Annotated in this window: 47 protein-coding genes (2 of these 47 cut by a window edge); 16 read left to right on the forward strand and 31 right to left on the reverse strand. The window is 48.5% G+C overall.

Annotation, left to right across the window (positions count from 1 at the left end; translation table 11 throughout):
- On the reverse strand, positions 1 to 794 hold the 5' portion of the coding sequence (locus GGU45_RS17885; protein ID WP_435227045.1) for a sulfatase family protein. The gene continues 577 nt to the left of window position 1, outside the view; the window shows 794 of its 1,371 coding nt (coding positions 1-794); its start codon is at positions 792 to 794; the stop codon falls past the left edge of the window.
- Between the two features lie 13 nt (positions 795 to 807).
- Complete coding sequence (locus GGU45_RS17890; protein WP_435227046.1) at positions 808 to 2,883, reverse strand: arylsulfatase; 2,076 nt, start codon at positions 2,881 to 2,883, stop codon at positions 808 to 810.
- Positions 2,884 to 3,173: 290 nt separating this feature from the next.
- Between GGU45_RS17890 and GGU45_RS17895 the strand changes: the two genes are divergently transcribed.
- Positions 3,174 to 4,259, forward strand: coding sequence for a glycoside hydrolase family 43 protein (locus GGU45_RS17895; protein WP_435227048.1), 1,086 nt, complete (start codon positions 3,174 to 3,176; stop codon positions 4,257 to 4,259).
- Positions 4,260 to 4,419: 160 nt separating this feature from the next.
- Here GGU45_RS17895 and GGU45_RS17900 read toward each other — a convergent pair whose 3' ends face one another.
- From GGU45_RS17900 to GGU45_RS17910, 3 genes are all read right to left on the reverse strand, one after another.
- A complete protein-coding gene (locus GGU45_RS17900) occupies positions 4,420 to 6,450 on the reverse strand; it encodes a sulfatase-like hydrolase/transferase (protein WP_435227049.1) in 2,031 nt (676 codons plus the stop codon).
- A gap of 114 nt (positions 6,451 to 6,564) precedes the next feature.
- Entirely contained in the window at positions 6,565 to 7,377 is an 813-nt protein-coding gene (locus GGU45_RS17905; RefSeq protein WP_435227051.1) for an endonuclease/exonuclease/phosphatase family protein, read from the reverse strand.
- A 9-nt stretch (positions 7,378 to 7,386) separates the two neighbouring features.
- Positions 7,387 to 8,298 carry a helix-turn-helix domain-containing protein gene (locus GGU45_RS17910; protein WP_435227053.1) on the reverse strand — a complete coding sequence of 304 codons (912 nt, stop codon included), beginning with the start codon at positions 8,296 to 8,298 and terminating at the stop codon, positions 7,387 to 7,389.
- A gap of 206 nt (positions 8,299 to 8,504) precedes the next feature.
- Between GGU45_RS17910 and GGU45_RS17915 the strand changes: the two genes are divergently transcribed.
- The gene (locus GGU45_RS17915; protein ID WP_435227055.1) at positions 8,505 to 10,814 is read left to right on the forward strand and encodes a DUF5703 domain-containing protein; all 2,310 of its coding nucleotides are present in this window, start codon (positions 8,505 to 8,507) and stop codon (positions 10,812 to 10,814) included.
- A gap of 4 nt (positions 10,815 to 10,818) precedes the next feature.
- Here GGU45_RS17915 and GGU45_RS17920 read toward each other — a convergent pair whose 3' ends face one another.
- The 10 genes from GGU45_RS17920 to GGU45_RS17965 form a co-directional block, all read right to left on the reverse strand.
- Positions 10,819 to 13,641 carry a glycoside hydrolase family 95 protein gene (locus GGU45_RS17920; RefSeq protein WP_435227057.1) on the reverse strand — a complete coding sequence of 941 codons (2,823 nt, stop codon included), beginning with the start codon at positions 13,639 to 13,641 and terminating at the stop codon, positions 10,819 to 10,821.
- Between the two features lie 158 nt (positions 13,642 to 13,799).
- Positions 13,800 to 15,350 carry a glycoside hydrolase family 28 protein gene (locus tag GGU45_RS17925; protein WP_435227059.1) on the reverse strand — a complete coding sequence of 517 codons (1,551 nt, stop codon included), beginning with the start codon at positions 15,348 to 15,350 and terminating at the stop codon, positions 13,800 to 13,802.
- 216 nt (positions 15,351 to 15,566) lie between these two features.
- Positions 15,567 to 18,275, reverse strand: a complete 2,709-nt coding sequence (locus GGU45_RS17930; protein ID WP_435227061.1) for an alpha-d-galacturonidase — start codon at positions 18,273 to 18,275, stop codon at positions 15,567 to 15,569.
- Positions 18,276 to 18,365: 90 nt separating this feature from the next.
- Positions 18,366 to 19,415 carry a Gfo/Idh/MocA family protein gene (locus tag GGU45_RS17935; RefSeq protein WP_435227063.1) on the reverse strand — a complete coding sequence of 350 codons (1,050 nt, stop codon included), beginning with the start codon at positions 19,413 to 19,415 and terminating at the stop codon, positions 18,366 to 18,368.
- A gap of 1 nt (position 19,416) precedes the next feature.
- Positions 19,417 to 20,445, reverse strand: a complete 1,029-nt coding sequence (locus GGU45_RS17940; RefSeq protein WP_435227065.1) for an L-rhamnose/proton symporter RhaT — start codon at positions 20,443 to 20,445, stop codon at positions 19,417 to 19,419.
- Between the two features lie 7 nt (positions 20,446 to 20,452).
- On the reverse strand, positions 20,453 to 21,304 hold the full coding sequence (locus tag GGU45_RS17945) for an amidohydrolase family protein (protein WP_435227067.1): 852 nt from the start codon (positions 21,302 to 21,304) through the stop codon (positions 20,453 to 20,455).
- Positions 21,305 to 21,326: 22 nt separating this feature from the next.
- Positions 21,327 to 22,502, reverse strand: a complete 1,176-nt coding sequence (locus GGU45_RS17950; protein ID WP_435227069.1) for a CaiB/BaiF CoA transferase family protein — start codon at positions 22,500 to 22,502, stop codon at positions 21,327 to 21,329.
- Positions 22,503 to 23,645 carry a CaiB/BaiF CoA transferase family protein gene (locus GGU45_RS17955; protein WP_435227070.1) on the reverse strand — a complete coding sequence of 381 codons (1,143 nt, stop codon included), beginning with the start codon at positions 23,643 to 23,645 and terminating at the stop codon, positions 22,503 to 22,505.
- A complete protein-coding gene (locus GGU45_RS17960; protein ID WP_435227072.1) occupies positions 23,642 to 24,796 on the reverse strand; it encodes an extracellular solute-binding protein in 1,155 nt (384 codons plus the stop codon). The genes GGU45_RS17955 and GGU45_RS17960 overlap by 4 nt, the downstream gene beginning before the upstream one ends.
- On the reverse strand, positions 24,789 to 25,238 hold the full coding sequence (locus GGU45_RS17965; RefSeq protein WP_435227074.1) for a MaoC family dehydratase: 450 nt from the start codon (positions 25,236 to 25,238) through the stop codon (positions 24,789 to 24,791). The genes GGU45_RS17960 and GGU45_RS17965 overlap by 8 nt, the downstream gene beginning before the upstream one ends.
- Before the next feature lie 317 nt (positions 25,239 to 25,555).
- Between GGU45_RS17965 and GGU45_RS17970 the strand changes: the two genes are divergently transcribed.
- The gene (locus tag GGU45_RS17970; RefSeq protein ID WP_435227075.1) at positions 25,556 to 26,101 is read left to right on the forward strand and encodes an ORF6N domain-containing protein; all 546 of its coding nucleotides are present in this window, start codon (positions 25,556 to 25,558) and stop codon (positions 26,099 to 26,101) included.
- Positions 26,102 to 26,433: 332 nt separating this feature from the next.
- Here GGU45_RS17970 and GGU45_RS17975 read toward each other — a convergent pair whose 3' ends face one another.
- Positions 26,434 to 28,719, reverse strand: coding sequence for a GH92 family glycosyl hydrolase (locus GGU45_RS17975; protein ID WP_435227076.1), 2,286 nt, complete (start codon positions 28,717 to 28,719; stop codon positions 26,434 to 26,436).
- Between the two features lie 339 nt (positions 28,720 to 29,058).
- Between GGU45_RS17975 and GGU45_RS17980 the strand changes: the two genes are divergently transcribed.
- From GGU45_RS17980 to GGU45_RS18030, 11 genes are all read left to right on the forward strand, one after another.
- Positions 29,059 to 30,666: a carboxyl transferase domain-containing protein gene (locus GGU45_RS17980; protein WP_435227078.1), complete on the forward strand. Its 1,608-nt coding sequence runs from the start codon at positions 29,059 to 29,061 to the stop codon at positions 30,664 to 30,666.
- Positions 30,667 to 30,785: 119 nt separating this feature from the next.
- Complete coding sequence (locus GGU45_RS17985) at positions 30,786 to 31,565, forward strand: enoyl-CoA hydratase-related protein (protein ID WP_435227080.1); 780 nt, start codon at positions 30,786 to 30,788, stop codon at positions 31,563 to 31,565.
- A gap of 101 nt (positions 31,566 to 31,666) precedes the next feature.
- Positions 31,667 to 33,670, forward strand: a complete 2,004-nt coding sequence (locus GGU45_RS17990) for an acetyl/propionyl/methylcrotonyl-CoA carboxylase subunit alpha (RefSeq protein ID WP_435227082.1) — start codon at positions 31,667 to 31,669, stop codon at positions 33,668 to 33,670.
- Positions 33,671 to 33,711: 41 nt separating this feature from the next.
- Entirely contained in the window at positions 33,712 to 34,857 is a 1,146-nt protein-coding gene (locus GGU45_RS17995; RefSeq protein WP_435227084.1) for an acyl-CoA dehydrogenase family protein, read from the forward strand.
- 58 nt (positions 34,858 to 34,915) lie between these two features.
- A complete protein-coding gene (locus GGU45_RS18000) occupies positions 34,916 to 35,305 on the forward strand; it encodes a four helix bundle protein (RefSeq protein ID WP_435227085.1) in 390 nt (129 codons plus the stop codon).
- A 38-nt stretch (positions 35,306 to 35,343) separates the two neighbouring features.
- Positions 35,344 to 36,210: a hydroxymethylglutaryl-CoA lyase-like TIM-barrel protein gene (locus GGU45_RS18005; protein WP_435227087.1), complete on the forward strand. Its 867-nt coding sequence runs from the start codon at positions 35,344 to 35,346 to the stop codon at positions 36,208 to 36,210.
- 34 nt (positions 36,211 to 36,244) lie between these two features.
- Positions 36,245 to 36,841: a DUF6992 family protein gene (locus GGU45_RS18010; protein ID WP_435227089.1), complete on the forward strand. Its 597-nt coding sequence runs from the start codon at positions 36,245 to 36,247 to the stop codon at positions 36,839 to 36,841.
- 221 nt (positions 36,842 to 37,062) lie between these two features.
- Positions 37,063 to 37,752, forward strand: a complete 690-nt coding sequence (locus tag GGU45_RS18015) for a CoA transferase subunit A (RefSeq protein ID WP_435227091.1) — start codon at positions 37,063 to 37,065, stop codon at positions 37,750 to 37,752.
- A 60-nt stretch (positions 37,753 to 37,812) separates the two neighbouring features.
- Positions 37,813 to 38,178 (forward strand): four helix bundle protein, encoded by a 366-nt coding sequence (locus GGU45_RS18020; protein WP_435227093.1) that lies wholly within the window; start codon positions 37,813 to 37,815, stop codon positions 38,176 to 38,178.
- 57 nt (positions 38,179 to 38,235) lie between these two features.
- The gene (locus GGU45_RS18025) at positions 38,236 to 38,895 is read left to right on the forward strand and encodes a CoA transferase subunit B (protein WP_435227095.1); all 660 of its coding nucleotides are present in this window, start codon (positions 38,236 to 38,238) and stop codon (positions 38,893 to 38,895) included.
- A gap of 13 nt (positions 38,896 to 38,908) precedes the next feature.
- Positions 38,909 to 39,184, forward strand: coding sequence for a hypothetical protein (locus GGU45_RS18030; RefSeq protein ID WP_435227096.1), 276 nt, complete (start codon positions 38,909 to 38,911; stop codon positions 39,182 to 39,184).
- A gap of 228 nt (positions 39,185 to 39,412) precedes the next feature.
- On the opposite strand, the gene GGU45_RS18035 is transcribed toward GGU45_RS18030, so the two are convergent.
- The 6 genes from GGU45_RS18035 to GGU45_RS18060 form a co-directional block, all read right to left on the reverse strand.
- Complete coding sequence (locus tag GGU45_RS18035) at positions 39,413 to 39,637, reverse strand: hypothetical protein (protein WP_435227098.1); 225 nt, start codon at positions 39,635 to 39,637, stop codon at positions 39,413 to 39,415.
- Positions 39,638 to 39,773: 136 nt separating this feature from the next.
- A complete protein-coding gene (locus GGU45_RS18040) occupies positions 39,774 to 40,805 on the reverse strand; it encodes a penicillin-binding transpeptidase domain-containing protein (RefSeq protein ID WP_435227100.1) in 1,032 nt (343 codons plus the stop codon).
- The gene (locus GGU45_RS18045) at positions 40,802 to 41,926 is read right to left on the reverse strand and encodes a penicillin-binding transpeptidase domain-containing protein (RefSeq protein WP_435227102.1); all 1,125 of its coding nucleotides are present in this window, start codon (positions 41,924 to 41,926) and stop codon (positions 40,802 to 40,804) included. The genes GGU45_RS18040 and GGU45_RS18045 overlap by 4 nt, the downstream gene beginning before the upstream one ends.
- A 27-nt stretch (positions 41,927 to 41,953) precedes the next feature.
- Positions 41,954 to 43,456, reverse strand: a complete 1,503-nt coding sequence (scpC, locus tag GGU45_RS18050) for a succinyl-CoA:acetate CoA-transferase ScpC (protein ID WP_435227104.1) — start codon at positions 43,454 to 43,456, stop codon at positions 41,954 to 41,956.
- Positions 43,457 to 43,714: 258 nt separating this feature from the next.
- Entirely contained in the window at positions 43,715 to 47,245 is a 3,531-nt protein-coding gene (smc, locus tag GGU45_RS18055) for a chromosome segregation protein SMC (RefSeq protein WP_435227106.1), read from the reverse strand.
- Between the two features lie 224 nt (positions 47,246 to 47,469).
- Positions 47,470 to 48,519, reverse strand: a complete 1,050-nt coding sequence (locus tag GGU45_RS18060; RefSeq protein ID WP_435227107.1) for an MBL fold metallo-hydrolase — start codon at positions 48,517 to 48,519, stop codon at positions 47,470 to 47,472.
- 163 nt (positions 48,520 to 48,682) lie between these two features.
- On the opposite strand from GGU45_RS18060, the gene GGU45_RS18065 reads away from it, so the two are divergent.
- Positions 48,683 to 49,969 (forward strand): HAD-IB family phosphatase, encoded by a 1,287-nt coding sequence (locus GGU45_RS18065; RefSeq protein ID WP_435227108.1) that lies wholly within the window; start codon positions 48,683 to 48,685, stop codon positions 49,967 to 49,969.
- 3 nt (positions 49,970 to 49,972) lie between these two features.
- On the opposite strand, the gene GGU45_RS18070 is transcribed toward GGU45_RS18065, so the two are convergent.
- From GGU45_RS18070 to GGU45_RS18090, 5 genes are all read right to left on the reverse strand, one after another.
- The gene (locus GGU45_RS18070; protein ID WP_435227110.1) at positions 49,973 to 50,401 is read right to left on the reverse strand and encodes an SRPBCC family protein; all 429 of its coding nucleotides are present in this window, start codon (positions 50,399 to 50,401) and stop codon (positions 49,973 to 49,975) included.
- A gap of 240 nt (positions 50,402 to 50,641) precedes the next feature.
- Positions 50,642 to 51,304 carry a GTP cyclohydrolase I FolE gene (folE, locus tag GGU45_RS18075; protein WP_435227111.1) on the reverse strand — a complete coding sequence of 221 codons (663 nt, stop codon included), beginning with the start codon at positions 51,302 to 51,304 and terminating at the stop codon, positions 50,642 to 50,644.
- Positions 51,304 to 51,954, reverse strand: a complete 651-nt coding sequence (locus tag GGU45_RS18080; RefSeq protein WP_435227112.1) for a sigma-70 family RNA polymerase sigma factor — start codon at positions 51,952 to 51,954, stop codon at positions 51,304 to 51,306. Before GGU45_RS18080 ends, folE begins: the two co-directional genes overlap by 1 nt.
- Before the next feature lies 1 nt (position 51,955).
- On the reverse strand, positions 51,956 to 52,339 hold the full coding sequence (locus tag GGU45_RS18085; protein ID WP_435227113.1) for a hypothetical protein: 384 nt from the start codon (positions 52,337 to 52,339) through the stop codon (positions 51,956 to 51,958).
- 74 nt (positions 52,340 to 52,413) lie between these two features.
- Entirely contained in the window at positions 52,414 to 52,770 is a 357-nt protein-coding gene (locus tag GGU45_RS18090) for a bleomycin resistance protein (RefSeq protein WP_435227115.1), read from the reverse strand.
- A gap of 72 nt (positions 52,771 to 52,842) precedes the next feature.
- Between GGU45_RS18090 and GGU45_RS18095 the strand changes: the two genes are divergently transcribed.
- Positions 52,843 to 53,514, forward strand: coding sequence for a YceH family protein (locus tag GGU45_RS18095; protein ID WP_435227116.1), 672 nt, complete (start codon positions 52,843 to 52,845; stop codon positions 53,512 to 53,514).
- 29 nt (positions 53,515 to 53,543) lie between these two features.
- Here GGU45_RS18095 and GGU45_RS18100 read toward each other — a convergent pair whose 3' ends face one another.
- From GGU45_RS18100 to GGU45_RS18115, 4 genes are all read right to left on the reverse strand, one after another.
- On the reverse strand, positions 53,544 to 54,449 hold the full coding sequence (locus GGU45_RS18100) for a hypothetical protein (RefSeq protein ID WP_435227117.1): 906 nt from the start codon (positions 54,447 to 54,449) through the stop codon (positions 53,544 to 53,546).
- 80 nt (positions 54,450 to 54,529) lie between these two features.
- The gene (locus tag GGU45_RS18105) at positions 54,530 to 56,572 is read right to left on the reverse strand and encodes a hypothetical protein (RefSeq protein WP_435227119.1); all 2,043 of its coding nucleotides are present in this window, start codon (positions 56,570 to 56,572) and stop codon (positions 54,530 to 54,532) included.
- Between the two features lie 11 nt (positions 56,573 to 56,583).
- The gene (locus GGU45_RS18110) at positions 56,584 to 56,967 is read right to left on the reverse strand and encodes a PAAR-like protein (protein WP_435227121.1); all 384 of its coding nucleotides are present in this window, start codon (positions 56,965 to 56,967) and stop codon (positions 56,584 to 56,586) included.
- 29 nt (positions 56,968 to 56,996) lie between these two features.
- Positions 56,997 to 57,671, reverse strand: the 3' portion of a protein-coding gene (locus GGU45_RS18115; RefSeq protein ID WP_435227122.1) for a hypothetical protein. It continues 162 nt past the right edge of the window; only the last 675 of its 837 coding nucleotides appear in the window; its start codon lies off the right edge, out of view; its stop codon occupies positions 56,997 to 56,999.

A 57,671-nucleotide genomic window follows, 5' to 3' on the forward strand; every position in this document is an offset into this window, starting at 1 on the left:
CCCGCATCCCAAAGGTTCCATTTGGCGCCGGGAAATTGGGCGCCCTGTTCCCCAAGAAAAACAAACACCGTATTATTTTCTTTTCCGGTTTCTTTTACGGCCTGCATCAATTCGCCTACCTGGTTATCTAACCGGCGCACTTCCGCCAGGTATTTCTGAAACTGGGTTCTTGTTTGCCGGGTATCTACCCAGTGCGGGGGCAGCACCAGTTTTGCCGGGTCAAACTCGGCAGTATCGCCCATCGTCCAGGGTGCATGGGGGTTAATGCTCATTACAAAAAGACAAAAGGGCTTTTGCTGCCCACGCATGAAGCTTTTTACATCTGCAAGGGAGTAATCATCCGTGGGCGAAACACAGTTGGGCTCAAATCCTTTGATGATCTCAAAAGGAAAAACCGTGCGCGGCTTTGTGCTATGATCCTTGCCGGTTAATGCCACGGTATAGCCCAATGCCGCAAGATAATGCCCGATGCTTTTTAAGGTATCATAAACGGGTTTATGGTTTTGGTAAGAGCCGTGCCGCACGGGATACAGGCCCGTAAACAGGGATGCCCGGGTGGGCACACACATTGCCTCCGAGGCAATGGCCTGGTTAAATTTCAGGCCTTCCGTTGCCAGCCGATCGATATTGACTGTTTCCAGGTTCCGGCCGCCATAGCAGCTAAGCTGCCGCGAGTCCAGGTCATCGGCCATAATGACTACGATATTGGGCTGCTTTTCGGCTTGCGCATAACTTTTTGCAACAAAGCCATTGAAAAGTAATACCCAAAATAATAGTGGTACTTTATGATTCATAATCATCCCTATTTTATTGGCTTGAAAATACATGGTTATTTTTTATCGCCGCCAACTCCACATCATCGATCCATATTCCCGATCCGGGCGCCGCCGTTCCAAAATAAAGACCCACGCGGTACATCCCGTTTTGGGGAATGGCTGCCGATGCAAATTCGAAACTTTCTGTACCGCGTTTCAATTCCACCTCTTTATCAATAACCTTTGCGGCGCCGGGCGCGGTGCTTTCCAGGCGAACGAAGAAACGGGCGTTTTTACTGGTCCTTGCTTTCATTTTCAATAAAAAATGTTCGCCCTGCTGTGCTTTAAAAGGCCAGAGCATGGAAAGCGCCGCAGGTTTTGCTGCCGGCTGCTGTACCTGTACGTAGGCCGATTTTCTTCCGGAGATGCGGCTGTTTGCATCGATTACTACGGTTCCTTTCATCTCATCTGCCTGGTGAATATTCCAGCCTCCAAGGTTATCTTCAAAATTACCGTTGATATTTCTGCGATAGGCCTGCATCCGTACGCCGTATTCTCTTGTGTCCAGCGGAAACGCTCCTATCCGGCGGGCCCAGCGTTCCCAATCGGCATACATTTCTTTTACGCGTTCCGGGTTGCTATGGCTGAGGTTGTTTATCTCCGTTGGGTCCGCATCCATATCATATAGCTGCAGGGATTCCATTGCAAATACGGAATCCTCGGGGGTTTTGGCCACCAGCTTCCATTTCCCATCCCGCAGGGCGATATTGGCCTCATGTTCCCAGTAGATCCTGCCGCGGTTATTGGTCCGGCCCGAAAAATGCGGCAACAGGCTTTTCCCTTCCATGGGATGAATGCGATGTCCCTGCACTTCGGAGGGATACTGTGCCCCGGATACCGCCACACAGGTAGCCATAATATCGGTAATATGCCCATAATCCGGAATAAACCGGTTATTGAGCTTCGCTGCAATGCCCGCGGGCCAGTGCACAATCAGCGGGGTTGCGATACCTCCTTCATGTGTAAAGTGTTTGTATTGCTGAAAAGGAGTGCTGCTTACATTGGCCCAGGGCAGTCGGTAACTTTCAAATGTATCCTCCGTTCCGTCAACCGCCTTGCTTTTTCCGCTGCTGATAAATTCGGCGCAGGCCCCGTTATCACTAAGAAAGAAGATCAAAGTATTGTCGAGCGCATCGTTGTCCTTTAGCGCCTGCACAATCCTGCCGATCCCTTCATCCATAATATCGATCTGCGCAGCATAGATAGCCATGCGCATGCTCATTTCTTCTTTTTCCTTTCCTGTCAGTTGCTCCCAGCCAGGCACGGCAGCATCCCTTGGTGTGCAGGCCGTTCCGGCGGCAAACAGGCCGATCATCTTTTGTCGTTTAAAGCGCGCGGCCCGCACCGCGTCCCAACCTTTTTTATAGGCCTCTTTGTATTGTTCGATTTTTTCTTTTAAGGCGTGCAAGGGCCAATGGGGTGCTGTATAGGCCACATACATAAAGAAGGGATCCTGTTTGGCATGGTTAAAATGTTCGTTAAGAAAACGCACGCTGGTATCGGAGATGGCATTGGTCAGGTAAAAATTACCCGGAGCCTTGTAACGCTGGTTATCGCTGTAGATAACCGGGGCAAAATAATTGGCCCCTCCGGGGATGATGCCAAAGTACCGGTCGAACCCTCGCTGCCGGGGCCAGTTATCCGTTACTGCTCCATCTATTTTCCGCTCATTGGTTACATGCCATTTTCCCGTCATGTAAGTATGGTAGCCTGCCGTCTTTAGCACTTCGGCAATGGTTACACAATCCTGGTTCAGGTTATCCTTGTATGCGGGGCCCGTTCCCAGGTCGGCCGCGGCCATCCATCCCATGCCAGCCTGGTGCGGGTACAGCCCGGTTAACAGGGAGGCTCGCGTAGGGCAGCACCGGGCGGCATTGTAAAACTGCCGGTAGCGGATGCCCTCTTTTGCCAGCTGATCAAGATGAGGCGTTTTAATTTCTCCACCATAGGCGCCGATATCGGAATAGCCCATATCATCGGCCATGATGAGCAGGATATTGGGTTTCTTTTGAGCTCCTGCTAAATAAGACAGACTCCACAAAAACAAAAAAAGCGAAAAGCGCAACATCCGTTATTAAAATTTAAAGTTAGACTTGCTTTTAACTGAGGGGTTTAAATGGCCAGCTACGGTCCTGATGGCACATTATCATTCCTGCTTTATGTGCATCAAACCGTCATGAAATTTTTCATACCAAAATTACACAACGGGGCACGAAAAACATCATAGGCTACTCTTAACCAAAAAAAGGAATAAATATACAAGCAAAATTGATACAGCTTCCTGCAACAATTGATGCAGCCACTCATTGTTTTTAGCAGTAACCGCTGTATCTTACCGCCTCGCAAATTTATCTGAATATGAAACAAACGATCCCGGTTCTCTTTTTCTTATTGATTTTCCAGGTTGCCCTGGCGCAAAAAAAACCGGTTGTTTCCAACAACCCGCTGCCGGTACAATTTGGAGATCCTTATGTGCTGCATGTAAAAGGCGATCAATATTATATGTACGGCACCGGCGGGGGTGCCAAAAAAGGGTTTAGCGCCTATTCCTCAACCGACCTGGTTAACTGGAAGCCGGAGGGGCAGGTATATTCCGGCAACAACAAAAACGGGTGGGGCATTCATTCCTTCTGGGCGCCGGAGGTGTATGAGCGCAATGGCAAATTTTACCTGTTTTACAGCGCCCAGTGGAAGGAAAACCCGGGCAACGAACTGGAGAACTTTAAAATTGGCGTAGCCGTTGCCGACCGGCCTACAGGGCCCTTTACAGATCTGTTGCCACACCCGGTATTTGACCCCGGCTATCCCATTATTGACGCCAACGTATTGTTTGAGCCCGATGGAAAAATATACCTCTACTATTCCCGCTGCTGCTATAAACACCCGGTTAAAAGCGAAATAGCAGATTGGGCCCGCAAACAAGGCTGGTTTAACGAAATTGAGGAAAGCTGGGTGTATGGGGTAGAATTAAAACCGGATTTCAGCGGTGTTATAGGCACCCCGGTTCTGTTATTACGACCGCCAGTAAAAAGAAACGACCGCCAGTCTGAATGGGAAAGCCGCTCTGTTACCTCAAAGGAGGTAAACCGCCGCTGGACCGAGGGATCATTTATCTTTAAACACGGTAGCCTTTATTATATGATGTATTCTGCCAATTATTTTGGCGGTAAAAATTATGCGGTGGGCTATGCCACTGCTAAAAGCCCGCTGGGGCCGTTTAAGAAAGCAGCCAACAATCCCGTATTGCAGAAGAACGCCGAAAAAGGCGGTATCGTAACCGGAACGGGGCATAACAGCGTTACCTTTTCACCGGATGGCCAACAAATGTTTTGTGTATACCACGCCCGCACCAATAAAACCGGCGATGAGCGGGTGGTATTCATCGACCCCATGACCATTGATAAAAACGGGGTATTAAAAGTGGAAGGACCTACAACAAGGTAAACTTCCGGTTATTGAATGCAACATTATAACTTATATTAAGCCGGGGGCTGGTGATGAACCGGGGTTTCATGAGACCAACTAAAAAGTATACCTGGAGCCAGTAAGGCGGGATACATAAATTTTACCGGACTGGCAAAAAATGTATTTCCATCTACCCCCGTCAATAAAAATCACCTTGTTTTATCAGTCGCTTCTCAAGCCCTGGTCCACTCCAGTACAGTTCCAGCTCCGGTTGCTGCTGTTCTTTCTTAAATAACAGGCGGATGGGGTGCAGGCCCGCTTTTAATAAAAGCGTCTGTTGAACTTCCGTACCCGCTGTATACCCGTAATCTGCATCCATCAGGGCAATATCGTGCAAACGCAGAAAAGCCTTTCCATTTGTTTTCAAATAAAATGTATACTTACCATCGGCCGGCACCCTGATGTAACCGCTAAGCGCACCGGCGTCTGCATCAGACAAAGCGTTTACTGCGGTACTTACATCGCCTGCACCTGTTTTTTCGGCCTTTAATGCATACGTATGTGGCACCCATAAAAAAGCACCTTTATACAATTGATACGTTATCCCCTTGGTTACCCCGGTTTCTGAAACGGATGGAACGGGCACGCTGTCATAGGGGCGCGGGGCCTCGTGCGACCGGATCCGCATTTGCAATACGCTTTCCTTAAACTGCTTTTGCAGCCCGGTAAGCCCCGATGCCTTGTTTCGCTTTTCCTTCGGGTCATTTACTACATCATAGATCTCAAAATCATCCTCACTATTTTTAATATCATAGCGCACACCTACGTAATTGCCTTTGCGTATGAACTGCATCTGGTTGCGCATCCGGTTACGATGGCTCTGTTCAAAACCAGGATAGCCGGGTGTTTTGCCCTCAACAAAATACTCTGAATACAATGTCTTTTCCTGTTGCACGCCTCTGCCCGTAAGTGCCGGCAGCATTGATACCCCATCGGTTCTTGCCGGCGCCGCCACGCCTGCAGCATTTAGAAACGTAGGCATCCAGTCCGACAGGAAAGAGGGCAGCGCTACCTTCTTACCAGGATTTATCCTTCCCTTCCATTGCACGATGGTGGGTGTACGCATGCCTCCTTCCCATTGATCGCGCTTGATACCGTCAAAAGGACCATAGCCCCCAAAAAACTCCGGGGTATAATCCTCTTTCAGATACGATTCCTGCGAGGGACCGTTATCGGAGGTAAAGACAACGATCGTATTTTCATCGAGCTTCAGATCCTTTAGCAATTGCAGCAGGTCGCCCACCTGGGCATCGAGCCGATGCACTACCGTAGCATAGCGTTTATAGACATCCTTCCAGGGAGTCATCTCGCCCGTGGCTTTATCAAGGTATTGCGCATTTTTAAACTCCGGAGCCATCCAGGAATCGATTGTTCCTGAAGCGGTGTTAATCATGTGCCCGGGCTTGCCGGTCCATTGCAACCCACCGGACAGTCCGCCTCCAGCGGGGTAAGCTTGTGTTGGCAACTCTATCACCGCGTGCGGCGTATCATAAGCCAGGTACATAAAGAAGGGAGCTCCATTCTTCGATCGTTTGTAATCGATGATCCACTGTTTGGCGCGTGCTGTCCACAAATCGCCGGTATAGCATTTATCCAGCCCCTCCGTAACATTTGCTGTATTATCATATACTTCTTTGGCTTTCCGGTATAAGCCTTCCTTTGGATAATGCTCATGACCATCACTGTGCCGGATATAGCCATAATAATAATCAAAGCCTCTTTTGAGCGGATGGGCGGGCCATTCTTTCTTATCGGCGCCCTGCAAACCCCATTTCCCAATGGCCACCGTGTTGTATCCTGCTGCTTTCAGGGTAGAAGCGATGGTATAATTATCCTCCAGGGCCCTGTCAAACTGGTTATTGCGCACTACTGCATGGCCCTGGGTAACGCCGGTGAGCAGGGACGATCTTGACGAAACGCATACAGGGGCATTGGCATATTGTTGGGTAAAAACAGCGCCGCCCGAGGCCATGCGGTCGAGGGAGGGCGTTACCATAAAAGGAACAGCCGGGTCCTTCAGGGCCTTTCGTGCATTTTGATAAAATACGCCCACATCGCCATAACCCAGGTCATCTACCAGGATAAAAATAATATTGGGGCGCTGGCCGGCGCGTTGCGCCCAGGCGCCGGATGCCAGCAACAAACAGGAAAAAAGAAAAATCTTACGCATAACAACAAGATTCTTTTACGTGAAAGATCAGAAGGAACTGCTTTTTATTTCGACTCCGTATTGATGGATTCGTTTAAAGCAGGAACATTGAGTACCGTAATAAAGCGGTTGCTATTAAAAACGGATCTTCAGTACCGCCTGCACCGGACGGTGATCAGATGCATAGTCTTCCTCAATAACGCGGTGTGAAAGCACCGAAAAAGCATTGCCAGGTTTGTATGCAATAAAATCAATGGCCTGTTTTTCTTTGCCTTCCTCAATAGTAAATGCACAGTTTTGACAGGTGCGGGTAAATGCTTTATCCAGTACCTGTATGGTTTCGCTCTTTTCGGTGGCATTAAAGTCGCCTCCGATGATCACCGGCAGCTTTTCATCTGCAAGAATCCTGTTTACTTCGGTCATCTGTAACCGGCCGTTCGTTTTCCCATGAAAATCCAGATGCGTGGAAGCTACCCTTATTTTTTTGCCTCGTGGCAATGTAACGGTGGCCAGCGACAACACACGGGGCTCACCGCCGGTTGCGGGATCTGTGGGCAGCTTATGTGTTTCCACATCGGACAATGGGTATTTTGAAAGAATCATAATTCCGTAATCGCCGCCATCATGATCGATCGACTTTGAAAAATGAAAAAAATGATACCCCGTTTTTTGCGAAAGCAACGCGGCCTGGTTGATGCTACCGGAACGGCGGATATTGACATCGATCTCCTGTAACGCCACCACATCCGGATCTTCCCTTTTGATTACCTTTACTACGGCATCTACATCAATTACACCAGCTTTGGAAGGCGGGTTGCAGTGATGCACATTGTACGACATAAAAGTAAGGGCATCCATGCCGCTACTGCTCTTTGCGGGCGTGCTTTTGCGGGCACATGAAATCATTGCTACTACAACCAGGAGTCCAATAAAGCTGAATTTTCTCATAACTGTTTTTTAGTCTTTTTTTATTGCCCGGTATTTTAATGGGGGCATTCCTATTACCTGTTTAAATCGTTTGGAAAAATAATACGGATCGTCAAAACCCATCGTGATGGCAACATCTTTAATGGCCTTATCGGTAAAATCGAGCAGCTGACAGGCCTGCTGAATCTTCATTTGCATAAAGTAATCCATCGGGGCATACCCGGTTTTTTGTTTAAACAAATTGGAAAAACGCGACACCGAATAATTAGAGTGACGGCTCAGGTCCTTCAACGTTATGCTTTCCTGTAAATGCTCCTGCATATATAGGATGGCGCTATCTACCGCATCCAACTCCTTCTTTTCCACAAGGGGATAGTGCCTGCCGTTGTAAATAAAATATGAAAAAAACTGGCGCAGTCCCAAATTGGCAAAATACAGATTGTCCGCACTATAGCCCAGCTCCAGCGCTTCATACATTTTGTTAAACAGCGCCGGTATCTCCCCGTTGTCTTTTACGCGCCGGGGCCGGAAGCTGTCTTTGACCGCATTCATCTCGTTAAAATACGGAAGGTTCATCCCCCCAAAATGGATCCAGTAAATACTCCAGGGATCCCGCTCAGCAGAACCATAAGCATGGGCTTCATTACAAGGGAGTATAAAAAACTCATGGGGACCTACATCAAAATGCTCGCCTCCATATTCAAAAAAGCCATGCCCGTCTACGCAATAAAACAACATATTGCCGGCAAGGCCTTTTTTCCGCTTGGAAAAATGTGCCTTTGCATTGGGATAAAACCCAAGGCTGGAGATATACAAACTGTTGAGCAACGGGTCCTTCAGTATCTTGTCGCGAAGTACAGGAAAGGGAATCTCAATCCGCTTACGTCCGATGCCGTACCAGATATTTTTAAAGGATCCCTGCTTCTTTTCCCCTTGTTCCATATTTGTAAGGCAAAAAATCAGGTCAATAATAATAAACTTTTAGCTTACCGTCAAGTTTAAGGCGGTATTTGTGATAACCGGCATCCACTTATACTTCTACAGGGATAATTTTGAGCGCGTTAACAGCAGAAAAAAATGTTATGGACCCATGAATTTCCCCGCAGTTTTTTTTAATTTTATAATTGTAGAATAAACAATTATATAGTATGCGGCGCTTCCTGTTGGGTATGGTTTTTATTTTTTTGTTCCTGCACGGGGCTCCGGCTCAGCCTGTCATAAAAGACTATGCGGTTCAATGGAATACGCAAAGTAAAAACGCATCGGAATCCATGCCCGTAGGCGGCGGTTCCATTGGTGCCAACCTTTGGGTGGAAAACAACGAGGTACTGCTCTATTTTTCGAAATCCGGGGCCTTTGATGAAAACAATACCTTTTTAAAAGGAGGCCGCCTGCGGATTCGCCTTTATCCCGATCTTTTTGAGAACGGATCCTTCCGGCAGGAGCTGGATCTGCAAACAGGGGCGGCCACCATCCATACAAAAAATAAAAAAGGTACGGCGGATCTGCGGATCTGGGTTTCTGTTTTTCAGCCCGTAATTCATATCGAAATCAACGGCTCCGTTCCTGTTTCCGCAGAAGCGGTTTACGAGAGCTGGCGGTTTGCCGACCGGCTGCAGCAAGGGAAAGCCAATAATGCCAACTCCTGGAAATGGGCCGGTCACGTAAACGTGATTGCCAAAAAGGATGCTGTTCGCTTTGAGCAGAACCGTATCCTCTTTTTTCATCGCAATACGGATTCCACGGTATTTGATGCAGCCGTAACGCAGCAACAACTGGCCGCCGTTAAACAACAACTGCGCAACCCACTCCGGCGCCTCACCTCCGGCGGCATTGTGGAAGGGCGGAATTTTGTTGCCGGCACAAATGGTGATGGTCTATACACGAATACCCCGTTTAAAAGCTGGAGCCTGAAAAGTCGCAGTGCTCAAAAGCACCAGGAGCTGCGGATCATCCTGCACAACAATCAAACCAACAGCCCAGGCACCTGGCTAAGCGAACTGAATGAATGCGTTCAAAAAAGCCGCTCCGCAAAAGCAGACCATGCCGCTACAAGGCAGTGGTGGCGGCAGTTCTGGAACCGGAGTTATATCTGCATCAATCCCGGCAAAAAAAACATGGCCGATACGGCCTGGCAAACGGGGCGCAACTATCAGCTCTTCCGCTACCTGCTGGCGGCCAATGCCTATGGCTCCTACCCCACCAAATTTAATGGCGGGTTGTTTACCGTAGACCCCGTTTTTACCGACAGCACCATCACCGGTACACCGGATCACCGCAACTGGGGCGGCGGCACGTTTACCGCACAAAACCAGCGCCTCGTATATTGGCCCATGCTCAAAAGCGGGGATGCCGACATGATGAAGCCGCAGTTTGATTTTTACAACCGGCTGCTGCATACGGCAGAACTGCGCAGCGCTGTTTACTGGCATCATAAAGGGGCCAACTTTAATGAACAAATCGAAAACTTTGGACTGCCCAACCCCACAGAATACGGATGGAAACGGCCTGCGGGGTTTGACCCGGGCATGGAATACAACGCCTGGCTGGAATATGAATGGGACACGGTACTGGAATTTTGCATGATGATGCTGGAGGCCCGCAGCTATGCCGGAATGAATATTGAAACCTATCTTCCGCTCATCAAAAGCTGTCTTGTTTTCTTTGACGAACATTACCAATACCTGGCAAAAAAAAGAGGAAATAAAGCACTGGACCAGAACGGCCACCTCGTACTATACCCGGGCTCCGGTGCCGAAACTTTTAAAATGGCCTATAATGCCAGCTCCACTATTGCCGCATTAAAAAAGGTAACTCAAAAATTATTGTCGATGCCGGTTGGCCTGGCGAATGAGGAAAGAAATTATTTTGAAGCATTGCTGAAGCGAATACCGCCAATCCCCTATATGCAATACAATGGCAGGCCAACCATTGCACCCGCGCGGGTTTGGGAGCGGGTAAACAATACCGAACCCGCCATGTTGTACCCGGTTTTTCCCTGGGGCATCTATGGTGTGGGCCGGCCGGGCCTGGATACCGCCATCAACACTTACCGGCTGGACAGCTTTGCCATGAAATTCAGAAGTTATACCGGCTGGAAGCAGGACAATATTTTTGCCGCCCGGCTCGGCTTAACGGAAGAAGCCAAACGGCTCACCAGTTTAAAGCTAAAAGACAGCGGCCGCCGCTTTCCCGCCTTTTGGGGGCCGGGCTATGACTGGGTGCCCGATCAAAACTGGGGTGGCTCGGGTATGATTGGCCTGCAGGAAATGTTGTTGCAGGCTGTTGACGACAAACTCTATATCTTTCCCGCATGGCCCAAAGAATGGGATGTATCCTTTAAGCTGCATGCTCCCCGGCAAACAATCGTAGAAGGCGTTTTAAAGGACGGAAAACTGACCGTACTTAAAGTAATGCCTCAAAGCAGGGAAAAAGATATCGTGAATATGCTGCGTTGACGCATTATAATGTTTCAACGCTTTTGAAATCAGGAGCAATTTTATACGTTTTTCCCTTTTTAAAGGTAAAGGGCAATACCGTTCCGTTGTAGCGCAGGGAGGCCTTCCCATTTGCAATAGCCTTAATAGAGAGTGCCGTGAGCTGTTTATTTTCCCATTTGATATCCAGCACCAACCCTCCCCGGGCATGAATGCCGCTGATCCGTCCGCCGGGCAAGGCATCGGGCAACGCCGGCAGGATATCAATAAAGCTGGTATGGGATTGCAGCAGCATTTCGCCAATACCGGCGGCGCCGCCAAAATTACCATCGATCTGGAAAGGTGGATGCGCATCAAACAGGTTGGGATAGCTTCCTGCGCCGCTCCCTGCCGGGCTCAGCAGCATCTGGATGAGCTTATAGGTATGATTACCATCCTTAAAACGTGCCCACAGGTTAATCTTCCAGCCCAGGCTCCACCCTGTGGCCGCATCGCCGCGATAGATGAGCGACTGGCGGGCCGCCTTCATCAGGTCGGGGGTGGTTTCCCAGTTGATCTCATTACCCGGATATACGCCCCAGAGATGGGATACATGGCGGTGTTTGTTGGTGGTATCATCCACATCCTGCATCCACTCCTGCAGCTGGCCATAACGCCCGATCTTATTGGGTGCAATCCGGGGATATTTTTCTTCCAGCTCATTTCTGAATGCCGCATCCTTATTGAGAATCTTTGAGGCCTCGATGGTGTTTTTGAACAAGGCCCGGATAATCTGGTGATCCATTGTGGGCCCGGCTACCAGTCCACCCTGCTCCGGCGAATTGGAGGGAGTGCTGATCAGGTAGCCACTCACCGGATCTTTAACCAGAAAGCTATTAAAGAACAATGCAGCGCCCTTCATCAGCGGATAAGCGGTGTCTCTTAGAAAAACTTCGTCTTTTGTAAACAGGTAGCGTTCCCAAAGATGCTCACAAAACCAGGCGCCACCGGTAACCCAGATGCCGTGGTTGGAGGCATTGATGGCCGCCGTTCCCCGCCACAGATCCGTATTATGATGCAATACCCAGCCTGGTGCACGATAATATTCCCGGGCCGTTTCGGCGCCCGATGCGGCAACTTCCTGCGTCATCTTAAAAAAGGCGCTGTGCAGGGGCGAAAGGCCCAATAATTCCGCCGGCCAATAATTCATTTCCGCGTTGATATTGGTGGTATATTTGCTGCCCCAGGGTGGTGATAAAAGATCGTTCCAGATCCCCTGCAAATTTGCCGGGTAGGTTCCTGGTCTCGAACTGCTGATGAGCAGGTACCGCCCGTATTGCAGGTACAAAGCAATAAATTCAGGATCGCCGGAACGGGAAAAATGTGCAAGACGCTGATCGGTGGGCCGTTGTACATTAGCAGCCGGCGCCGATGGATTAAAGAAATCTACTGAAAGCGTATTAAAATACTGCTGGTATTCTTTTATGTGATCGCGCAGTACGGAACCGAAGCTTTTCTGTCCCAGTTGCTGTAACACGGCTTTGCAAAGCGCAGCCGGCCGGCCCGAAACATCTTTATAATTGCGGTAATTGGTAGCCGCCGTTATCCACACCGTTGCCTCATCGGCCCCCGTAACCACAAGCCGGTTATCCTTTACCGTAACCGTTCCGTTCTTTGTTGCTACCCGCACATAACTCTCTCCAAACAAGGCGCCGTCCTTAACCTGTACGTGCAGCGCCACGGTATGCGGATCAATCCTTTTAAGTACAAAATTCCGATGCGGGCTCGAAAGCGCTGTTTGAAAGCTGATGGCGCCGGCTTTGTCGGCCGCCAGGTTTACCGCTATCACCTGGTCCGGTACGCTGGCAATATAAGTGCGTTTGAAGGTAATGCCCCTGCTTTTATAAGAAGTGGTTAGGGCTGCATCGGCCAGGCTGAGCGTACGCCGGTATTCCGTAACGGATGCGGTATCTACATCAAAATAAAAATGCAGGTCGCCAAAGGGCTGGTAGCGGGCCTGGTACTCGCCAACCTGTGGTACTTTGTCCGATTGAACCCAGTATTTCCATTGGCCATCCAGGGGCAATTTTGAACCGGGTTTCCCCACGGGATAAATCCCGATTGCCTTACCCTTATCTTTATATCCCAGAATGCCGCCTTTGCCCGCTGTATTCAACACCAGTATGGCGATGCTGTTTTTGCCCGTCTTTAATACGGAGGCGGGCACCTTGTAAATGCGGGCATCCCCATTGTCCTGTGCGCCTACTTTTACCCCGTTTACAAACGTAATGTCCTGTTCGGCAATCTTGTTCAGATCCAGTTCCAATGGGTTGCCTTTCCAGTCTGCCGGCAGCTCAAAGCTGGTACGGAACCATACCGCACCATCCAGTTCTCCCAGCCCTTCCTTTTCCCAACCATCATAGTTGGGCACGTATATCGCTTTCCAATTCCGGTCGTTATAGGCAGCAATGGAGGGATTGTTTTTTTGTTTCAGGATGGCTTTGATCTTTGCCACCCAGGCAGCACGGTTGCCTTCGGCCGATTTCAATCCCAAAAACTCGCGGCCGGCCAGGTCTTCGGCTTCCCGCTGTTTGCCGGCAAACAGCAATGTCCTTATTGGGTCCAGGTATTGATATGCCCCCTTCCGGTTATAATCCCGTGGTCCGCCAGACCATAATGTTTCTTCATTAAACTGGATGCGGTCATCGGCTACCCCGCCAAAAATCATAGCTCCCAGGCGACCGTTCCCAATGGGCAGGGCTTCTACCCATTCGGTTGCAGGCCGGTTGTACCAAAGTTCGAGGTTCTGTGCTTTTATTAAGGATACTCCCGAAAGAAGTACCGCCATGAATACAAAACTTTTTTTCATTTGTCAATATTTAATCATCGTTCTACACGTAAACCTTTATATATTTTTCCCGCAAATTTTCGCTGACCTTTTCGCCGCTTCCCGCCGGGTATTTCCCCTGCATATCACCGGCGTAAATCTGCGGGGCTGACCTTCCAGCCGATTGGCAAAAACAAGCATCAATCCAGTTTTACCGCTTCCTTATTTACTTCAGCCCCAATGCGGATCTGCTCATTTACCACTATATTATCTTCGAACATTATATTTTCTGTAGCCGCACCGCCAATCGCTGCAAACTGCCTAATACCATTAAAGGGCCAGCAATCCTGTATACGCGCGCCTTTTACATTATCCAGGCGCAACACCGGCATATCCGCCGCAAGCCGGGCGGCATCAAAATTAAGGATCGACAGCCGTTCCGCAGCATCTGCTTTTAACGCCGGCCCCGTCTTTGTATTTACCCGCACATTATTAAATGAAATATCAACTGCATTTTTCAGGGTAATACCCCGCTCCGCTTCAAACACCACATCATTCAGACTGATCTCCGATACCGGCATTTCCTTCAGCCCGTTTACATACATAGCCTCCTTTGTATACGCCGTAATATTGCTTAGCCGGATGTTCCGGAAGCGGGGAGTTCGTTCAGTGACCGGTTCTTCCGGAACTTTTGCATACTCCATATCCAGCACAATCGCCTGCTGCCCTATATTTTTCATTACAATATTACTTACCCGTATATCTTCCACCACACCGCCCCGGCCTCGGGTTGTTTTAATGCGGATACCCCGGTCCGTACCATCAAAAATGCAATTGCTGATCGCGATCTTTTTTACACCGCCGCTCATCTCGCTGCCAATAACCACTCCTCCATGCCCGCTGAGCATGGTACAATTGGTGATCGTATAATTCTCAGCCGGCCTGGCCCTGGCGCGTCCCGGAGCATCTTTCCCCGACTTAATGGTGATGCAATCATCGCCCACGCTGATATGACAATCACTGATACGCACATTGCTGCAGCTTTCGGGGTTAATACCATCCGTATTGGGAGCATGCTGACCCGGGTTGATGATGGTAACTGCGTGTACGGTTACATTATCGCAGAATTGTGGATTAATAGTCCAGAAAGGCGAGTTGCGGATATTGATTCCCTGGATGAAGATATTTTTACTGTGCATAAACTGGATAAAGGGCGGGCGTAAAAAACCCCGTTTCATTTGCTTCGGATCATCCGGTAAAAGAATATTTTTATTCAACCGGTCAAATTCCAGCTGCCATTTGGAACGCGGCTGTCCTTCCTTATATCCCTCCACATAATTCCACCATTTTTTTCCGTGTCCATAGATGGTGCCCCTTCCGGTGATGGCAATATTCTCAACCCGGTTTGCATAAAACAACGGGGAAAAACTCATCACATCCACCCCCTCATACCGGCTCTCCACCATGGGCAGGTAATCATCAAAATCATCACTGAAGTGCAGCTCGGCGCCGGCATCGATCAGGATGGTAATATTGCTTTTTAAATGAATGGGGCCTGTAAGGTATTTGCCTGCCGGAAAGTACACCGTGCCGCCCCCGGCAGCAGATGCAGCTTTGATCGCTTTTGCAACAGCTACAGTTGCTTTGGCGCTGCTGTCTTTTTTAGCGCCAAATTTAGTAACATCATAATACTGCTGGGCACCTGCCGGAAAAAAGGTTAAAAAGGCGGCAACAGCAAAAAAAAGTCTCATAATATCCATTCATTATTTAGTTAAGTAATAACCCGCACAATATAAACGAACCATTGCGGAGGACACGAACCATTGCTTTGGGGCAAGAACCGCTGCTTTGCAGATTTCGGCAATCAGCAGGTAACAAAGCAAAAGATTTTCTTTCATATAAAGATGGCGTCTTGTTTATTGTTTCCGGCTTACAGATGCATAACGTTTACCAGTGATGCAATCTATCTATTCAAAAAGCCAGTCTACCTGTTTCCGGTTGCCACTTTCATATAACCCCGCATCATAAACCGGCAGGGGGGCGTCCCCATCAATGAAGCCCAAAATCAAGGCAACGCCTCTGGCCAGTTTCAGCGTGTTGGTACCCGCCTTAAAATCGTAGCTGTGGATATGTAGCTGCGGAAGTCCGGGAATGACTATTGCATTCGCGATTTTTGTATCTGCCTGGCCATAATCGTTGGCGCTGGCATTTGTTTCCAGCTCGGGTTCTTTTAAAAAAACAGTATCGGTAGCAAAAGCAGCTTTTTGTGGTTTGAAAAAACCCACCAAAACCTTAACCGGTTTCCTATTTGTAAAACGGATTTCGGTACCGCTTGTCATTTGCTGATGAAATGACATTTTGATACCCGTTAGCCCCTTTAATTCCTTAGCAAAAGACCGTATAGCGGCGGCCGTATCTAAAAAAGGTTGCGCTAAACTATCGGTAACAAATTTATATTCATGTTCGGATAAATACACCTGTGCATTCGCCAGTGGGCGTATTTTTGTTTTCGTTTCCGGCTTTACCTGCTTTAATGAGTCAATTCTGAAACGGAAAGTGCTCATTTCTTTTTCAAATACAGGGAGAATTTCCTGCCAGGTTTTATAGTTGGCACCAGCGCCCGACAGGGGAATCTTCCGCTGCCCGGTTTGCATACTGTTGGCGTACAAATAAGTTCCCCGGGTCAGCGTTACCAGTTTTTTATACCAATCAACACTTACCTTTAAAAGTGGCAGGGCTTTTTCCAGGTCTTTTATATCGCCGGAGTATTTGTATCGCAGCACCCATAGCGCGGCTTCTGCCTTATACGCAAAATGATAGGCCAGGGCCCGGTAGCAATAAGCATCATTTTTGATGCGTTCAAACTCATCCCTGTTTTTTGTCACCTCTCTTTCGGCAGCATCCATTGCGGTTACTGCTTTATCTCCATGAGCTTTTACTTCATTGATAACAGCAACCGGCGTTTCACCGATATGTGGTTGATGGGCCCATTCTTTTTCCATATATGTTGCCAGCGACTCTCCTACAGGGCTTTCCGACTCGTACAACAAGGTAAATAATCCATACCGGTACGGATTGATCAGCTGTGTCATCAGCATTCCCAGGTTGAGCGTCTGGCGATTGCCATCGGTAATACCAAATCGTCGTAAAAGTTTGGGGGCTATTTGCCCGCCCTGGTTGTAGGACTGTAAAATATGCGCGCCGCCATTTTTGTTCATTCCGAACTTTTCGGCCAGCAATGCCGCCCAATAATGGCTTTCGGCTGTACTGTCGCGGCTTGCCCTCCATGCATAGCGGCTCCAGGCCTTGTACCATATCCAATCCCGTTCAATTTGGAGGAGCCGCTTACCTCCGGCCACGCTATCGGCCGTATAAGGCCAGTCCCAGTACGAAGCCTGTGGGTACAGATGCAGCCCGTTTCCGCCCATTACTTCGTGCATACCTGTTACAGACCGGCGGATAAAATCGGTCGCTCCATAGCGGAATGGCTCCAGGTTGGCCATTATATGTACGTTCTCAATTTGTACGCTTCCCAGTTTGCTTAAGCGCTGGTGCAATTCGGCCCAGGCGCCTCGTGGCCTTTCAAACGTTAAAGCTTCTCCATTAAATTTCGCTTCCGTGTATAAATTCTTATAGAGTGGCAATGCTGCTTTCATTACAGCGGGAGCATCCGTATCGTGCGCCCGCAATACGATTGGCGGCTCTTCTTTGATGCCCAGGGCCTGCATCCCGTCCCGTACACCGGGAATGATGGTTTTTGTAAACCACTCTATATCGTCATTACCCACACCTTCCATCGCTTCGCCCAGGCAGACCATCAATCCTACATTGGGATATTTTTCCACAAAAGCAGCAATCGATTTACGGGTATAGTCGGCAATAAGGGGAATGATGGGCCGCTCCCGTTCCTGTGTTTTTAAATGATTTTTTTCTGCAAAGGGTTTTGATACGATGATATTGTAAAACATCTGTATCACCCAAATGCCGCGTTTATCAGCCTCGGTGGTCAGGAAGCGGTATAGTTCTTCATTCTTCCTGAAGGTAGCCTCATCCACTTCCACCGCGTAGGGATAGTCTTTCAGTTTTACCAGTGATGCAAAGGGGTGCCCGTTCCAGAGGTACAACGAATTCATCCGGTTGTGTACCATGGAATCCAGCACCTGTATCCATAATTTTCTGTCGTAAAGCCAGGGGAAAGTTTCGGGTGTGTACGGGTATTCATACACATTGTGCCCTGGAAGGTAGTACGGCTTCTGTATCCCGATGCATTCCCCGCGCAGTACCATCTCCGGGGCATCTGAAAAGGACAGCATTTCCGGCAAAACGCCACGCTTCTCAATACGGTTGGCCAGTTCCAGGCAACCATACAGGGTTCCGGAGGGATCTGTCCCTCTTATAAGAATATACTTTTCTTTTGCTTCAATGGAAAAGCCCTCTTTTTTTCCGCTGCCACCGGTGTGCAATCCAATAAAGCTGCCGTTTACCTGCTTAACCGCAGATGGCCCAATGCTTACAGTATACCCTGCGGCAGTAAGCGCATTCTTCAGCTGCCCTGCGCCATATCGTACCCGTTCTGTTGCGGTTACCGGTACACCAATGGTTACTTTTCCTTTTCCCGGTATAGCATACAAACTGAGGTTAAACACCAGCAAAAAAATCGTTATTAATCCTTTCATTCTTTAATAATTCAATGGTCAATAGCAAATCGTTTGCTCAGTAAAACGGCCGGCATTCACGAGACAGCGATGCTGCATCAATGAGTGCTCTCAGGCTATGGACGACAACGAAACCCCGCCCTGCCCACTGCTGATATAGGCGGCCTCTACACACCGCATCGTATCGACGGCATCATCAATACTGTTCTCCGGCTGTTCAATAATTCCTTTTTTTGCCAGGATCATCTGTTCCATGGTTCCGATAAATGCATGCGGAAACCAGGAGCCCTCTATCGGCTTTGACTTCCATTCGGGGGCTGCCCCGGGAACGATCGTTATATAATCAAATGTATCCGGAATACCATTCGGATAGTCGATCAGTACACCCATGCTCATTTTTATAGCGCCTTTGGTACCTTCTATTTTTATATAGGCTCCCTGGTGATGATACCCAAAATGGTGATGATGATTGGTATGAATGGCCGCCCTTATATAGTCGTCATAATCCATAATGATCGTGCTTTTAACAGAAGCCAGCTGCAAGGAATCCGGGTGTTTGAATGTCCGGGCATATACACGGGAAGGATTTCCCAGAAAGGACCGTATGAGATCAATATAATGCACACTGTGATAGTTGATCTCCATACGTGGCTTTTCGAACAGAAAGGACCAGAGATTCCAGGGCGTATGTACATTCACATAGACCTCTATATCTGTAAGCGTTCCGAGCTGCCCCCCTCGGATCATTTTTTTTGCTTCGAGGACAAAGGGTGCAAAGCGGAGCTGAAAATTAACACCCGCCAGCATTTTCTTTGAGTGTACTGTTTCCTGTATGATCCGTGCCTCCTCAATACTTTCGCCCAGGGGCTTTTGGATCAATACGGTTGCCTCATCCGGCAGCTGCCGCAATACTTCTACTATTTCTGAAGCAGGCAGCGCACAGTCATAAATTACGTTCCCATCCTGGCCGGCTACCATTGCCCCCAGCGAATCGTACACTTCTGGAATCGCAAATTTTTCAGCAAGTGCCCGGGCCCGCCGGTTATCTCGGTCTACGATACCTTTTACATTAAAGCCGGCAATACGGTATGCCGGCAGGTGTGCGTCATTTACAATGCCACCCGCCCCAATAACACATATATCGATCGCCGGATCACGCATATCAGGTTCCTCCTTTATAATTACCATAGGTCAACAGCACCACCGAAAGCAGTAATACCAGCAACGCGCTTATCAGCACCTGCCTGGTACCGGGTTTTGTAAATTTCCATTCTTTCAGCACTACCCCAACCACGGCGCTGAACAGCACCAGCAGGATCATATGTATGGCCCAGCTGGAAAACTCATACTTCCCCAGGTTTACATGCCCCAACCCGTAAAAAAAGAACTGTCCATACCATAAAAACCCCGTAAGTGCGGCCATCAAATAATTGGTGGTCAGGGCACCGTTTACAGCAGCACGTTTATACTCACCAAATGTGCGGTGTTTCCGATGCAGGTATAACGTATAAAACAGGGTAGTTAAAAAAGCTCCCGAATTGGCAAAAATATAGACCGCATTCACCTGAAAGTTTCCGGCGCCATGCGTGGCGGCAAGATCAGAGATGGGCTTTCCGGCATTAATAGCAAAACCATAAAAAGCAGAAAGGATACCAGCCAGTATGCACAGCGGTAATCCTTTTTTAAAAGAATAGCCCTGTGTTGTACCACTGAGTTCCTTTTCCTTCATCCATCCGGCAATACCGCAAAATGCAATGCCCACAGCACCAAGAAAAACCCCGGTAAGGATCCAGTTGCCACCGTTGCCTTTTGCCACACTGCCGATGGAACCATCCATTATGGGAGGAATCAACGTGCCCAGCACGCAGGACAATCCGACAGAGACCGCATAGGTCAGCGAAAAGCCGATATAGCGGATAGCCATTCCAAATGCCGTTCCGCCAATACCATAAGCCATTCCCAGCAAAAATGACCGGATCATGGCATCCCGTGGTGCTTCTTTCAATACCATATCCAGGGATGGCACCGTAATCATCGCTACTACTACCGGCAGGATCAGCCAGCAAACGGCCGCCTGCGCCAACCAGTAGGTTTGCCAGGACCAGCCTCTCACTTTTTTTTCGGGGGTATAACACAGTGCCGCAGACGAGGCACCTATCCCGTGAAAAAATATACCATTGAATAATTGCATGTCAAAATCAATCCAGCTTCAGATCATAAAATCGGATCGCATTGCCGGCATACACCTGCTCCAGCATTTCACCCGAAAGCAATGACGACAATACCGTCTTGTATACCTTCCAGGTATGTACATAATCGCTTGCCAACAATGATACCGGCCAGTCGCCACCCAAAAAACAACGGTCGGCGCCGAAATGCTCCAGTACAAATCCGACATAGGGTGTCAGTGCTTCCGCGGTGAACTTTTCAGCACCGGCCACCGTGCCCAGTCCGGAAATCTTTGCGTAAATATTTTTATTTTTTGCAACCTCCTGCATCAACGCGCCCCATCGCCCATGGCGCTCCCCGCTGCTGATAGGTGGTGCATTCAGATGGTCAAAAACCATCCGCAATTCCGGAACCAGCTCTGCTACTTTTAAAATGGTCTCAATATGTTCCGGCAGCACACCGACGACATCATACGGAATATTATGCGCTGCCAGTATTTTCAGACTCTCTATTGCCGCCGGTTGTAATAACCATTGGGGGTCTTCTTCATCATGAATCAGGTGGCGTACGCCCACGAAGTATTCGTCCTTCAACAGCCGCTGCTCTAATAACGTGGCAGTACGCCCCGTATCGGCCAGCGGCAGCCAGCTTACCACTCCTTTGATCCAATCCGTGTTCCGGGCCACCTCCAGCATATGGAATGAATCTTCCATCTGCACATCAGCCTGTACAAAAACTCCCGCGCCAATACCCGCAGTTTTTCTTGCGGCGTCCAGCTCTTCTATGCTGTACGTGCGTTTTAAAAGCTCCGGCGCTCCCGACAACCAACTATATGATGATTTGTTGGTATCCCAGATGTGTATATGTGTGTCAATAATCATACTGTTGTTATTTTACAATCAACTAAGATACTACAGCTCCTTCTTTTTGCAATTGATTTAATCCAAATTCTTTATCAATAGACGCGGTATGCTCGCCCAGCAACGGAGCTCCTGTTGTACTGGAGAGCAACTGTCCATCAATCCGGAACGGACAACGCGTGGTCGTAATGGCCGTACCATTGCTGTTTTTTACCGTCATCTCCATCTGCAGCTCCTTATAGGCCGGATGGCTTCTCAGCCCGGCATAGTCCAGCACTTCCGAGCACCAGATATCAGCCGGCTCCAGTACCGCCAACCATTCTTTTGTGGACCGCTGCTGCAAATGTGCAGCCAGTACCTGCTTGATCGCATCCCGTTGAGTAAACCATTCATCGCTGTTTGTATAGGCTAACAGTGCATAGCAATCTGTTAACTGTCCCAGCTTTACGATATCCGTCATGGCCAATGCCAGCCAGGAATCGGCTGTTTTATAAATACCATAGGGAGCGCCCACATAGGGGTGCCCACCGTTCACTTCGCTGCGCTGTGGCAGCTCGTTGCCATCATTGTAATAACAGGTCAGCAATTCAAACTGAAAATCGAGCGCAGTTTCCAACATGCTTACCTGTACCTCTCCCCCTTCTCCTGATGTCATTTTTTGATACAGCAGAGATAAAATGCCCTGTGCAAGATGTGCTCCGGACAAAATATCCACAATGGAAACGCCCAGGGGAGTGGGATTTTCGTGAGCGGTATTGTTCAGCAGTGTTATACCCGTTGCTGACTGCAGCAACAGATCCTGCCCCGGCAGATCCTTCCAGGGCCCTTCTGCACCAAAACCGCTGATACTGCCATACACAACGGAAGGATTAAGCCCCTTAACGGTTTCATAATCCAACCCTAACCGCTCCATCACACCAGGCCGGAAGTTATGAATCACCACATCCGCCCGCTTCAGCAGTTTTTTTACTTTAATCAGATCCGATGCATTTTTCAGATCCGCAGTATAACCCTCCTTGCTCCGGTTGATTGCCTGGAAGATTGAAGATTCACCGTCGATCACTACGTCGGACACATACAGTTCCCGGCAGATATCGCCGGTAACGGGACGCTCCACCTTTATTACCCTTGCACCCAGGTCGGCAAGCGTTAAGGAAGCCGATGGACCAGATAGGAACTGACTGAAGTCAACCACCAAAATATCGTTTAGAAAGCTCATTTACCCCTCCATTAAATGTTTAATGATTGCATCCTTATCAGCACCCAATGCCGGTGCGGCTTTTGCTGAAACCAGCTTTTTCCCGCGCAGTATAATCGGGCACCTGGTGGTCCGGATGGTTCTATTGCCTGCCTGCAATTCCTGTTCCATTTCTAACACTTTATACCCTTCGGTCTGATCCAGTTCCTTCCAGTTATAAACAGCGGCGGCCCATAATCCATTTTTGCGCAACCGTTCCAGCCAGTACCGGGTCGTATTCGTTTTTAATTTCTTTGCGATCAGCGTTTTGATCTCGTCCCGTTTCTGAAAAACATCCTCCTGATCAAAAGCGTTCAGTTCTTCCCAGCCCAATGCGGACGCCAGGAGCCGGAGCTCCATCATGGCCAGTGAAAGAAAATGATCCGCCGTTTTATAAATCCCGTAAGGGGCTCCCAGCAATGGGCTGCCGTTATTGATCCTGCTACGGTGAATGCCATTTTTACTATGGAAGAAGGTGGTAAACAATTCAAACTGCATACCGATAGCGGATTCGATCAGGCTGAGCTCGATATAAGCCCCCTTTCCTTCACGCTGCCTGCGGATCAATGCGCCCAGCACCGCCTGCACCAGATGAATGCCGCTGATCGTATCCACCGCCGACAGACCAAATGGAACCGGGGCGCCACCGCCATTGCCCGTGGTATAGGTAAGCCCGGATAAGGATTGCACCAGCAGATCCTGCCCCGGCTTTTGCGCCCAGGGCCCCTTTCTGCCAAAGCCACTGATCTCCGCATAAATGATCTTTTCATTGATTGCCTTTGCGTCCTTATAAGCCAGTCCTATCTTTTCCATCACCCCCGGCCGGAAATTATGGGTGATCACATCTGCCTTCAGGATCAGCTTCTTCACCTGTTCCAGGTCCTCCCTGTTTTTTAGGTCTGCCGTAAAGCTTTCTTTATTCCGGTTGATGGCATGGAAGTTCAGTGCATCGCCGTCTACCCACAAATTCTTCACCGCCAGTCTCCGGCAGGGATCGCCCCCCTGTGGCCGTTCAATTTTTATAACACGTGCCCCGAGATCCGCCAGTCGCAGGCCGGCCGACGGGCCCGATAAATACTGGCTGAATTCCAGTACAATCAATCCATTTAATGGTAGTTGGTTCATAGGATCGCCTCCGGTTTTAAACTTTCCGCATAAAGTGCATTTAATTTCGTAAGTACTGTTTGTGGCGATAGGATATTGCCCTTTAAATATTCCCGGATATAAAAGCCCCCCGCGTCCTGAAAATGAAGGTAGCCGTGATAACGCGGACGCACATAAGCATTCTCAAGAGTTGCCCTCGTATTTTCAAAAAATCCGTTACATACCTGGTTGTTCAATACATCGTCATAACCAAAATCATATCCCGGCTGTCCACCGGTAAGGATGTACTCGGTTTGCTGCCATTCCGGTGCACATACAAACTGTGCAAAATCCACTGCAACCGATTGGTGGTTGCTATATGCTGAAACCGCGATACCGGTACCTCCCAATGTAGTTTGTAAGGGTTGACCATTAAAAGTAACAACGTTTGTATAAGTCAGCAGTTGTCCGCTGTAATGTCTTCTCGAATAATTGGAATATCCATAAGCGAAGGGGCAATACCAGTAATCATCAGTATTGCTCATTGCCTCTGCAACCCCTATTGGGTTCATTGAAAAAAAGCGATGGTCAAGCAGACCATAAAATGCTTTCATGGTGTTCAAGACCGCAACCCCCGTTCCGGACGCTATCACTTCCCCGTCTTTGAAAAGGTTGCCGCCATGCGCCCGGCAAAAGGTATAAAAATTCATCAGCAGGTCGATGGGTATGGCGGGAGCAGCGGCCCTTCCTTTTGCTGCTATTACCATTACCTCCTCCCAGGTCTGCGGTACCACTGCCTGCTGTAGTAGCAGATCCGCACGCATACTGGCCACTGGCGTTGCGGCATCAATAGCCAGCGCCCATTGTCCGCCATCGTAATAATAGCTGCTATGAGACGCCCCAACGGAGTGCTGCTGTAATTCTTTTAAAAAAGCCTCCGGAAGGTATTCGTTCAATGGAAGTACGCAATTGGTTACCGAAGCGCTGCCCACCCAGGGATGATCGATGATCAGCAGATCATAGATCTCTGTCAGTTTCTCAATGGAATAATCTGCAAAAGCCTGTAAGCTGCGTTTTTCCCATACTACCTGTACATTCGGGTGCAATTCGCCAAAACGCTGCGCCGCTGCCTGGAGCGGTACCATACCCCGGCTGTGGTCCCATGTAATCCCTTTTAACACCCGCTTATCCATGCTGTTCCTTTTTTTCCACCAGTAACAGATGTTCACATACCAATACGAGTTGCCCGTGTTGATTGTGCACTTCCAGCAGCTCTGAAACGATGCCGTACTCCGGCTTTTTATGATCCTTTTTCTCCTTGATGGTAAGGGTCGTCTTTATCGTATCATTGATAAATACCGGGGCGATGAAGCGCAACCGTTCATAGCCATAGGTCATGGCGGCTTCATTGATCACGCCCGCAGTTTGCCCAACGGCTACGCTAAAGATCAGGGTACCGTGTGCGATCCGCTGTTTAAAGGGTTGTCTTTTACACCATTCCGCGTCCATGTGATGCGGATAGAAATCCCCGGTTTGCCCGGCATGTAATACAATATCTGCTTCCGTAATGGTCCTCCCGGTAGTGGTTCGCTTCTCTCCCGGCATAAAATCTTCAAAATATATCTTTACAGCCATATGACAGCATTTAGATGGCTACCGGGCGCAACATTACCTTTTGCCAACAGATCGAAAATAGATCGAATCGCCCTGCCGGGAAATGTTAGGATTCACTAAGCTAATGGAAAATTTTACTATGGCTTGCAACAGGTCAACCGGCTTATACGTTCATACCTTGCCAAACTGATATTTTAACCCATACGGCTTCTTTTAGCTACCTTTACCCTACAATAGTCCTAAAAGAAAAAACACCGAATTTGAACTAATGGCAAAGACAATCATAAGCGAAACCATGAAAAAATAACCTTTTTTGCAAACCATAAAAAACAACACCTATGGCAAAGAAAGAACTGCAACTCCTGGTAGCTGAACAAAAAATCCTAAACCGGATCTATGTTGTCCGGGGCCAAAAAATAATGCTGGACCAGGACCTGGCTGAAATGTACAAAGTTGAAACCCGGCGTCTGAATGAACAGGTAAAACGCAACCTGAATCGTTTTCCCAAAGACTTCATGTTTACGCTCAGGCAAAAGGAGTTCGACAACTTGATGTCGCAAATTGCGACATCAAGTTCATCACCAGCCTGGGGAGGAAGACGAACCTTACCCTATGCCTTTACAGAGCAGGGGGTGGCCATGCTATCAAGCATATTGAACAGCGATGTGGCTGTCGAAGTCAACATCCGCATTATCCGTGTATTTACCAAATTGCGCGAGTATGCATTGAATCAAAAAGACATACTGACGCAATTAGCCCGGCTCGAAAAAGAAGTAAAGGGCAACACCCGGGATATTGAGAATATCTTTGCCGTGCTGAAAGAACTGATTGAAAAGCAAAGGAGCCCGATACCAAGAAATAAGATCGGGTTCAAGCTGGGCTGACGATCACAGACGGCCCTTTCTGATCACAAAAAAATCCGAGCTTGCTTCCGAATAAGGCCCCTCTGCAACTTGATGTCGCAAATTGCGACATCAAGTTCATCCGGTGGTTGGGCAGAAGCCTAAATCATCTGATATTTCTACAAAGCAGCGTGCAGTCATAAACACTGAAAAACGTATCATGCTCTCAGATTTTATAACCCCGTACCTCTGTCGGGTATCCGTGCTTCCTAAGGAAAAGCGACGCCCCGCAGGCTCAATGCATTCCATAGGTACATAAAAGAAATCCGGTTCCCTCAACAGCAACCGGATACCTGTACCACCCTGTGATACGATTATTGATCGTCGCGACTCATAGAATAAGGCACGTCGGAGTCAGCCGTACCCCGGAATTTATTGGGTTGCGCTCCCATATTAAAATTGATAACAGCTCCCTTTTGCAGCCCACTAAAGCTAAACCAGTTTTTACCATAGGCTTGCCCGTTGAAAGTTGCCGACTGTATATAGCGGTTTTGGTCGCTGTTGGCCGAAGCATTGATAACAATTTTTTTGCCGTTCTCCAGGTATATAGTGGCCTTTTTAAACAAGGGAGCCCCTACTACATATTGATCTACGCCGGGTGTTACCGGGTAAAATCCCAGGGCCGAAAATACGTACCAGGCGCTGGTTTGTCCGTTATCTTCATCGCCGCAATAACCATCCGGTGTTGCCTTATACATCCGGTTCATGGTTTCGCGCACCCAATACTGCGCTTTCCAGGGAGCTCCGGCATAATTATACAGATAGATCATGTGTTGGATGGGCTGATTGCCGTGTGCATACTGCCCCATATTGGCAATCTGCATTTCGCGGATCTCATGGATCACACCACCATAATAACTGTCGTCAAAAACAGGGGGCAGACTGAACACATTATCCAGTTGTTTTACAAAATTGGCTTTGCCTCCCATCAAGCCGATCAGGCCTTGTATATCATGAAATACGCTCCAGGAGTAGTGCCAGCTGTTTCCTTCCGTAAAAGCATCGCCCCATTTATAGGGATTGAAGGGGCTTTGAAACTGACCGTCCTTATTCTTGCCGCGCATCAGGTTGTGCTCCGGGTCAAAAAGGTTTTTATAGTTCTGCGACCGTTTCTTATACAGATCCAGTTCCGCCTTAGGCCGGCCCAGGGCCTTTCCCAATTGATAGATGGTAAAATCATCATACGCATATTCCAGGGTACGTGCTGCATTTTCATTGATCTTTACATCATAAGGTACATAGCCCAGTTTGTTATAATATTCCACGCCCCTGCGGCCGGTAGCCCTTGGTCCCTCATTATTGGCGCCATGCAGCAGTGCTTCATACAGGGTATTGATATCATATCCCCGCAAGCCTTTTAAATAAGCATCAGACACCACCGATGCAGAGTTATTACCCACCATTACATCCGAATATCCCGGGCTGCTCCACTCCGGTAGCCAGCCACCTTCTTTGTAATCATTCACCAGGCCGGCCTGCATCTCTTTATTAATGGACGGGTACAGAAAATTCAGGAAAGGATACAGGGCCCGGAACGTATCCCAAAAGCCGGTCCCGGAGAAACGGTAGCCCGGAAGGATTTTGCCGTTGTGCGGGCTGTAATGTACCACCTGGCCGGAGGCATTCAGCTCATACATTTTATGCGGGAAGAAAAGAGTCCGGTACATGGCCGAATAAAAGGTCCGCTTCTGATCAACGGAAGCGCCCTCAATCCTGATTCTTCCCAGGCGGTCGTTCCACGATTTTTTTGCCCTGGCCATAGTTTGCTCAAAACTATCGCCGGCCAGTTCCCGTTTCAGGCTCAATTCAGCCTGTTCAAAGCTGATAAAAGAAGTGCCGATCTTCATACTCACCTTTTCACCTTTAGCTGTTTTAAACCCTACAATGGCACCGCTATGATCGGCCGTAATCTCCAGTGCGGACTCATTGAGCGTCTTGCCCTCCCAGGTATGGGCATTTGCAAACGGTTTGTTGAAATAAATGACGAAATAGTTTTTAAAGTCCGGCAGCGGTCCGCGGGCATGTTTGGTAGAGTACCCGATGATCTTTTTTTCTGCGGGGATCACCTTAATATAAGAGCCTTTGTCAAACGCATCAATTACTACAAAAGAACTGTCGGTTTCAGGAAAGGTGAACCGGAATTGCGCGGCCCGCTCGGTGGGCGTCAGTTCCGTTGTAACATCATGATCCGCCAGGTACACACTGTAATAATACGGTTTGGCGATTTCCGCCTTATGAGAGAACCAGCTGGCCCGGGCATCCTGCTCAAATACCATTTTGCCGGTTACCGGCATGATAGAGATTTGCCCATAATCATTCATCCAGGGAGAAGGCTGGTGGGTTTGTTTAAACCCGCGGATCTTATCTGCATCATAGGTATACATCCAGCCATCGCCCATTTTGCCGGTTTGTGCGCTCCAAAGATTCATACCCCAGGGAACGCCCACGGCCGGGTAGGTATTTCCATTGGAAAGACTGGGTTTGGACTGTGTGCCCATAAGTGGATTCACCCACTCAACCGGGTCATTTTCCTGGGCATGCAGCAGGAGCGAAAAACCTCCGGCTATTAGCAAAAGGATGGAACGCGCAATCTTCTTCATGAGCAATAATAGCATTTTTAAATAACAAAATCGTTTTTGCAATCTTTTACAAAAGTAAGGGTTTGGATGAATCAGCGTGCCTGAATTTGAGGGCGGAGACTTTCAATACTTTTCTAAAGATGGACTCACCGGTTGATCGATTATTTGTTGCCCCATGCAATGCAGCACAAGGGAGTGACACAAGGAAGCCGATAGGAGCGCTACAGCTGGTACCATAAGCCATCCATCATTATATTTACCCGTTTGTGCAAGGTTTCAAAGAAACACTAACAATTGTTAGTTATTGTGAAAAAAATTTCTTTACTTCGTATCACTTTAAAAGAACAAAAATCAGAGACTTTGTACCAGATTCAATCAACGGCAGATACATTTTCTCCTGCATTTAGCGACAATAAAAATGCTTACGGGCAATTGCTGGAGCAGTATCATCAACGTCTGAAGAGCGTACTGCATGATAACAGCCGGCCCTCCGTTCAAAAGCATAAGAAAAGAGGAAAGCTGCTGGCGCGGGAGCGGGTAGACAACCTGCTGGATCCCAATACCCCTTTTCTGGAGCTTTCGCCATTAGCAGCTTTTGGAATGTATGAAAACCAGTTTCCCTCTGCTGGGATTATTACCGGCATTGGCACGGTGCACGGGCGCATGGTTATGATCATTGCCAATGACGCTACCGTAAAAGGCGGCACCTATATGGAACTGACCATAAAAAAACATGTACGGGCGCAGGAAATTGCACTGGAGAACCAGCTGCCCTGCATCTATATGGTAGACTCCGGCGGGGCTTTTTTGCCGGAGCAGGACAAAGTATTTCCGGACCGCCATGACTTTGGTCGTTTTTTTTACAACCAGGCCCGGATGTCGGCAGCCGGCATTCCGCAGATCGCAATTGTAATGGGATCCTGTACGGCAGGTGGCGCCTATGTGCCGGCCATGAGCGATGAAACCATCATTGTACGCAACCAGGGTACTATTTTTATTGGCGGTCCGCCCCTGGTAAAAGCCGCCACCGGGGAAGAAGTAACTGCGGAAGAGTTGGGAGGTGCCGTGGTACATACTTCCATATCGGGAGTGGCAGATCATCTTGCAGAAAATGATCAGCACGCGCTGGTTATATGCAGGAATATCATACAGACATTTAAGCAACCGGAATCACAGCAGGTGGAACGGGTTACAGCAGAAGCGCCCCTTTATGATCCCCGGGAGCTCTATGGACTGATACCAACGGATCTGAAAAAACCGGTAGATGCCAAAGAAGTCATCGCGCGATTGGTAGATGGTAGTCGCTTTCACGAGTTCAAGGCGACTTATGCCCCTACCCTGATCACTGGTTTTGCGCACATTATGGGTTATCCGGTGGGTATCATTGCCAATAATGGGGTGTTGTTTGGAGAATCTGCTCTAAAAGGCGCCCACTTTGTACAGCTTTGCGCCGCCCGGCAAACGCCCATTTTATTTTTACAGAATATTACCGGATTTATTGTTGGCAAAGAATACGAGCATAAAGGCATTGCCCGCGATGGCGCCAAGATGGTGCATGCCGTGGCCAATGCCAATGTACCCAAATTTACCGTGATATTTGGCGGCTCCTTCGGCGCGGGCAACTATGCCATGTGCGGCCGCGCCTACGATCCCCGTTTTTTATTTATGTGGCCGCATGCCAAAATATCGGTAATGGGCGGCGAGCAGGCAGCAGGTGTGCTAACCACGGTAAAAGAGGAACAGTTAAAGGCATCGGACAGGGAATTTCCCGAAGCCGAAAAAGAAGCCTTGCGTCAATCGATCTTAAAAAAATACGAAACAGAAGGATCCGCCTATTACAGCACGGCCCGGTTGTGGGATGATGGCATTATTGACCCTGCCGATACGCGAACCGTCATCGCACTGTGTATCGCGGTTTCCTTAAATAAAAAATGGGAGGAAACAAAAAATGGGGTATTCAGGATGTAGCGGCTCATATTCACATAGCGAGCCATCCACCATCAGGCATGAAGCACAAACAAGACTCATCTCCCTATTGACTATTGACTATTTACTATTCACTTCTCACTTTTCCCTATTCACTTATTATGTACACAACCATCGAAACAGAACAGCATTACCACATCGCCACCATCTGGCTGAACCGGCCGGAAGTACGGAATGCATTCAACGACACCATGATCAGCGAGTTGATCCATGCATTTGAAACCCTGGGTAGCGATGAAGCCGTGCGCGTGATCACTCTGCGGGGGCGGGGGAAAGTATTTTGTGCCGGTGCCGATCTTAAATGGATGAAGGCTACTGCAACATCCGGATACGGGGAAAGCCTGGAAGAGAACCGGCAACTGGCACGGTGTTTCCAGACCATCTACAACACCCCCAAACCCACGATCGCCGTAGCACACGGAGCGGCAATGGGTGGTGCTAATGGGTTGATTGCCGCCTGCGATTTTGCTTATGCGGGCAATGATACCCTGTTCGCCTTTTCCGAGGTACGACTGGGATTGGTACCCGCCACGATAGCACCCTATATCCTGAAAAGGATCGGTGAAACCAAGGCAAAGGAATTCATCCTTACGGGACGGCAATTCCATGCCAGGGAAGCAGCGCAGGCCGGACTCATTAACCAGGTATTACAGGAAATGGAACTCGAAAGCAAGGTAGAAGAACTGATACAGGAGCTGTTACTGGCCGGACCGGGATCGGTTGCCGCATCCAAACAACTCTTACATCGGTTAGCAGCAAAAGAGCTGGAAGCAGCCATTCCAGATACCGTGGAGGCTATCGCAAAGGCCCGCAGTTCCCCCGAAGGCCAGGAAGGCATGCAGGCATTTTTCGAAAAGCGAAAACCCAACTGGCTACAGTGACTTTCTACCGCCCATCGCAAACTTCTCACTATAAAACAGCTCACTAAAAACATCTCACTAAAAACTTTTCACCATAAACCTTTCACTCGACCCTTCACTCAATGAATAAAATCCTTATAGCAAACCGTGGCGAAATTGCCCTACGTATTATCCGGACAGCCAAAAAAATGCGGATCAGCACCGTATTGGTTTATGCCCTCCAGGATGCCGGAGCTGCCTATCTTCATGAAGCAGATGAAACCATATTGCTGGAGGGACAATCACTCGGCGAAACCTACCTGAACAGTGATAAGATCATCGCCGCGGCAAAGGCAGTAAACGCAGATGCCATCCACCCGGGGTACGGATTCCTTTCGGAAAATGCCGCATTTGCAGAAGCGTGCAGGGATCAGGATATTACTTTTATTGGTCCCACCCCGGAGGCAATGGAAGCCATGGGCAATAAGATTGCTGCGCGCAAAACCGCCCGGTCAGCCGGGGTACCGGTTACACCTGGTATTACGGGCACTATCCGGCAGCTGCTGGCACAGTACCACGTCATCGGTTTTCCATTGCTGATAAAAGCTGCAGCCGGCGGAGGTGGCAAGGGGATGCGCGTGGTGCAGCAGGAAGCTGAATTACAAAATGCGCTTGAAGCAACAGCACGGGAAGCTCTGAATTATTTTGGAGACGACACGGTGTATATTGAAAAATATATTGAAGCACCCCGGCATGTGGAAGTACAGGTACTGGGCGATCAGCAGGGCCAGGTTATCCACCTGTATGAACGGGAGTGCTCGCTGCAACGACGTCATCAGAAGATCATTGAAGAAGCGCCTTCACCTACCTTAACGATGGAGGTTAGAGAACAGATCTGCAATGCCGCAGTACAGCTGGCTGTAGCAATCGGTTACCAAAGTGCAGGAACGCTCGAATTCCTGGTAGGCCCGGATCTTAGTTTCTACTTTCTTGAAATGAATACCCGGATACAGGTGGAACATCCGGTTACAGAACTTACCACCGGCATAGATATTGTAGAGCAGCAGATCCGCATCGCCCGGGGGGAGCCGCTGAACTTTCAGCAAAAAGACATCCGCCAAAAGGGGCATGCTATCGAATGCCGTATCTATGCTGAAGATCCGGAACAACAATTCTTACCAGCCCCCGGCAGGCTGCGTTTTTATAAAGAACCTTATGGCGAACATATCCGCATCGATGGTATGCTGCTGCAACACGGCTCCATTGTGACAGGAGATTTTGACCCGATGATTGCAAAACTCATCACCTGGAGTGCAGACAGGGAGACGGCACGCAAAAAAATGCAGGAGGCCCTCCAACAGTACTTCATCTACGGCATTAAAAACAATATAGCCTTTCTGCTGGGGCTGCTCCACCACCCGGATTTTATCGAAAACAGGATCTCCACAAAATATATAGACCTCCACCTGGCCCATCTGCTGCAACAATTCGAAGATCGTAAAAAAGAAGAAGATCTATGGATCCCCCTGGCAGCCACACTGGTATTCAGCCTGCTTCACAAGGAAAAAGATCCATCATCCATCTGGCGGGAAATTGGCTACTGGCGGCCCGTCCAACAGATCACACTGAATATAGAAGGCCAGGATATGACGGTAATGATCCGCCGGCAGGCACCTTCCTCAGTCGACTTTGAATACCAAACAATACCCCGTAATGCAACGCTTACACCAGCGGGGGCACAACAATTCAACCTTGTACTGGATCAGCAGTTATACCCCGTGCATATTTATGAAACAGCGCCGGGTATATTTATCATCCGCTACAACGGCTTCGACTATACCATAAAACGCAATGATATACTGCATATAGCAGCAGACGCAGTGGCTCCTCCATCGGCAACCGCCACCGCAACCGGCAATATATGGGCCCCCATGCCGGGCAAAGTGATCAAAATAGCGGTAGCGCCCGGAGCAGTCGTACACGCCGGAGATCTGCTGTTAATTGTAGAGGCCATGAAGATGGAAAACAATATCCTGAGCCCCAGGAACGGAGTGGTAACGGCGATTGATGTAGCCGAAGGCGATAAGGTGGATGCAACAACGACATTGATTCATATAGAGGGATTGGATCAGGCATCTGGTTCTTGAGGAAACGAACCCGGACAATAACAACAAAAGATCATTTCAATATGGATTACTCATTAAGCGAGGAGCACCAGGCGATCCGGAATATGGTACGGTCATTCGCAGAAAAAAGCATCAGGCCCCAGGCTCAGGAACTGGATGAACGGGAAAAATTTTCACCGGAGCTTACCCGGCAAATGGGCGAGCTGGGCCTGATGGGTATCTATCTTCCGGAAAAATACGGCGGTGCGGGTATGGATTATCTTGCCTACATTATTGCGGTGGAAGAAATAGCACGGATAGACGGTTCACAGGCCGCTACCCTGGCTGCACATAACTCCCTGGGCATTGGTCCCATTTACAACTACGGCACAGAGGAGCAAAAACTGCAATACCTGCCGCAACTTTGCACCGGCACGGCCCTATGGTCGTTCGGATTAACAGAGCCAGGTGCCGGAAGTGATTCACGTGCTTCCAAAACAACAGCGAAAGCCGATGGCGATCATTGGGTAATCAATGGCAATAAGATCTTCATCACCAATGGTTCTGTTTCCATCAACCGTGGCACAACAGTGCAAGCTGTAACCAATGAGGTAAACGGAAAAAAAGAATTTACAACGATCATTGTAGACCGGGACACGCTGGGTTTTTCGCAACAGGCGATGCACGGTAAAATGATGTGGCGCGCCAGCGATACCGCACAATTATTTTTTGATGATTGCCGTGTACCAAAATCGCATACGCTGGGCCCCGTTGGTGAGGGTTCAAAGATCATGCTGCGCACACTGGATGCCGGCCGCTTAAGTATTGCCGCCATGGGACTGGGCTGTGCACAGGGCGCTTTTGAAATGGCGCTAAGCTATGCACAGGAGCGCAGGCAGTTCGGCAATACCATTGCCTCCTTCCAGGCAAACCAGTTTAAGCTCGCCGATATGGCCCTGAAAATAGAACTGGCGCGCACCTTTTTATATAAGGCCTGCTGGTTGAAGGATACCCACCAGCCTTTTACAAAAGAAGCCGCCATGGCCAAGCTTTATTGCTCAGAAATTGCCAAAGAAGTGACGGATGCTGCCGTACAGCTTCACGGCGGCTATGGTTTGATGAAGGAATACAATATCGAACGTTTTTACCGCGATCAGCGATTGCTGCAAATTGGCGAAGGGACATCGGAGATACAACGGATCGTGATCGCGAAGCAGTTAGGGTTATAGTTCATGGTCAATGGTTCATGGCTCATAGTATGCAACACCTGGTCGTTAACCATGCTCTATGAACACTAAAATATCAAATGCAATAATACTAATTGATATGGCATTTCGTTTTGAAGAATTAAATGTTTGGCATAAGGCGGTCGATGCTTCGAATGAGATTGATCTTATAACAAAGAACTTTCCGGTTGAAGAAAGATATAGCCTCTCTTCCCAGCTCAAAAAAGCAGCTGATTTTGTTGTACTGAACATCGCCGAAGGTTCCACAGGACAAACTATTCCGGTATTTAAGCAATTTTTAAATATCGCTTTGCGTTCAGCTATTGAGGTAGTGGCAGGGCTATTCCTAGCAAAAAAGAGAAACTATATTGCAGAAAATTTGTTCAGAAAATTATACGAAGACTATGAGTTGCTAAGCAAAATGATTACCAAACTTCGTAATTCTTTATAAAAGGTAAACCATGACCTATTAACTATTAACTATACACCATGAACAATGAACTAAAAATAACCGAATGCCCCCGTGATGCACAGCAGGGGCTGCCCTATACCATTCCGCCGGAAAAACGGGCAGCCTATATCAATGAGCTGATGCAGGCAGGCTTTGAAGTAATCGACTTCGGGAGTTTTGTATCGCCGAAGGCCGTACCGCAAATGACTGAATCAGCAAAAGTGCTGGCGGGTATCAACAAAGAAGGCTCGGCCACCCGGCTGCTGGCCATTATCGGCAATGCAAGAGGCGCAGCGGAGGCTGCAGCGCAGCAAAAAGTAGATATCCTGGGCTTCCCCTACTCGATCTCCAATACCTTCCTGGAACGGAATATCCATTCCGACTCCTCCAAAGTTCTGCATACCCTCGATGAAATTGCCGATATCAGCCAGGGCGCCGGAAAACAACTCCGGGTGTATATCAGCATGGCCTTCGGTAATCCCTACGGGGATGAATGGTCTGAATTTATAGTGCAGGACGCCGTTTACTTACTGGCAGGCAAAGGCGTTCAGACCATCACCTTATCCGATACCACCGGGCTGGGGACGCCTGAGGTGATTTACAGACTCTTTAAAACATTGGCTCCCCGTTTTCCAGGCGTGGAGCTGGGATTGCACCTCCACACCCGGCCGGAGGAAGCAGGGGCAAAGATCGATGCAGCGTGGAAAGCCGGATGCCGTAGTTTTGACGGGGTCATTAACGGGTTGGGGGGGTGCCCGCTTACCGGCTATGAACTGCTTGGTAACGTAAATACGCTTGCCCTGCTGCAATACTGCCGTGATCAAAACATAACAACAGGACTGGACGAACCCCGTATTGAGCAGATCGCCGTAACATACCCGGATTTCAATCTATTGAAGTCTTAAACAGGATGCCGTAACTTACATAAAAATTCTGGCTATGAAATTTCTATACGTTTTTCTTCTCTGTTGTTTGTATTGTTTTTCCAACGCGCAACAAAACAGCACATGGAATATAAACGATCTGCACCGGCAACGGATCGAAACCAACAGAAAAGGTATGTGGGTATTATCCGGATGGGGTGTGGCTAATATGGGCAGTGGCATCATCGGCGCCTTAAGTACGCAAAATACAGAGGTTAAGGCCTTCCATACGATGAATGCCCTGTGGGGTGCGGTTAATACCGGTATCGGTGTTTTGGCGCTGATGCGTGCCAAAAAAGAAAAGGGCTTATCCATTCCGGATGCCGATAAATACAAGGCTTATAAAAATGTAAAAAAACTATACCTGATCAACGGGGGGCTTGATCTGCTGTATATGGGTACAGGGGCATTCTTAAGAGCGCGGGCGGATCGAGCAAAAAACCCGGCAAGAAACCGGGGTTATGGAAATTCATTGATCGTTCAGGGTGCGGGGCTGCTACTGTTTGATGTTACCATGTACGGGAGTCATCAAAAACAAAACCGGTACTGGAAGAAGGCAGCACCTGAACTGACGGTTACAGAAAATGGCATGGGCATGGTGTATCATTTTTAGAATCCTGAGTCACTAAGACGCGAAGCTAAAGACAAAGGGGGAAATACAGAATAGCCAATTTTGAGTCTTAGAGCCTCCTATGTTTGTTTATTTCCCGCAGCGGCGCAAAGGAGCAAGGACGCAACGGTTTTCCCAGCAGATTAATGCCGTCTTTTTGTGCTTCAGCATCTTTGTGGCAAAACAAAGTATTCAGAGCCTTCGTGGCGAAAAAAATAAACGACATGAACAAAGTAGTACAAAACGCAAAAGAAGCCATTGCCGGCATCGAAAGCGGTATGACGCTGATGGTGGGGGGCTTCGGACTTTGCGGTATCCCTGAAAATTGCATTCAGGCAATTACGGAAACAGATCTCACAGCTCTTACCTGTATTTCTAACAATGCCGGTGTGGATGATTTCGGCCTGGGCCTGCTCCTGCAAAAAAAACAGATCCGGAAAATGATCTCGTCCTATGTCGGAGAGAACGCAGAATTTGAGCGACAACTTTTACACGGGGAACTGGAAGTGGAGCTGATTCCTCAGGGCACACTTGCCGAGCGCTGCCGGGCAGGTGGAGCGGGTATCCCGGCCTTTTATGTACCAGCGGGGTATGGCACCGAAGTTGCAGCAGGAAAAGAAGTACGGGAGTTTAACGGCAAACCCCATTTACTGGAACATGCGCTCATAGCTGATTTTGCGCTCATCAAAGCCTGGAAGGGCGATACGCATGGCAACCTTATTTACAAAGAGACCGCAGGCAATTTCAATCATCCTATGGCTACCGCCGGCAGGATCACCATTGCCGAAGTAGAAGAACTGGTGCCGGCCGGCCAGCTGAATCCCATGCAGATCCATACCCCCGGTATATATATAAAACGGATTTTCCAGGGGGTGAATTACGAAAAAAGGATTGAACAGTTGACGGAGCAATAACAGGGAATAGGAAGTAGCGAGTAGGACCGATAAGACGTAGCCAATAAAAAACAACATACCATGTTACAGCTATCACACAAAGGCCTTAAGGTTTATCAGCAGGGATTAAATCTCGTGGCCGAAGTCTATGAGAAAACCAAATCATACCCAAAAGAAGAACAATTTATTTTGGTTAGCCAGTTGCGAAGAGCAGTCATTTCCGTTTGTGGTAACCTGGCAGAAGGTGCGGCAAGGCGGTCCTACGCCGAAAAGAAGCGGTTCTATGAAATTTCGCGCAGTTCGCTTGTTGAAGTTGATACTCAAATCGAAATATCTTTAATTTTAAAATATCTGAACAGAAATGAAATAATCGCATTAGAACCCCATCTGGAATCGGTTTTTAAAATGCTGAGTAAAATGATCGTTAACATCGATCATGGCAGATGATCTTTTTTAGTATCCCCTCTGGCCATTCCCTATTTCCTATTCACTAAAAAGACAAAAATGAGCCTCACAAAACAACAAATAGCACAACGCATTGCACAGGAATTAAAAGACGGCTATTACGTAAACCTGGGCATTGGCATCCCCACATTAGTGGCTAATTATATACCGGAGGGGGTTGAAGTAGTACTGCAATCAGAAAATGGCATGCTGGGTATGGGTCCTTTTCCCAAAAAAGGTACTGCTGATCCGGACCTGATCAATGCCGGTAAACAAACCGTTACCTTGCTGCCCGGCGGCGTGTACTTTGACTCTGCCAGCAGCTTTGCCATGATCCGCGGCGGCCACATCGATCTTACTGTACTGGGCGCTTTTGAAGTAAGCGATACGGGCGATATTGCCAGTTGGAAGATCCCGGGAAAAATGGTAAAAGGTATGGGCGGCGCTATGGACCTGGTAGCCGCTGCTAAAAACATCATTGTAGCCATGCAGCATACCAGTAAGGACGGCCAATCCAAACTTCTGAAACAATGCACCCTGCCCCTAACCGGTGTAAAATGCATCAAAAAAATTGTGAGCGACCTGGCCGTAATGGAAATCACCAATGAAGGGTTTGTGTTGCTGGAACGGGCGCCGGGTGTATCTGTTGAGGATATAAAAGCGGCTACAGAAGGCCGCCTGGTGGTTAAGGGCGATGTACCGGAAATAAAACTGGCGTAGCGTACTTTCTGCATTGTGCACAACTCCAAAACCAGCAATACAGGGGTTCCTGTTCACGAAAGCCGGCCCGCAGTTCCTGGAAGCGGCCCGGCAGATGGATAAAACGGATTTTTCCGTAGAACGTCTTCAACAAACCGGCTCCCTGGGTGTGTTGCAGGAACAACCGTTGCACTTTGACACATCCCAAAATGCCATCGCCATCGGTCGGTTGTTAGTAAAAGCAGCAGACAACACGGTATTTGATATCACCGCTTATATTACCCCCCCCGGCCTTCCACTCAAAAAATGATTTCCAGGAACTGGCAGGTAAAATATTCCGCACGATCACTGCCGGCAAACGCAGGTTAGCTCTCCGGAAAAGAGAAGAAACCATAACTGCCTATGACGAAAAAAAGAAATTCATCTTCACCCTGCCTGCCGGCTATTTTATCAGCAAAACGGTTTCACACGATTTTGATGTAATCCGCATTAAGAAGATCCGTGACATTGCAGACACCTCCTGGTCTGGCATTACTATTTACTCAGCAGCTATCCCTCCTTTTTTAGTTCTTGTTGTTGTTTCCTCTTTACCGGTCATCATCCTGAAAACGGATCCAAACGGGTCCAGAGCGGATGCCGTTTCAAAATACCCCCTGCCGTCGCTATGATCTGCAGGAAGCGGCTGAGATACAGTCCCCTGCACCAGCAACCGGTACAGGGCAGCGCGCAGCTCATTCACATGCCACGGAGCCATTGTTGTCATATTATTCAGATTTAAGTAATTCAACAATGCAAAGCTATTTTAAGGAAGTGACAGCTTTATGTCAGCAGGAAAAACAGATTTCCATTTATTTTGAGCAGCTCAAAATAACCGCGCCGGGCTTCAGTGAAACGGGCCGTCAGCGCCCCGGATAAGAAGTCCAAAAATACTTCCGCTCCGCTCCTGCCAGGTCCTTACCGGCCCATTCCGGTTCGGCGGATGTGTATTTTTTGCCCGGCTGTGTCGCATTGCCGGTGGCAGTATCCCTAACCGGCTTTATCGCATCGCGCGCACCACCAGGTGTTTTTACTATGGAATGAGCAGTGTGTTTTAAAAACCTATGCAGCCGCGTGCTATCCCCGGTCAGCCGGGTCCATTGCTCTGCTCTTATAGAATCCGTTTTATATTGCAGGCGTTCAAAATACCAGGGTACCAGGTTGGCACGGGAAACCTGTTCCAGATCAGCCTTGCTCCTATTGGTCAAACTATCCAGCAGGTATTGTTCCATCAGCATGCGGGCAATAGGCCCGGCCCAGGTGGCCCCATAGCCGGCATTTTCCACAACCACCGCAATAGCAATTTTTGGATGATCCTTCGGTGCAAAGCAGATGAACATGGAATTATCCTCCAGTTGTATACGCCTTCCATCCAGTACCGTAGCATTTTGCGCCGTGCCCGTTTTAGCGCATACATCAATACCGGGGATGGCAGCCACCTTTGCAGTGCCCTGTGTTACCACATCGTTCATTCCATTGATGATAGCATCATAGGCCGCCGCTGAAATATGCGTTAACACCTCCTGCCGCTGCCGGTACTTTTTCAGTAGCGGAGCATCCGCAGGGGTTTCCCGCTCTATGCTGTCTACAAAATGAGGGGAATAATAATACCCCCGGTTGGCAATAATACAGGTTGCATTTGCCAGCTGCAAAGGTGTTACGATCATCTTGTCCTGTCCCATTCCCAGGGTAAGATTGGTACATGAGCTCCAATTACCTTTATAGTCTTCATCATAATCCCCCACTGTGGGTATCTTACCCCTGTCTTCGCTGGGCAGGTCTACTCCAAGGCGCACTCCCAGCCCCAGCTTATGCATATACTCCTCCCATTTTTCATACCCCCGTTTCACATTCCCGTACTTCGGGTTGTCTACGGTAAGCCGGTAGGTATTCATGAAAAAGGCGTTACAGGAATGCGCAATGGCCAGGCGCAGGTTATCCGCATGTCCGGCCCAGGACTCCAGGCAGCCCACCCTTCTGCCACAGGCATAATATCCCCCCGGCAGAGATAACCGGAGGCCGGAGTAATGACCCCTTCATCCAATGCAACCAAACCGCCCAATGGTTTAAAAGTGGAACCGGGCGGATACCTTCCTTTGATCCCCCTGTTCAATAGCGGAGCCCGTACATCCAACGCCATTTTTGCATAATTGGCATTCTTTTGAGGTCCGGTAAGATCGTTGGGGTTGAATACAGGGCCTGATGTCATTGCCAGGATGCCCCCGTTTTGGGGATCCAGGGCCACCACGGCCCCTACTTTGTTGGCCATCAGTTTTTCGGCCAGTACCTGCAGGTCAACATTCAGGCTGGTTTTTAACCCTCTGCCCGCAATGGCGGTGGTATCAAAACTACCGTTCTCATAACGCCCTACCACGCGGTTCCGGTTGTCTTTGATCATGTACTGCACGCCGCGCCGCCCCATCAGTACCCCTTCATATTGATATTCCAACCCGTTCTTTCCCGTATAATCGCCCGGCCGGTAAAAATCTCCCGAGCGTTCAATATCTTTTGCATTCACTTCCCCGATATAACCCAGGAAATGTGCCCCCACATTGTATGAATAGGTGCGCACCGGCCGCTGCTGCAAAGCAAAACCGGGAAAACGCCAGCTGTTCTCTTCAAAACGTGCCTGCACCTCCGGTTTCAGCAAGGATTGAAATACGGAAGGCCGCATACGGGAGTTTTTTATAATGGCGTTCACGATGCGGGATCGGAACACCATCCTGTCGATCCCCATAAGACTACAAAATGCCGCCGTATCCAGGTTCTTCACCTCGGCAGGAGTTACCACCAGGTCAAACATAATGGTATTATTCAAAATCGCCCGCCCCTTCCGGTCATAAATGATACCCCGCTCCGGGTAAATGATCTTTTGAAAAACAGCATTGTCCTTTGCCAGCTCCAGGTATTTCCGGTTTACTAACTGCAGGTTGGCCAGCTGAGCCACAATAAGGGCAAATACACATAAAAAGACCAGCTTCACCACATAACCTCTCGATTTGTTAAATACGGGCATACAAGTGTTTTTAGCCTTTTTGTTTTTTTAAGACTCCTGTATTGGTTTCATTGATCCTGTTTCTGCAAAGCGGGTATGCCAGCTCAGTGCTTCTTCCAGTAAGTGGGGCGTATGGCCACCCCGTTTGCAGGCCCGGTCAAAATACGACTGCAGCAGCTCCTTATAATCCGGATGTACACAATGATCGATGATGGTTTGTGCGCGTTCCCTGGGCGCCAGCCCTCTCAGGTCGGCAATACCGATCTCTGTAACCAGGATGTCAACATCATGCTCCGTATGGTCTACATGTGATACCATGGGAACAATATGGGAGATTGTATTGGATTTGGATGCAGCCTGTGTTACAAAGATGCTGAGGTAAGCATTACGCGCAAAATCGCCGGAGCCGCCAATGCCATTCATGATTTGTGTACCTCCAATATGGGTAGAGTTTACATTACCATACAGATCAAATTCTATGGCGGTATTAATGGCAATAACCCCCAGCCGGCGAATAAGGCCCGGTGTATTGGAAATATTCTGTGGTCTTAAAACAAATTTCTCCTTATACTGCTGCAGGTTCTCAAATAACCGTTTGTGCCAGATTTCCGACACCGCCAGGGAGGAGGCCGAGGCAAAAGATAAGATACCGGCATCTATCAACTCAAACGTACTGTCCTGCAGCACCTCCGAGAACATCGTCAGATCGTAAAAGTTGCTTTTCCGAAACTCTGCCAATACCGCATTGGCTACCCTGCCGATACCGGCCTGTAAGGGTAATAGCCGATCGGTAAGATGCCCCAGCCGCACTTCTCCTTCAAAAAAGTTGAGGATATGTGCGGCCATCGCAGCTGTTTTTGCATCCGGCGGGGCAATATCAGCGGGGCTGTCCGGAATATCCGTAAATACAATGGCCGCTATCTTATCCGGGTCAACCGGTATGGATTTACGCCCGATCTTATTCCAGGGCGCCACAATGGGGATAACATTCCGGTGCGGATAATCCTCCGCCTGGTAAATATCGTGGATGCCCAACACCTCCATGGGTATGGTGGTATTGATTTCAACAATCACCTGTCTGGCAAAGGCTGCAAAGGTTACGGAGTTGCCCACCGAGGTGGTTGGCACCAGGCTGCCATCCCGCTCTATAAAAGCCACTTCTATCACCGCAATGTCCAGCGGATCAATGATCTTATTGTGGATCTGCTCTGCACTTTCACTCAGGTGCTGATCAATAAACAGTACCTCTCCCTGGTTGATCTTGTCCCTTAAAACCTTATCCACCTGAAAGGGCATGCGTTTTTTTAGAGCATGGGCAGCAGCTAGTTTTCCATCTGTACCATGTCCCAGCGAAGCCCCTGTGATCAGGTTGATCTTCAGCGTTTCATTTTGCGCGCGTGTTGCCAGGGCCGGTAACACCACCTTACTATCGCCCGCTTTGGTAAAGCCGCTGGCGCCAACGGTCATCCCATCTTTAAACAGTTTTACCGCTTCATCTACAGTCGTTATTTTACTTTTTAACCGCTCCGGGCGCACCCTTTCATTGAACATACTGCAGGCTTTAAGAATCATTAATTTTAAAAATGTAAAATTACGAAGTGGTTGCTATTGCAGGCTGACGAAGATCAGCGGAAGGCATAATTTTTTCCTGTTTTTTTGCCGCTGAAACACTGAAGGGTTGTGGTATGTAATACAATAAAAAAAGCCACCCGTAAAACAGGTGGCACTATTGATACAACAACTATACTTCGACAGAAACAAATTTTTGAACGTTAACAGGTGGGATGATCCCATGCACAGTACAAAAATCTAATTCTGTGCCGCCAGACTTCTGAAGTCCACGCTAACCAGCTTGCTTACCCCCGGCTCCTGCATAGTTACGCCATAGATCACATCTACCGTGCTCATGGTAGTCTTATTGTGGGTTACGATAATAAACTGCGAGTTCTGGCTAAACTGGCGGATCATGTTGGTAAACTTACCCACATTGGCATCGTCCAGCGGTGCGTCTACCTCATCCAGGATACAGAACGGTGCGGGTTTGATCAGGTAGATGGCAAACAGCAGCGCCGTTGCAGTCAGGGTCCGCTCTCCCCCGCTCAGCTGGGTAAGCGACGTAGGCCGTTTTCCTTTGGGTTTAGCCACCACATCAATTCCGGTATCGGCAAGGTTTTCGGGGTTTTCCAGCACCAGGTCGCACTGGTCATCCTCGGTAAACAACGATTTGAATACTTTTTGAAAATTCTCCCTTACCTGGTTAAAGGTGTCCAGGAATTTCTGGTTGGCGGTGGTCTCCACTTCCTCAATGGTCTTCAGGAGACTCTCCTTGGCATTTACCAGGTCGCTCTTTTGCTCTACAATAAACTCGTAGCGCTTTTTCATTTCGGTAAATGCTTCAATGGCCGTGGGGTTTACTTCGCCGAGGTTTTCCAGCCGCTTCTTCATCCTGTCGGCTTTTTCCTGCAGTTCCTCTACAGCTGTTTCGCTGTTGCGCGGATCGTCCAGGATATCTTCAATCTGGATTTTAAACTCCACGTTCAGACGTTCACGTGTGCCGGCCAGCTGTAATTTCAACTCATTCAGTTTGTCTTTTATAGCTGCCAGCAGGTGCTCTACCTGTTCTTTTTCGCGGATCTTATGCCGCAATTCGCTTTCCTTCTCATTCAGCAGGTTCCGCATATTGTAATACGACTGGTCCGCTTCGTTCAGTGTTTGCTGGTCCAGCTCGCGGCTACGGACCAGGTTCAGCAAGGTTTCTTCAATTTCCTTCAGGGCCTTTTCCGAGTTTACGATATCACCGCCCGTATCAGATAACTGGAGGGTGCTTTGCTCAATCTGGCGTTTCAGTTCGTCCAGCTGGTTGGTCTTAAAATTCAGTTCCTGTTTTAACGCGGTCACTTTACTCTGCTGGCGGGTTACATTCAGGTTAAATTCGTTAAACTGCGTGGTAGCTTCCTGGTAGCCCCCCTCAGCCTGTTTAAAGGCATCTTCCGCTTCCGCCAGTTTGTTGGCATTTTGCTGCAATATTTCGGTAAACTCCTCCAGCGACTGACGTACACCGGAAATGGAGCTCTGTGTATGTTGTAATTGTCCGGTAAGTTCTTCCAACCGGTTTTTTGCAACGCTTTGCTGGCTTTGAAGGTTCTCCGAGCGGTTCTGCAAAGCAAAAACAGCATTTGTCAACTCCTGTATTTCTTTTTGCGTTTCCCTGATGGCGTTTTCCCGCAGGTCTTCATTAAAAGCAATCACCTCGTTGTGCCGGGCCTGTATCTGCGCCCGCAGGTTTTGCACAATGGCATCCTGGGCGGCAATATCTTCCTGCAATTTCTCCAGGTTCTTTACCCGGCCAATTTTCTTTCCTTCAATAAGCCCCACGCTGCCGCCCGTAAGCGTAAATTTTCCTTTTACAAACTTGCCCTGCTTTTCAATCACCACAGAGCCGTTGCTATTCTCCAGTGCATCTACCCCCTCGGCAATAAATACATTACCCAACAGGTGCGCTGCCAGCTTACGGTACCGCTCTTCTACCTCTATTACCTCAAGCGCGGGAATGGCTCCCTGCAACTGGTGTGCGCCATCGCCGGCAGCCCCATCAATCTTATTTAATAAAAAGAAATTGGCTTTCCCTTTTTTCTGATCGCTTAGTAAATGTACGGCCTGCAATCCCTGTTGCAGATCTTCCACCACGTAATAATTGAGATAGGGCTCCAGCACATTTTCCAGTGCGGTACGGTAGTCTTCTTTTACATAAAGAATATCAGAAAGAATGGGGGCATTGGTGTTCCAGTCTTTATTCTTGTGCAGGAATTTTACGCTTTCCGGATAGCCTTCCATCGAGTCGATCATGCTTTTGAGCAGATCGTGCTCATTCCGTTTGGCATCCAGCACGCGGTTTTCGTCTGCCAGCTGATTGCGCAGCTCTTCTACGATTCCCTGGGTTTGCAGGATCTGTTCCCTGGTATGATCGTGATGCGCCTGTAATTGCTCCAGCGATGCGTTCTTTTCTTCCAGCTCCCGTTCCTTCAGCTGATGGTCTGTTTGTACCCTTTGCAGGTGCTCATCCCGCTGTGCCGATTCATCTTCGATCTGATGGATGGTGCGTTGCAGGTTTTGTACCGAGGTATCGGCTACGGCTACTTTTTTTTCCGCTTCAAACTGTTCCCGTTGTACCTGCTGGTACTCCAGGCGCAAGCTATCTACCCCATGGCGCTGTTCGTCCAGGATATTACGCTGGCGGGTTACTTCATCGCGAAAGTTTTCCAGCTGCTCTGCCAGTCCTTCATGCGCCTTTTCTTCATCGTTTACCTGTTGCCGGGTAAAGGCGATGCTTTCTTCAATACCCTTTAACTGCGCATCGGATTTGGAAAGAAATTCCTGCAGGCCGGTCTCCCGCTCCTTGAGGTATTGCAAGCGTTGTACCGCCAGGTTTTTATCACCTTCCCGGGTACGCACCTGCTGCACCAGTTCATTATAAGCGGCCTGCATGCTTTGCAGGGCCCGTTCTTTTTCGATAAACACCAGCTTCTCCTGTTCAATATGGGCTTCAGCCGTAGCAATTTCAGCTTCCAGCTTTACCGATTTATCGGTTTCTGCCTGCTGTTGTTCATTCAGCTCTTTATAAGTAAGATTAAATCCTTCCAGCGCTGCTTTGGCCAACTCTATACTTACCTCGCGGTATTCCTTTTTGATCTCATGGTACTTCTCCGCTTTTTTTGCCTGGCTTTCGAGGGCCTTTAGCTGGTTGTTGATCTCAAACAACAGATCCTCGATCCGGTTCAGATCCTGTTCGGTAGCGTCCAGCTTTTGTTTGGCTTCCTTCTTACGGGTTTTGTAAATGGAAATGCCGGCGGCCTGCTCCAGCATCCGGCGGCGGCTGTTGTCTTTGTCCTTGATGAGGTCATCCACCATGTCCAGCGCAATGATGGCATAAGAATCTGTGCTCACCCCGGTATCCATAAACAGGTTCTGGATATCCTTAAGGCGGCACTGCACATCATTGAGGCGGTATTCGCTTTCGCCGCTTTTATAAAATTTTCGGGTGATGCGTACGGTGCTGAATTCGGTGGGTAGCAGGTTCTTGGTATTTTCAAAAGTAAGGCTCACCTCCGCCAGGCCGCTTGCCGAGCGGGTTTTAGAACCGTTAAATACCAGCGAATCCAGGTTCTCGCTCCGGAGGGCGCTGATCTTCTGCTCACCAATCACCCAACGGATGCTGTCCACAATATTGGATTTCCCGCACCCATTCGGCCCTACAATACCGGTAATATTGTCGTCAAAATTAACGACCGTTTTATCGGCAAAACTTTTAAATCCCTTTATTTCAAGACTTTTTAGACGCACAGTATTTTTCCATTTTAATGTACAGGCGAAAATAACGGATCCCCCCTCAATGCGGAAGCCTGTTTTTGCACACCAATGCGTGGAAAACACGATAAAAATGTGAATAACCGGTGGATAACATACCTGCCGATTGCCCGCCCCTCCGTTGGCACTGTCATGCGCCGCCGGAGTTTTTTATCCTAAGACAATTCCACTTCTTCATTCCAAATTGGATATTTCTTATTTCACATTTGCATAAAAGGCTCCCACCATTTTCTCCAGGGATCATTCAGCCGGTCAAGATTTATAGGCTCGCCAATTTTTGGGGTCAATAAGGGGAGATCCGCCGCTGCCGCCAATGCCGATAGCTGCTGGAGGGGCTCATACCAGGGATGCTGTGCCAGTTTGAACTTTGAATGATGCACCGGAAGCACCCGCCGTGCCTGCAGATCCAGGGCTTCGGGTACAATTTCCTGCGGCGTTGAATGAATATAGGGCCATTTTTCATTGTACTGTCCGCATTCCAGTATAGCAAGGTCAAAAGGGCCCAACCGCTCTCCAATTTCCTTAAAATGGGGGCCATAGCCGCTATCGCCCCCCAGGAATAGTTTCAGCGAAGGAGTTTGTAACACAAAGGAGGTCCACAGCGAGATGTTCCGTGCAAGCATGCGTCCGGAAAAATGACGTGCCGGCGTTAACGTAACCATGCAGCCGTTTCCCAGGTCGATACGATCGTACCAGTTCTTTTCAGCCAGCTTTTCCCTGCTCCAGTCCCAATACTCAAAATGCTGGGCTACGCCGAGTCCGCAGACCAGGTTCTTTACTTTCGGCTCCAGCTGCTGTACCGTTCTATAATCAAGATGATCCCAATGATCGTGTGAGATGAACAGCACATCAATATCCGGCATATCCGCCGCCTGGTAATGATTGCTGCCTGCAAACGCCTTTACGGAGCTTCGAAACGGAGATGCATGCCCGCTAAAAACCGGGTCTACCAGGAAGCGCCGGCCCTCCAGCTGTATAAAATACGAACTATGGCCAAACCATACCAGCACATTTTCTTCGGGCGGCAACCGGTGCAGATCCGTTTTAACAAAAGGCAGCGTATGAGCAGGAGCGGTATCTGGCATCTTCTGAAAAAACTTCCAAAGAACCCCCATCATGCTCTCACCTTCGGCCAACGCCGGCGTGGGCAGCAGGTTTTGAAACTGCCCGTTTTTGTAGTTGGAAAGCTGGTGAAACAGGCTTTTCCGGCTGCGGCTGGGAAACTGTCCGAGTTGTTTGATAATGTGCATAGCTTTTGCAAAGATTGGATTTTCTGTGGTGCCAACCGCGGGAACGCTTGTATTGTTGCCACTGAAGCGCCCATTTTTTATAGGGCCTGCAAGAGGCGAAGCGTCTAAAAAACAACTTTTAAAGTTGTATTGCCTCACAATAGGCCCTACTTTTGCAGCGCAAATGAAACAAAAAAACTATTACATCATAGATTTTGACAGCACTTTTACCCAGGTTGAGGCATTGGATGAGCTGGTGCGGATCTCTTTAAAGGACAACCCCAAAAGGGAGGTTGTTTATAAAAAGATTGAAGATTTTACCAACCAGGCTATGAATGGGACGATGTCTTTTTCAGAAAGCCTGGCAGCACGTGTAAAATTGCTGGAGGCCGACCGTACACATCTGAAAAAACTGGTAACACATCTGAAAAAGAAAGTATCCAAATCTTTTTCAAGAAACGCTTCCTTCTTTAAAAAACATGCCGATGATGTACTGATTGTTTCCGGTGGGTTTAAAGAATTTATTACGCCGGTTGTAAAAAAGTTCCATATAAAAAAAGAAAACATTTATGCCAACACGTTTGTATTTGATGACGCGGGAAAAATCATTGGCTATGACGATCAGAACCCGCTGAGCAAGGAAGGCGGCAAAGTGATCCTGATCCGCGATCTGAATTTGCAGGGCGAGCTCTATGGCATCGGAGATGGCTACTCTGATCTTCAGCTGCGGGAAAGCGGGCTGATCAAGAAATTTTTTGCCTATACCGAAAATATTTCGCGCAAAAGCGTTACGGCCAAGGCCGACCATGTGATCCCCAGCTTTGACGAATTTCTCTACATCAATAAACTTCCGGGCGCTATCTCCTACCCCAAAAACCGGATCCTGTGCCTGGTGATGGGAACCGTACCGGAAAAGGAACTGCAGCCTTTTGTACAGGAAGGATTTACCCTGGTGCGCGAAAAAGAAGCAGATGAAAAAACATTCCAACAGGCCGGTATGCTGGTGATAGCGGCTGACGCTGTTGTTGATCCTAAAAAGATAAAAAAAGCTACCCGGCTAAAGGCGGTCGGTATATTTGGGAAAGCAAAAACCAGCCTTCCCCTGCCCCTGTGCACCGAAATGGGAATCGTGGTTTTTGGCAATACCCGGTCCAACCTGCAGACAGCGCAGCATATGATCGATTTTATCAATAAAGGGGCCATCAACGATAGCTATAATTTTCCGAAGCTCCGGTTGCCTGCGGTAAAGAATACCCACCGGATTATTCATATTCACCGGAACCTGCCGGGAGCCATTGCCCAGGTAAATTTGCTCCTTGCAAAAGGTGGTATTAATATTGATGCTCAATTTTTGATGACCAATGCCACCATTGGCTACGCCATCATCGATATTGATAAAAACTACGACAAACAGCTGCTGAAGGAATTAAAGAAAACAGCGCATACTATTAAAACGCGCGTGCTTTATTAGCGGTCACCTATTAAAATCGGGATAAGGGAATCCTTTACCGGTTTCACAAAGAAACCGGAGGCTTCTGAAAAACAATGCCCAGTCATAACTGCAGGAAGCAAACTCCGGAGTATATTCTTTCCATCCATCGTGATGAAACAATAATACCGTGCCCTTATTATGGGGCTGCAGCTCAAAGCTGAGCGTGGTTCCAATCCAATCTTCAAAAGCGCGGATACACCGCCATTTTACGAGACTGAAAGGTTTTAGTTCCACTACTTCCATCTCTTTAAAATACCCGGGGCCAAAGGCAAATCTTGAAATACTGCCTTCTTCGGGCAGGGCTACCGTTTCGGGCGTCCACCAGCCTGCCAGGCCTTCCCGGGTGGTAAGCGCATTATAAACGGTTTCTGCAGGCGCTCCAATCAACAGCCGGTGATAGATACTTTTCATAATTATTGGCTTTGTTTAAACTACAAAGCTATTGGTTAAAGACGGCAAGCAGGAGGGGGTAACCAGACTTTCCTCCGGGCCAATCCGGACTTTTACACATCCAGGGAGTCTATTTTCCATCCCCGGTCCGGCATAAATGTAAAACACCAAATGACGAATGTAAAATGAAAAAGGAGTATTCATTTAGCAAAAAGAGCTTGTTGGTTTTAACAGGATCCACTTTTGCAGGCAAATACCGGTCTATTTTCCGCCGCGGATCAGCGACAGGAACTCAGCCCGGGTTGTTTCGTTCTGAAACCTGCCCGAATAATGGGTGGTTACCGTGCTGCTTTGGGTATCCTTAATGCCGCGTGCAGCTACGCAGAGATGGTCGGCCTCTATCATAACCGCAACATCGGGGTGCTGTAATACAGCTTTGAGCCCGTTGGCGATCTGGACGGTCAGCCGCTCCTGCACCTGCGGACGCCGGGCATAATACTGCACCAGACGATTGATTTTGGACAACCCTATTACATGGGCGCCGGGAATGTAGGCCACATGCGCCTTTCCGATGATGGGCACAAAATGGTGCTCGCAGCAAGAGTAAAGAGTGATATCTTTTTCAACCAGCATCCGGTTGTATCCATACCGGTTCTCAAACAGACTAACCGCCGGCTTGTTTGCAGGATTCAGGCCGCCGAATAATTCTTTTACAAACATTTTTGCTACTCTTTTTGGTGTCTTGCTCAAACTGTCATCATTAAGATCCAATCCCAGCGTGTACATAATCTGTCCAAAATGATATTCAATAGCAGCGATCTTCTCCTGGTCGCTCTGTTCAAAAGCATCATCCCGAAGCGGAGTGCTCAAAAAAGAAGGATCCGGTTCCTGCTTCAACAGTTCATTAATAAGATGATTCGACATTATAATCGTTTTATCTTTTCCATTACGTTATTTACGATCGCATCGCAATAAACCAGGTTAAACTCAAAAATTTCAGACGGGGTATACATTTTTTCAATTTCATTCCGCAGCAGGCCTTTTGCCCGGCTCAGCCGCGCTTTTACATTCGTCTCCGTAATTGTCAGCATATCCGCAGTCTCTGATACGTTTAACCCGTTTATTTCCCGAAGGGAGAACACCATCCGGTAATCGAATGGCAATTTGCCGAGCGCTTCCTCAATAACACGGCCCAATTCGTTGTTCTGGACCATCTTTCCAGTATCATTATCGAAGCCTGTAAACATAGGTACCGAATTATCGTTTATATCTTTTATAATCTCATTCTTGAATGCGGATCTTTCCTTTTTCCGGTAGCAGTTATTCATCATGATGCGGATGATCCAGGTTTTAAAACTGGCACGCCCTTCAAACTGCCCCAAATTCTTATAGGCATCCACGAAGGTATCCTGCATCAGGTCCTGGGTATCTTCATGATTATAATTATAGGAGCGTCCGGTTTTATACAAGCAGGGGTTGTACCGGCGGATGAGGATCTCATAAAGTTCCACCTCGCCCTCCTGTACCCTGCGAACCAGTTCTGCTTCCGTTAGCCGTTCAAATGAAGCTGTCATTTTATACTACAAGTTTGGATAATTTCGCCATAGAAAAAGCTGATAGCGCCATTACGAGGTCCCGTACCGCTACGTCTAAATAATTAAAGCCCGCCAGCAATGTTAACGCAATTGCGGTAAGCCAGGCGGCCACAATATACCCGCCCAAGGCAGCTTTGCGCCACACGATAATACCAGCCACCACTTCTATAACACCTACAATCATCATAAATACAGATGGCGAAAAAGGCAGCATTCCCGCTATCGATGGATTGAGATAAAGCTCCCAGTTGGTGAGCAGGTTGGTAAATTTATCAAGCCCGGCCACGATGGGCACAATCACAAAGGCGATCCGCATCGGATTGTAAATTCCTTTCAGCTGTTGCTGCAGATTATTTGTTTCCATTTTTTTACTTTTTTAATGTCTATTACTTAATTAGAGTAAACGATCATTAAAAAGGTTACAAATATGTGGCCTGTTTATATCGATTGCCCAAAGGTGAGTAAATTATTATCGGGGTCCAGTATGGAAAATTCTTTTTGTCCCCAGGGTTTCTCCTGCAATGCCCCCGCGGGATGAATGCTGACACCCCGGTATTGGAGATCCTGATACAGTATTTCAATAGCATCGGTGCGGATGTATACCTGCCCATAATTTTCCGCAGGGTCCAGTTCCCTGAACTCGAAAAAGTGGAGCTGTACTGCTTCCTTCTGTACCATCAGGTATCCGGCGTAGTCGGCATCGCCAAACTCCCGAAACCCCAGCTGATGCACATAGAAATGACGGGTTGTAACTTTATCCCGCATAGGCAGTTTGGGGTGAATTGCTGTCAGCATATTCCGTTTATTTTTTATAAATATACTACATGCCTTTTCAAAACCCGGCGCGGTTACCGTATTTTTACCCGTATGAGCAACGAATTAACTGAACTAAAATCATTACCTGCGCTGGATGGCGAAGAGATCCGCGTGCTGGGAGCGCTGATGGAAAAATCAAAAGCTACCCCCGAATACTACCCCATGACCCTGAACGGGCTCACTGCAGCCTGCAACCAAAAAACAGCGCGCCACCCCGTGGTTAATTATGATGAACAAACCGTTGCCCTGGTGCTGGACCGCCTGAAACGGAAAAACCTGGCAGCCACCGTTACGGGAGGCAGCAGCAGGGTGATTAAATACCGGCACACCATTGCCCTCAATTACCAGTTTACGCCAGACGAGCTGGCCGTGTTATGCCTGCTTTTTTTGAGGGGGCCGCTCACACCGGGTGAAATCAACAGCAGCTCCGGAAGGCTCTATGCTTTTGACGACCTGGCAGAAGTGCAATCCGTATTGGAGAAATTGTCTTCGGCAGCCACCCCTTATATACAACAGCTATCGCGACAGCCGGGTCAAAAAGAGGCCCGGTATATGCATTTGTTTGCGCAGGAAGATGTGCTGGAAGCCTATATTTCGGAAGTCCCCGCCACGGCACCCCCCGCATCGGGCAGCAATATTGAGGAGCGGCTGAGCACCGTAGAACAGGAGCTGAGCGCGTTAAAGACGGCTTTTGAAAAACTGATGAAGGAATGGACCGGATAATCACAGGCTGCTTTCCTATAATTTTTCGCCTAGGGCTTTTGCAATAATGCTCCCAGCCGGCTGGGTTTGGGCGATTTTTCTTCGGGCAGGTAACGCGGTCTTATTACATAAACGCCCCCGGTGGACAGTTCCGGGTACAGGCCATTGGGTTCCTGCGCTATAAAAAAGACATCATCACGGCCGCCGTATTCTTTTGGCACCCGAAATACTTCCAGGTTGATACCCAGGGCTCCAAAATGCCGGAACCGCAGGGTATCGCCCCCCGGCAGGTATAGTTCCATATTATAGAACCCCGCCGAATAACGATGTTTAACCAGGCCCCAGTTTTCCTCCTCTTTATCTACTACGGCATAACCCAGGCTTTTCAGAAGGCTGGTATCCCGCTTGTTGGGGGCAACTCCAAAATCGGGCCCAATCTCCTGCATGGGAATAAAACGGTTTGAAGGCTTAAGAGGGTATTTTTTATCAGATTCATCTGTAGCAAGGTACCTGTCTAATTCGTCATTTAAGGGCAGACCGTATGCAATCCATTTTCCGTTGATTTTGAACGTGGGTACTCCCCCCGCTGGTGGAATATAGTATTCCGCCTTGTGATAGTCCTCATCGAAAGTTTTGAACGCATTTTCTCCCTGAGGAAAAGGAATATCATCAGGTAAAACAAAGGAAGTGTCTCCGTTAATCGCCCATTCGCACAACTTGGTAGTTGTATTGATGATACCATTATCATAAATGTCCATCCCCCTGGTTATTGTCGTATCAATCACATCACCCACATTGTTTATTTTATAAAACTTATGTGTGTGTAGGATCACAATATTTTGTAAAGTATCATACAAAAAATGCTGGTAGAAACTTTGACTATCCGCTGTAAACATTTTCACCTCATAATTACTGGTGCCGGGAGAAGTAGCCAGGCTGTATTCAAAAGGGATCATGGTGTTTTTTTTTTGAAAACATGAAACTAAAATTGCTAATGAAAAAACTATTGGTGTTTTTATATTAAGTTTATGCATACTCATTTCTTGCTATATTTCTTGATAAGATTATTTATGTAGTCCGTATCACCAGCGGATGTTGGAATGCTTTTTTTTTGACTACAGGTTTCTTTTTTAATGGCCTCCGAGTCATTTCGAAAATCGAGTCTTTCGTAGATATATCGGTCATGCTTATCGTTCTCAATTCGTTTTTTCTCCACCCTATAAAACTTCTTTCCCCCCACCTTCAATATCCTTTCCCAGATATTTGTAGTCACCCCAATTGTATCACGTTCATAATTCCAGTCGTCCAGGATCTTTCGGTTGGTAAGCAGCGGCACGGGACTAAAATGCGCATACAGGTCGGCCTCCTGCAAAGCGGCATAATCTACCAGGGAGGCTATGTAATTGCAGTACACAACAGTGTGCAGGTCCATTTTACGCGTCCCAACAGCCGGAGCAAAAAACCGTTGATACAACCCAGACAGGGAAGAGGCAACTTCCTTTAGCTTCTTTACATAAAGGCCTTTCAGGGTGGCATTCAGTGAAGTCACCGCCCCGGGGTCAAATCCCCTTCCACAGGCCGCCGCATAATAGTGCTTTAATTTCAGATACCTCAAAAAAGAACGGGCATAATCCATTACCAATACCTCATAATCCGTCCATACCTGCTCTTCCCAATCATCAAATTCAATCCTCCGGTTGGCTATAAAGGGTGGCAAAAACAGATAGCCCAGGTGGGTTTGTCCGTCTACATCATATACCAGAAACTGTTTTTTATCTGCTTTAGACGCCACCGTCTTTTCAAGATCCGTGCCCAGGGGGTACACTTCAAAGCTCAGCAGGGTACAATCGCCGCGGGGATCACAGGCGCTGCTTATCCCCGGTATATCGCCGCAACGGATTACCGGATCTCCGCGGTCATTGGTAAAATCAAACTGTACCGACCGGCTTTTATACGCCTCCCAGTTGCCGGTTATTTTCTTCAGGTGCTCATAGATACCTTCTTCATGCCGCAGCTTGTTGTAGGTTTCGTTAAACAGCCCGGCCAGCCCATCAATATAGGAGCGTGCATTTTTTGCCGGGTCCTTGTTCCACAGGGTGAGCACCGTTTTATCTACCTGAAGGTAATCCTTTTTCCAGGCAAGGAAGTTCTGGTATTCCTCCCCCGTTAACCCTACCGGCTGGTTGGGCGACAGGAAAAGGATATTAACCGGCACCTGCTCCCAGCCCAGCTTTGCCGCATAGTTTAAAATACCCAGCACCACCCCTGCCGCACAGGCACAACCCTGGCTATGCCCCAAAACGGTTACCGGCCGGTAAGGCGGTGTATACCCCTTTAAAATTTCCTTGAATGCGGGATCACTTACGCCGTCAAAGCTTTTGCGATCCAGGATCCCCCAGGAAGTGGCAGCCCAGCGGTATCCCTGCAATACGCCATGATCAATACGATGGGCCGCGCCTGAACCCAGCCCATGCGATCCATTGATAAAGTATTCATTGCCCTGGGCATTAAAATAGCTGGCATAAGTATTGGTACCGTTGTACTGGTTCGATTTCATGTTCCAGTACCCCCAGGACCATTCGGCGGGCCCGTAAGAAAAAACAGGACGCGGGTCTTTTGCCCATATCATTTGTTTGATATTCTCTTTAGTAAACCCGCCCCGGTTCAACTGCATCAGACGGTCGGCCTGTTTTGGGTCCTCCCGCTGCGCCTCCGGAAGCCGTCCGTTCAGTTCGCCCGGCGTAAAAATATCTTCATCATCTGCCGGGTTGCTTTCATCTGCGTTAGCGCCTCTGAAAACATACCACCGGTCCTCGTCCGGGTTGAAGTCCATGATAGCATTTGCATTAGCGCCAATATTCTTTACCGGATCGCTGAGGTACCCGTTGCAGAAAATGATCGATCCCTGGAAGAGCGGCGTTCCATCTTTATCAAACGGCTCCTGCCCGGTGGACACGAGGCTTTTCGCGGGATTGTAATGATCCGTATGATCCGCAGGCGATCGGTTTTCGGAAGGATTCCGTAACGGCTCCGGAAACACCGGGATCCTGCTTGCTGAAGTACGAATAACTTTGCCCATTGCTGTCAATTTTATTGCATCCCCGACAGGCCGGGGAGCGAACCGGCCAGGAAGGCGGTTAACGGCACCACCGCCTGCTGCGCATGTTGCCGGATAGTGAGGATGCCTCCAAAACGGCATTGCGTAAAGGAGTCGTCCATCACAAACATTTTATTTCCCATGGCCACTTTCCTGCTGGTGTTTTTCCAGCGTTGCAGCTGCGGCGTGCAGGGCGGCGCGGGGTTGCTGCGGCTGCAGGTACCACAGGCAGGGAGGAGCTGCGTGTCCAGGTCCGTTACTTTTAGTTTTCCTCCAATGTATACCTTTTGCTGGGCGCCTGCTTTTATCTTTCCTATGGCAGTGCCCAAACTGCACTGTACCATTCCCCCGTCAATAACATAGTTGCGATTTTTCATCGGTTTATTTTTTATCGGTTTTTTATTGGTCAAATGGCGTTCAAAGCGTAAACCATCCTGCGGTTATAAATACGGTCAATGACGGCACTGACCGATAGCGCAGCCTGATCAAAAAAGCCGGACCCGTCTGCAAACAGGTAATGCCCGGTATAGGAAAAATGCAGGTCTTTTAACCCTGTGGCGCCTACCTGCAAAAACAGGTTGTGATTCAGCTTTTTGATGTCCATTTTCGGGGGAATCAAAGAACCACTCACCGCTATCAGCACTTTTTCCTCTTCCGCCAGCAGCACTTGTTTTTCTTCTTTTATGGCAAGGGCAGCGGGCCCGATGAACCCGTTGATCACTTTTTCTGTTGCCCGGTTTTGATGGATCCCATACACATCATTGCACAGCCATTGAAAGAAAACATCATCCCGGTATATCCCGGTCAGATCGGCGTTTATTTTCTTTCCAAATGCTTCCAGCTTCAGAAGCAGACCCGGGTCCGCGCCAAAGGCAGTATCCTGCAGGTCGCGTTTGACACCTTCCCAGGCCTCCAGCACTTCCCCGGGATTCAGCAATTTTTTTATTTTACCCCATTTATCAGCCCTGAATACCAGGTTCCGGTGCATGTCAAAGATTTTGGTATAAACCCACTGCTCCTTACTATATGCTGAATTACTGCCAAACCGGGGACGCGAAAACTCCAATGTAAAAACGATGCC

The organism is Niabella hirudinis (genome assembly GCF_051201075.1).
GTDB lineage: Bacteria > Bacteroidota > Bacteroidia > Chitinophagales > Chitinophagaceae > Niabella > Niabella hirudinis.

What these genes read in the sequence shown, in the direction of transcription:
- GGU45_RS18085 (WP_435227113.1), bottom strand. Translation starts at nt 52,339, where the DNA reads ATGGAAACAAATAATCTGCAGCAACAGCTGAAAGGAATTTACAATCCG.
- GGU45_RS17910 (WP_435227053.1), bottom strand. Translation starts at nt 8,298, where the DNA reads ATGGAACAAGGGGAAAAGAAGCAGGGATCCTTTAAAAATATCTGGTAC.
- GGU45_RS17960 (WP_435227072.1), bottom strand. Translation starts at nt 24,796, where the DNA reads ATGGATAAGCGGGTGTTAAAAGGGATTACATGGGACCACAGCCGGGGT.
- GGU45_RS17995 (WP_435227084.1), top strand. Translation starts at nt 33,712, where the DNA reads ATGGATTACTCATTAAGCGAGGAGCACCAGGCGATCCGGAATATGGTA.
- GGU45_RS17900 (WP_435227049.1), bottom strand. Translation starts at nt 6,450, where the DNA reads ATGCGTAAGATTTTTCTTTTTTCCTGTTTGTTGCTGGCATCCGGCGCC.
- GGU45_RS17930 (WP_435227061.1), bottom strand. Translation starts at nt 18,275, where the DNA reads ATGAAAGGATTAATAACGATTTTTTTGCTGGTGTTTAACCTCAGTTTG.
- GGU45_RS17970 (WP_435227075.1), top strand. Translation starts at nt 25,556, where the DNA reads ATGGCAAAGAAAGAACTGCAACTCCTGGTAGCTGAACAAAAAATCCTA.
- GGU45_RS18040 (WP_435227100.1), bottom strand. Translation starts at nt 40,805, where the DNA reads ATGAATACCTACCGGCTTACCGTAGACAACCCGAAGTACGGGAATGTG.
- GGU45_RS18100 (WP_435227117.1), bottom strand. Translation starts at nt 54,449, where the DNA reads ATGATCCCTTTTGAATACAGCCTGGCTACTTCTCCCGGCACCAGTAAT.
- GGU45_RS18005 (WP_435227087.1), top strand. Translation starts at nt 35,344, where the DNA reads ATGAACAATGAACTAAAAATAACCGAATGCCCCCGTGATGCACAGCAG.
- GGU45_RS17975 (WP_435227076.1), bottom strand. Translation starts at nt 28,719, where the DNA reads ATGAAGAAGATTGCGCGTTCCATCCTTTTGCTAATAGCCGGAGGTTTT.
- GGU45_RS17925 (WP_435227059.1), bottom strand. Translation starts at nt 15,350, where the DNA reads ATGAGACTTTTTTTTGCTGTTGCCGCCTTTTTAACCTTTTTTCCGGCA.
- GGU45_RS18090 (WP_435227115.1), bottom strand. Translation starts at nt 52,770, where the DNA reads ATGCTGACAGCAATTCACCCCAAACTGCCTATGCGGGATAAAGTTACA.
- GGU45_RS17945 (WP_435227067.1), bottom strand. Translation starts at nt 21,304, where the DNA reads ATGATTATTGACACACATATACACATCTGGGATACCAACAAATCATCA.
- scpC (WP_435227104.1), bottom strand. Translation starts at nt 43,456, where the DNA reads ATGTTCAATGAAAGGGTGCGCCCGGAGCGGTTAAAAAGTAAAATAACG.
- GGU45_RS18060 (WP_435227107.1), bottom strand. Translation starts at nt 48,519, where the DNA reads ATGCACATTATCAAACAACTCGGACAGTTTCCCAGCCGCAGCCGGAAA.
- GGU45_RS18010 (WP_435227089.1), top strand. Translation starts at nt 36,245, where the DNA reads ATGAAATTTCTATACGTTTTTCTTCTCTGTTGTTTGTATTGTTTTTCC.
- GGU45_RS17985 (WP_435227080.1), top strand. Translation starts at nt 30,786, where the DNA reads ATGTACACAACCATCGAAACAGAACAGCATTACCACATCGCCACCATC.
- GGU45_RS17895 (WP_435227048.1), top strand. Translation starts at nt 3,174, where the DNA reads ATGAAACAAACGATCCCGGTTCTCTTTTTCTTATTGATTTTCCAGGTT.
- GGU45_RS17905 (WP_435227051.1), bottom strand. Translation starts at nt 7,377, where the DNA reads ATGAGAAAATTCAGCTTTATTGGACTCCTGGTTGTAGTAGCAATGATT.
- GGU45_RS18070 (WP_435227110.1), bottom strand. Translation starts at nt 50,401, where the DNA reads ATGAAAAGTATCTATCACCGGCTGTTGATTGGAGCGCCTGCAGAAACC.
- GGU45_RS17990 (WP_435227082.1), top strand. Translation starts at nt 31,667, where the DNA reads ATGAATAAAATCCTTATAGCAAACCGTGGCGAAATTGCCCTACGTATT.
- GGU45_RS17915 (WP_435227055.1), top strand. Translation starts at nt 8,505, where the DNA reads ATGCGGCGCTTCCTGTTGGGTATGGTTTTTATTTTTTTGTTCCTGCAC.
- GGU45_RS17950 (WP_435227069.1), bottom strand. Translation starts at nt 22,502, where the DNA reads ATGAGCTTTCTAAACGATATTTTGGTGGTTGACTTCAGTCAGTTCCTA.
- GGU45_RS18105 (WP_435227119.1), bottom strand. Translation starts at nt 56,572, where the DNA reads ATGGGCAAAGTTATTCGTACTTCAGCAAGCAGGATCCCGGTGTTTCCG.
- GGU45_RS17940 (WP_435227065.1), bottom strand. Translation starts at nt 20,445, where the DNA reads ATGCAATTATTCAATGGTATATTTTTTCACGGGATAGGTGCCTCGTCT.
- folE (WP_435227111.1), bottom strand. Translation starts at nt 51,304, where the DNA reads ATGTCGAATCATCTTATTAATGAACTGTTGAAGCAGGAACCGGATCCT.
- GGU45_RS17955 (WP_435227070.1), bottom strand. Translation starts at nt 23,645, where the DNA reads ATGAACCAACTACCATTAAATGGATTGATTGTACTGGAATTCAGCCAG.
- GGU45_RS18020 (WP_435227093.1), top strand. Translation starts at nt 37,813, where the DNA reads ATGTTACAGCTATCACACAAAGGCCTTAAGGTTTATCAGCAGGGATTA.
- GGU45_RS18110 (WP_435227121.1), bottom strand. Translation starts at nt 56,967, where the DNA reads ATGAAAAATCGCAACTATGTTATTGACGGGGGAATGGTACAGTGCAGT.
- GGU45_RS18045 (WP_435227102.1), bottom strand. Translation starts at nt 41,926, where the DNA reads ATGCCCGTATTTAACAAATCGAGAGGTTATGTGGTGAAGCTGGTCTTT.
- GGU45_RS17935 (WP_435227063.1), bottom strand. Translation starts at nt 19,415, where the DNA reads ATGCGTGATCCGGCGATCGATATATGTGTTATTGGGGCGGGTGGCATT.
- GGU45_RS17965 (WP_435227074.1), bottom strand. Translation starts at nt 25,238, where the DNA reads ATGGCTGTAAAGATATATTTTGAAGATTTTATGCCGGGAGAGAAGCGA.
- GGU45_RS18035 (WP_435227098.1), bottom strand. Translation starts at nt 39,637, where the DNA reads ATGACAACAATGGCTCCGTGGCATGTGAATGAGCTGCGCGCTGCCCTG.
- GGU45_RS18025 (WP_435227095.1), top strand. Translation starts at nt 38,236, where the DNA reads ATGAGCCTCACAAAACAACAAATAGCACAACGCATTGCACAGGAATTA.
- GGU45_RS17920 (WP_435227057.1), bottom strand. Translation starts at nt 13,641, where the DNA reads ATGAAAAAAAGTTTTGTATTCATGGCGGTACTTCTTTCGGGAGTATCC.
- GGU45_RS17890 (WP_435227046.1), bottom strand. Translation starts at nt 2,883, where the DNA reads ATGTTGCGCTTTTCGCTTTTTTTGTTTTTGTGGAGTCTGTCTTATTTA.
- GGU45_RS18080 (WP_435227112.1), bottom strand. Translation starts at nt 51,954, where the DNA reads ATGACAGCTTCATTTGAACGGCTAACGGAAGCAGAACTGGTTCGCAGG.
- GGU45_RS18000 (WP_435227085.1), top strand. Translation starts at nt 34,916, where the DNA reads ATGAACACTAAAATATCAAATGCAATAATACTAATTGATATGGCATTT.
- GGU45_RS18065 (WP_435227108.1), top strand. Translation starts at nt 48,683, where the DNA reads ATGAAACAAAAAAACTATTACATCATAGATTTTGACAGCACTTTTACC.
- GGU45_RS18015 (WP_435227091.1), top strand. Translation starts at nt 37,063, where the DNA reads ATGAACAAAGTAGTACAAAACGCAAAAGAAGCCATTGCCGGCATCGAA.
- GGU45_RS18095 (WP_435227116.1), top strand. Translation starts at nt 52,843, where the DNA reads ATGAGCAACGAATTAACTGAACTAAAATCATTACCTGCGCTGGATGGC.